This is a genomic window from Aliiroseovarius sp. S2029 (assembly GCF_023195575.1).
Classification (GTDB): Bacteria; Pseudomonadota; Alphaproteobacteria; order Rhodobacterales; family Rhodobacteraceae; genus Aliiroseovarius; species Aliiroseovarius zhejiangensis.
Window position 1 is genome coordinate 1 of record NZ_JALPQE010000001.1, and the last position, 56233, is coordinate 56233.

The 56233-nt window shown below is 61.1% G+C and carries 58 protein-coding genes and 4 tRNA genes; 40 read left to right on the plus strand and 22 right to left on the minus strand.

Going from position 1 to position 56233, the window contains the following annotated elements; genetic code table 11:
* Position 1 precedes the first annotated feature (1 nt).
* The 3 genes from MUY21_RS00005 to MUY21_RS00015 all read right to left on the minus strand — a co-directional run bounded on the left by MUY21_RS00005 (position 2) and on the right by MUY21_RS00015 (position 924).
* A tRNA-Asp gene (locus MUY21_RS00005) sits at positions 2–78 on the minus strand.
* Between the two features lie 82 nt (positions 79–160).
* The gene (locus MUY21_RS00010) at positions 161–751 is read right to left on the minus strand and encodes a histidine phosphatase family protein (protein ID WP_248408383.1); all 591 of its coding nucleotides are present in this window, start codon (positions 749–751) and stop codon (positions 161–163) included.
* 97 nt (positions 752–848) lie between these two features.
* Positions 849–924, minus strand: a tRNA-Val gene (locus tag MUY21_RS00015).
* Positions 925–1078: 154 nt separating this feature from the next.
* Between MUY21_RS00015 and MUY21_RS00020 the strand changes: the two genes are divergently transcribed.
* Positions 1079–2080, plus strand: a complete 1002-nt coding sequence (locus tag MUY21_RS00020) for a GlxA family transcriptional regulator (protein ID WP_248408384.1) — start codon at positions 1079–1081, stop codon at positions 2078–2080.
* Positions 2081–2115: 35 nt separating this feature from the next.
* Here MUY21_RS00020 and MUY21_RS00025 read toward each other — a convergent pair.
* The 5 genes from MUY21_RS00025 to MUY21_RS00045 all read right to left on the minus strand — a co-directional run bounded on the left by MUY21_RS00025 (position 2116) and on the right by MUY21_RS00045 (position 6728).
* Positions 2116–2190 (minus strand) — tRNA-Val (locus MUY21_RS00025).
* A gap of 19 nt (positions 2191–2209) precedes the next feature.
* Positions 2210–2662, minus strand: coding sequence for an HU family DNA-binding protein (locus MUY21_RS00030; RefSeq protein WP_248408385.1), 453 nt, complete (start codon positions 2660–2662; stop codon positions 2210–2212).
* 99 nt (positions 2663–2761) lie between these two features.
* On the minus strand, positions 2762–5164 hold the full coding sequence (gene lon / locus MUY21_RS00035) for an endopeptidase La (RefSeq protein ID WP_248408386.1): 2403 nt from the start codon (positions 5162–5164) through the stop codon (positions 2762–2764).
* 190 nt (positions 5165–5354) lie between these two features.
* Positions 5355–6497 carry a tRNA guanosine(34) transglycosylase Tgt gene (gene tgt / locus MUY21_RS00040; RefSeq protein ID WP_248409160.1) on the minus strand — a complete coding sequence of 381 codons (1143 nt, stop codon included), beginning with the start codon at positions 6495–6497 and terminating at the stop codon, positions 5355–5357.
* 75 nt (positions 6498–6572) lie between these two features.
* Positions 6573–6728, minus strand: a complete 156-nt coding sequence (locus MUY21_RS00045; RefSeq protein ID WP_248408387.1) for a hypothetical protein — start codon at positions 6726–6728, stop codon at positions 6573–6575.
* Between the two features lie 408 nt (positions 6729–7136).
* Between MUY21_RS00045 and MUY21_RS00050 the strand changes: the two genes are divergently transcribed.
* The 7 genes from MUY21_RS00050 (at position 7137) to MUY21_RS00080 (ending at position 13145) form a co-directional block, all read left to right on the plus strand.
* Positions 7137–7496 carry an SUF system Fe-S cluster assembly protein gene (locus MUY21_RS00050; protein WP_191284725.1) on the plus strand — a complete coding sequence of 120 codons (360 nt, stop codon included), beginning with the start codon at positions 7137–7139 and terminating at the stop codon, positions 7494–7496.
* 69 nt (positions 7497–7565) lie between these two features.
* The gene (locus MUY21_RS00055; RefSeq protein ID WP_248408388.1) at positions 7566–7940 is read left to right on the plus strand and encodes an iron-sulfur cluster assembly accessory protein; all 375 of its coding nucleotides are present in this window, start codon (positions 7566–7568) and stop codon (positions 7938–7940) included.
* Complete coding sequence (locus MUY21_RS00060; protein ID WP_248408389.1) at positions 7940–8251, plus strand: TfoX/Sxy family protein; 312 nt, start codon at positions 7940–7942, stop codon at positions 8249–8251. The genes MUY21_RS00055 and MUY21_RS00060 overlap by 1 nt, the downstream gene beginning before the upstream one ends.
* 126 nt (positions 8252–8377) lie before the next feature.
* A complete protein-coding gene (gene tpiA / locus MUY21_RS00065) occupies positions 8378–9127 on the plus strand; it encodes a triose-phosphate isomerase (RefSeq protein ID WP_191284728.1) in 750 nt (249 codons plus the stop codon).
* Between the two features lie 80 nt (positions 9128–9207).
* Positions 9208–10605: a pyridoxal-dependent decarboxylase gene (locus MUY21_RS00070; protein ID WP_248408390.1), complete on the plus strand. Its 1398-nt coding sequence runs from the start codon at positions 9208–9210 to the stop codon at positions 10603–10605.
* Positions 10606–10749: 144 nt separating this feature from the next.
* Positions 10750–11391, plus strand: a complete 642-nt coding sequence (locus MUY21_RS00075) for a hemolysin III family protein (protein WP_248408391.1) — start codon at positions 10750–10752, stop codon at positions 11389–11391.
* 215 nt (positions 11392–11606) lie between these two features.
* Complete coding sequence (locus MUY21_RS00080; RefSeq protein WP_248408392.1) at positions 11607–13145, plus strand: trimethylamine methyltransferase family protein; 1539 nt, start codon at positions 11607–11609, stop codon at positions 13143–13145.
* A 15-nt stretch (positions 13146–13160) separates the two neighbouring features.
* On the opposite strand, the gene MUY21_RS00085 is transcribed toward MUY21_RS00080, so the two are convergent.
* The 3 genes from MUY21_RS00085 to bamE form a co-directional block, all read right to left on the minus strand.
* The gene (locus MUY21_RS00085) at positions 13161–14987 is read right to left on the minus strand and encodes an ABC-F family ATP-binding cassette domain-containing protein (protein ID WP_248408393.1); all 1827 of its coding nucleotides are present in this window, start codon (positions 14985–14987) and stop codon (positions 13161–13163) included.
* Positions 14988–15018: 31 nt separating this feature from the next.
* Positions 15019–15765, minus strand: coding sequence for a GNAT family N-acetyltransferase (locus tag MUY21_RS00090; RefSeq protein ID WP_248408394.1), 747 nt, complete (start codon positions 15763–15765; stop codon positions 15019–15021).
* A 155-nt stretch (positions 15766–15920) separates the two neighbouring features.
* Positions 15921–16394, minus strand: a complete 474-nt coding sequence (bamE, locus tag MUY21_RS00095) for an outer membrane protein assembly factor BamE (RefSeq protein WP_248408395.1) — start codon at positions 16392–16394, stop codon at positions 15921–15923.
* 147 nt (positions 16395–16541) lie between these two features.
* On the opposite strand from bamE, the gene MUY21_RS00100 reads away from it, so the two are divergent.
* The 8 genes from MUY21_RS00100 (at position 16542) to MUY21_RS00135 (ending at position 22592) form a co-directional block, all read left to right on the plus strand.
* On the plus strand, positions 16542–17114 hold the full coding sequence (locus MUY21_RS00100; RefSeq protein ID WP_248408396.1) for a DUF177 domain-containing protein: 573 nt from the start codon (positions 16542–16544) through the stop codon (positions 17112–17114).
* A 197-nt stretch (positions 17115–17311) separates the two neighbouring features.
* Complete coding sequence (gene rpmF / locus MUY21_RS00105; RefSeq protein ID WP_191284736.1) at positions 17312–17521, plus strand: 50S ribosomal protein L32; 210 nt, start codon at positions 17312–17314, stop codon at positions 17519–17521.
* Between the two features lie 56 nt (positions 17522–17577).
* A complete protein-coding gene (plsX, locus tag MUY21_RS00110) occupies positions 17578–18666 on the plus strand; it encodes a phosphate acyltransferase PlsX (RefSeq protein ID WP_248408397.1) in 1089 nt (362 codons plus the stop codon).
* Positions 18663–19637, plus strand: a complete 975-nt coding sequence (locus MUY21_RS00115; RefSeq protein ID WP_248408398.1) for a beta-ketoacyl-ACP synthase III — start codon at positions 18663–18665, stop codon at positions 19635–19637. Before plsX ends, MUY21_RS00115 begins: the two co-directional genes overlap by 4 nt.
* Before the next feature lie 99 nt (positions 19638–19736).
* Positions 19737–20039, plus strand: a complete 303-nt coding sequence (gene ihfA / locus MUY21_RS00120; protein ID WP_191284739.1) for an integration host factor subunit alpha — start codon at positions 19737–19739, stop codon at positions 20037–20039.
* Positions 20040–20113: 74 nt separating this feature from the next.
* Positions 20114–21265, plus strand: coding sequence for a MerR family transcriptional regulator (locus MUY21_RS00125; RefSeq protein ID WP_248408399.1), 1152 nt, complete (start codon positions 20114–20116; stop codon positions 21263–21265).
* A 103-nt stretch (positions 21266–21368) separates the two neighbouring features.
* A tRNA-Pro gene (locus tag MUY21_RS00130) sits at positions 21369–21445 on the plus strand.
* A gap of 73 nt (positions 21446–21518) precedes the next feature.
* Positions 21519–22592 (plus strand): 2'-deoxycytidine 5'-triphosphate deaminase, encoded by a 1074-nt coding sequence (locus tag MUY21_RS00135; RefSeq protein ID WP_248408400.1) that lies wholly within the window; start codon positions 21519–21521, stop codon positions 22590–22592.
* 22 nt (positions 22593–22614) lie between these two features.
* Here the strand turns inward: MUY21_RS00135 and MUY21_RS00140 are convergent, their stop codons facing one another.
* The gene (locus tag MUY21_RS00140; RefSeq protein WP_248408401.1) at positions 22615–23487 is read right to left on the minus strand and encodes an amidohydrolase family protein; all 873 of its coding nucleotides are present in this window, start codon (positions 23485–23487) and stop codon (positions 22615–22617) included.
* Complete coding sequence (locus MUY21_RS00145; RefSeq protein ID WP_248408402.1) at positions 23487–24485, minus strand: ester cyclase; 999 nt, start codon at positions 24483–24485, stop codon at positions 23487–23489. The genes MUY21_RS00140 and MUY21_RS00145 overlap by 1 nt, the downstream gene beginning before the upstream one ends.
* 124 nt (positions 24486–24609) lie before the next feature.
* On the opposite strand from MUY21_RS00145, the gene MUY21_RS00150 reads away from it, so the two are divergent.
* From MUY21_RS00150 to MUY21_RS00215, 14 genes are all read left to right on the plus strand, one after another.
* Entirely contained in the window at positions 24610–25665 is a 1056-nt protein-coding gene (locus MUY21_RS00150; protein WP_248408403.1) for an ABC transporter ATP-binding protein, read from the plus strand.
* An 81-nt stretch (positions 25666–25746) separates the two neighbouring features.
* On the plus strand, positions 25747–26952 hold the full coding sequence (locus MUY21_RS00155) for an extracellular solute-binding protein (protein WP_248408404.1): 1206 nt from the start codon (positions 25747–25749) through the stop codon (positions 26950–26952).
* Between the two features lie 78 nt (positions 26953–27030).
* Positions 27031–28053, plus strand: a complete 1023-nt coding sequence (locus MUY21_RS00160; protein ID WP_248408405.1) for a sugar ABC transporter permease — start codon at positions 27031–27033, stop codon at positions 28051–28053.
* 1 nt (position 28054) lies between these two features.
* Positions 28055–29209 (plus strand): carbohydrate ABC transporter permease, encoded by a 1155-nt coding sequence (locus MUY21_RS00165; protein WP_248408406.1) that lies wholly within the window; start codon positions 28055–28057, stop codon positions 29207–29209.
* A 123-nt stretch (positions 29210–29332) separates the two neighbouring features.
* Complete coding sequence (locus MUY21_RS00170) at positions 29333–29872, plus strand: ester cyclase (RefSeq protein ID WP_248408407.1); 540 nt, start codon at positions 29333–29335, stop codon at positions 29870–29872.
* Position 29873: 1 nt separating this feature from the next.
* A complete protein-coding gene (hisD, locus tag MUY21_RS00175) occupies positions 29874–31205 on the plus strand; it encodes a histidinol dehydrogenase (RefSeq protein ID WP_248408408.1) in 1332 nt (443 codons plus the stop codon).
* A 55-nt stretch (positions 31206–31260) separates the two neighbouring features.
* Complete coding sequence (locus tag MUY21_RS00180; protein ID WP_248408409.1) at positions 31261–32313, plus strand: ester cyclase; 1053 nt, start codon at positions 31261–31263, stop codon at positions 32311–32313.
* A complete protein-coding gene (locus tag MUY21_RS00185) occupies positions 32310–33077 on the plus strand; it encodes an SDR family oxidoreductase (RefSeq protein ID WP_248408410.1) in 768 nt (255 codons plus the stop codon). The genes MUY21_RS00180 and MUY21_RS00185 overlap by 4 nt, the downstream gene beginning before the upstream one ends.
* Positions 33074–34090 carry a LacI family DNA-binding transcriptional regulator gene (locus MUY21_RS00190; RefSeq protein ID WP_248408411.1) on the plus strand — a complete coding sequence of 339 codons (1017 nt, stop codon included), beginning with the start codon at positions 33074–33076 and terminating at the stop codon, positions 34088–34090. The genes MUY21_RS00185 and MUY21_RS00190 overlap by 4 nt, the downstream gene beginning before the upstream one ends.
* A complete protein-coding gene (locus tag MUY21_RS00195; RefSeq protein ID WP_248408412.1) occupies positions 34087–35061 on the plus strand; it encodes an ester cyclase in 975 nt (324 codons plus the stop codon). The genes MUY21_RS00190 and MUY21_RS00195 overlap by 4 nt, the downstream gene beginning before the upstream one ends.
* Positions 35062–35210: 149 nt before the next feature.
* Positions 35211–36173 (plus strand): cupin domain-containing protein, encoded by a 963-nt coding sequence (locus tag MUY21_RS00200; RefSeq protein ID WP_248408413.1) that lies wholly within the window; start codon positions 35211–35213, stop codon positions 36171–36173.
* Positions 36174–36192: 19 nt separating this feature from the next.
* Entirely contained in the window at positions 36193–37317 is a 1125-nt protein-coding gene (locus MUY21_RS00205; RefSeq protein WP_248408414.1) for a cobalamin-independent methionine synthase II family protein, read from the plus strand.
* Positions 37314–38006, plus strand: a complete 693-nt coding sequence (locus tag MUY21_RS00210) for an alpha/beta hydrolase (protein ID WP_248408415.1) — start codon at positions 37314–37316, stop codon at positions 38004–38006. The genes MUY21_RS00205 and MUY21_RS00210 overlap by 4 nt, the downstream gene beginning before the upstream one ends.
* On the plus strand, positions 38007–38702 hold the full coding sequence (locus MUY21_RS00215; RefSeq protein ID WP_248408416.1) for an RraA family protein: 696 nt from the start codon (positions 38007–38009) through the stop codon (positions 38700–38702).
* Positions 38703–38759: 57 nt separating this feature from the next.
* Here MUY21_RS00215 and MUY21_RS00220 read toward each other — a convergent pair whose 3' ends face one another.
* From MUY21_RS00220 to MUY21_RS00250, 7 genes are all read right to left on the minus strand, one after another.
* On the minus strand, positions 38760–38981 hold the full coding sequence (locus MUY21_RS00220; protein ID WP_248408417.1) for a hypothetical protein: 222 nt from the start codon (positions 38979–38981) through the stop codon (positions 38760–38762).
* Positions 38982–39065: 84 nt separating this feature from the next.
* The gene (gene scpB / locus MUY21_RS00225) at positions 39066–39668 is read right to left on the minus strand and encodes an SMC-Scp complex subunit ScpB (protein WP_248409161.1); all 603 of its coding nucleotides are present in this window, start codon (positions 39666–39668) and stop codon (positions 39066–39068) included.
* Positions 39669–39744: 76 nt separating this feature from the next.
* Positions 39745–40539 carry a ScpA family protein gene (locus tag MUY21_RS00230; protein ID WP_191284756.1) on the minus strand — a complete coding sequence of 265 codons (795 nt, stop codon included), beginning with the start codon at positions 40537–40539 and terminating at the stop codon, positions 39745–39747.
* On the minus strand, positions 40526–41557 hold the full coding sequence (locus MUY21_RS00235) for a glycoside hydrolase family 3 N-terminal domain-containing protein (protein ID WP_248408418.1): 1032 nt from the start codon (positions 41555–41557) through the stop codon (positions 40526–40528). Before MUY21_RS00235 ends, MUY21_RS00230 begins: the two co-directional genes overlap by 14 nt.
* Position 41558: 1 nt before the next feature.
* Entirely contained in the window at positions 41559–42521 is a 963-nt protein-coding gene (locus MUY21_RS00240) for an SPOR domain-containing protein (RefSeq protein ID WP_248408419.1), read from the minus strand.
* 323 nt (positions 42522–42844) lie between these two features.
* Entirely contained in the window at positions 42845–44566 is a 1722-nt protein-coding gene (gene argS / locus MUY21_RS00245) for an arginine--tRNA ligase (RefSeq protein ID WP_248408420.1), read from the minus strand.
* 139 nt (positions 44567–44705) lie between these two features.
* On the minus strand, positions 44706–45848 hold the full coding sequence (locus MUY21_RS00250; protein ID WP_248408421.1) for a deoxyguanosinetriphosphate triphosphohydrolase: 1143 nt from the start codon (positions 45846–45848) through the stop codon (positions 44706–44708).
* A 136-nt stretch (positions 45849–45984) separates the two neighbouring features.
* Here MUY21_RS00250 and MUY21_RS00255 point away from each other — a divergent pair, with 136 nt between their 5' ends.
* The 7 genes from MUY21_RS00255 (at position 45985) to MUY21_RS00285 (ending at position 51967) form a co-directional block, all read left to right on the plus strand.
* A complete protein-coding gene (locus MUY21_RS00255) occupies positions 45985–46308 on the plus strand; it encodes an iron-sulfur cluster assembly accessory protein (RefSeq protein ID WP_191285292.1) in 324 nt (107 codons plus the stop codon).
* Between the two features lie 41 nt (positions 46309–46349).
* Positions 46350–47543: an NAD(P)/FAD-dependent oxidoreductase gene (locus tag MUY21_RS00260; protein WP_248408422.1), complete on the plus strand. Its 1194-nt coding sequence runs from the start codon at positions 46350–46352 to the stop codon at positions 47541–47543.
* A 65-nt stretch (positions 47544–47608) separates the two neighbouring features.
* Entirely contained in the window at positions 47609–48388 is a 780-nt protein-coding gene (xth, locus tag MUY21_RS00265; protein ID WP_248408423.1) for an exodeoxyribonuclease III, read from the plus strand.
* A 9-nt stretch (positions 48389–48397) separates the two neighbouring features.
* Positions 48398–49336, plus strand: coding sequence for a nucleoside hydrolase (locus tag MUY21_RS00270; RefSeq protein WP_248408424.1), 939 nt, complete (start codon positions 48398–48400; stop codon positions 49334–49336).
* A complete protein-coding gene (locus MUY21_RS00275) occupies positions 49333–49779 on the plus strand; it encodes a GNAT family N-acetyltransferase (RefSeq protein ID WP_191284763.1) in 447 nt (148 codons plus the stop codon). The genes MUY21_RS00270 and MUY21_RS00275 overlap by 4 nt, the downstream gene beginning before the upstream one ends.
* A gap of 30 nt (positions 49780–49809) precedes the next feature.
* On the plus strand, positions 49810–51219 hold the full coding sequence (locus tag MUY21_RS00280) for a protein adenylyltransferase SelO (RefSeq protein ID WP_248408425.1): 1410 nt from the start codon (positions 49810–49812) through the stop codon (positions 51217–51219).
* 43 nt (positions 51220–51262) lie between these two features.
* Positions 51263–51967, plus strand: coding sequence for an endonuclease/exonuclease/phosphatase family protein (locus MUY21_RS00285; protein ID WP_229836414.1), 705 nt, complete (start codon positions 51263–51265; stop codon positions 51965–51967).
* A gap of 19 nt (positions 51968–51986) precedes the next feature.
* Here MUY21_RS00285 and MUY21_RS00290 read toward each other — a convergent pair whose 3' ends face one another.
* Positions 51987–52673, minus strand: a complete 687-nt coding sequence (locus MUY21_RS00290; protein ID WP_248408426.1) for a TetR/AcrR family transcriptional regulator — start codon at positions 52671–52673, stop codon at positions 51987–51989.
* Between the two features lie 248 nt (positions 52674–52921).
* Between MUY21_RS00290 and MUY21_RS00295 the strand changes: the two genes are divergently transcribed.
* The 3 genes from MUY21_RS00295 (at position 52922) to eno (ending at position 55697) form a co-directional block, all read left to right on the plus strand.
* A complete protein-coding gene (locus MUY21_RS00295) occupies positions 52922–53350 on the plus strand; it encodes a Fur family transcriptional regulator (protein ID WP_248408427.1) in 429 nt (142 codons plus the stop codon).
* A gap of 116 nt (positions 53351–53466) precedes the next feature.
* Entirely contained in the window at positions 53467–54339 is an 873-nt protein-coding gene (locus tag MUY21_RS00300) for a DMT family transporter (RefSeq protein WP_248408428.1), read from the plus strand.
* 83 nt (positions 54340–54422) lie between these two features.
* Positions 54423–55697 (plus strand): phosphopyruvate hydratase, encoded by a 1275-nt coding sequence (gene eno, locus MUY21_RS00305; RefSeq protein ID WP_248408429.1) that lies wholly within the window; start codon positions 54423–54425, stop codon positions 55695–55697.
* A gap of 74 nt (positions 55698–55771) precedes the next feature.
* Here eno and MUY21_RS00310 read toward each other — a convergent pair whose 3' ends face one another.
* On the minus strand, positions 55772–56104 hold the full coding sequence (locus MUY21_RS00310) for a GYD domain-containing protein (RefSeq protein WP_248408430.1): 333 nt from the start codon (positions 56102–56104) through the stop codon (positions 55772–55774).
* Positions 56105–56233: the final 129 nt, after the last annotated feature.

Consider the following 56233-nt stretch of genomic DNA (forward strand, 5'->3'; position numbering starts at 1 on the left):
GTGGCGCGGTTGACGGGGCTCGAACCCGCGACCCCCGGCGTGACAGGCCGGTACTCTAACCAACTGAGCTACAACCGCTCACTGCCAAGCCTTGCGGCTTGTTCGGGCGTTCTAGGCCGCAGGTCGGGGGGCGTCAAGCGGCCAATGTCGTTTTTGCAGATTATTTTTCGATCACCTGATGACCACCTTCAGCAGACAGGTGAAAGATGATCCCCTGACCGCCCGGAAGCCCCAGCATATCGTGTTCGTTCAGGCCCAACCAACGCGCACGCAACACCCGCGACAGGATGCCATGCGTGAAGATGACGGCCGGACCCGCAAGCTGCGACAGGAACCTATCCGCCCTGCGCACCAGATCCGGATAGGTTTCGCCACCGGGTGACATGAAATGCCAGCTGACCGGATCCTTTTCCTCCAAGGACGCCAGCGCGGGCCAGCGGGTGTTGATCTGGTCCTGCGTCAGCCCTTCCCACGCCCCGAATGCAATTTCGCACAAGCGGGCATCCTGTTGCACGAACCAGCCCAGAGGCTCCAACACAAGTGCTGCCGTTTCCAACGCCCTGCCCTGTGGCGAGCTATAGGCGCGAACGTCATCGCGCCCTGCCAGCAATCGGTGCAGCGTTATCCCCATGTCACGGGCCTGCTTGCGCCCCTGTGCGGTGAGCGGCGAGTCCAACCGCCCCTGGTGCCGCCGGGCCACATTCCATTCAGTCTGACCATGTCGAATGACAAACACTTCGGGATAATTCATCACAGCCCCTGATCAATCAGCAGGTTCATTAAACCCGCGCGCACTTCATAGATACAATATGATCCGGACGAAATGTAAGGAAATGACGGGGTTTTAATGGTGGGTCGTGAGAGGCTCGAACTCCCGACATCTTCGGTGTAAACGAAGCGCTCTACCAACTGAGCTAACGACCCGCTCTGCAGCTAATAGCCTTGGCCAACAGGGGATTGCAAGAGCGGTTTTGCGTCAGCAGGAAAAAAATCTGACCCTCGTCCAGTCACCGCAAATGGTTGCACTTTGCCTTACGTCACGTATGGTGCCGACACCCCATCAGCGAGGATCACGAACGTGTCGGCCCCAGTCGTGCCCAAAGGCGTTGCCCATGTTGACATCGAGGCTCCGGATAGCCCCGAGCCGATCGTCTTTGTCCTATTGCCCAACCTGTCGATGCTGGCCTTCACCTCGGCCATCGAACCCCTGCGGATCGCGAACCAACTGACAGGCCAGAATCTGTATTCATGGACCACCATGTCCGAAAACGGCGAAAACGTGCGCTGTTCGAACGGGATCGAGATCGGCATCGACAGCGCCTTGGGGGACACGCCCACAGACTGCCGTATCTTCATCTGCTCCGGCGTGCAGCCGGAACTGTCGACCAGCAGCAAAGTGTCGGATTGGACACGCCGGCAATGGCGCCTGGGCCGCACGGTCGGGGCCTTGTGCACGGGGGCCTATACACTGGCCAGGGCGGGCATCCTGTCCGGTCACAAATTCACCCTGCATTGGGAAAACATCGCCCCGTTTCGGGAACATTTCCCGGAACTTGATCCGGTCGAACAGCTTTACACGATGGACAACCGCGTGATGACCTGTGGCGGTGGATCAGCCGCCACGGACCTGTTTTTCAAGCTCATCTATGACACGCACGGGCCAGTGCTGGCGCAGGCTGTTCTGAATATGTGCCTGCATACGGTGCAACGGTCGGAAACGGATCGGCAGCAAAGCTCGACCTCGGCATCGATCGGGGTGCGAAACGACAAGCTGGTGCGCGTCATCAACTATTTCGAGGCGCATCTGGAAGACCATATCAATCTGGACATCGTCACCGAAGAGCTTGGCATTTCGCGCCGCCAGATGGAGCGGCTGTTTCGTCACTATCTGGACACGACCCCCAAGAAATACCTGCAGAACCTGCGCCTGCAACGCGCCCGCATCCTGCTGGCGGAAACCAATTTGCCGGTTGTCGACGTGGCGGTGGCCTGCGGCTTCGAATCGGCGGCTTACTTCTCAAAACGTTTCCGCGAGGCCTTCGGCATGTCGCCGCACAAGTTCTCCACCGGCCATATCTGATGACCTTGGGTGGCATCCGATCTGAAAGAGAGAAATGGTGGGTGATAACGGATTTGAACCGCTGACATCTTCGATGTGAACGAAGCGCTCTACCACTGAGCTAATCACCCAACGGGGCAGCTTTTAGCGTCACTCATGCTCAGGTGCAAGGGCATCTTTCGCGGCGGTCATTGCTTTGTTGCGACGGATCTTGCAGATGATCACATCGGCGTCCGGCAAGGATTTCTGCCGGTTGACCTTGATCGTGCCCAAAGGGGGAAGGCGCAGTTTTTCACCGCGCAGCAGAGCCGCCCCCAGTTCTTCCAGAACAGCCTCATAGACATCGCGGGCCTGATTGGGGCGCAGGTCGGCGCGCGCAGCCACACGCGCCAGCATGTCGCGAGTTTTGACCACCGGGTTGGCCGGGTCTGCCGGGGTGACCTTGGTATCTGCTGCGTCCGGCGCGTTTCCGGCGGGGGCCAGATCGGGTGCCGCTTCGGCTGCGTCTTTCGCAGTCGGGCCTGTTTTCGCACCCGCCCTGGCCGTTGTTTTCGGGGTGCTGGTCGATGTGGATTTTGTTTTAGATGTCGAACGAACGGCCATGATGCTTTCTTTCCATTTGGGCGTGAAGCCCGACGTAGTGATAGGTCCTAAAATGAAACGTGCGGGCAATCTGGCCCGCACGTTAGCTTTGCTTGGCGATCAGTGCGCAACAGGGGGCGCGCTGGTCGGGTTCTTGGCCAGGGCGGTGGCAGCCTCTTCGGCAGCTTCATCCCATTCCACCGCAACCGGTTCACGCACCAAGGCGTGTTTCAGCACCTCGGACACGTGACTGACCGGGATGATCTTCAACCCTTCTTTCACATTGTCGGGGATATCTCGCAGGTCTTTTTCGTTTTCCTGCGGGATCAACACGGTCTTGATGCCACCACGCAGGGCCGCCAGCAGCTTCTCCTTCAACCCGCCAATGGCCAGCGCGTTGCCGCGCAACGTGACCTCGCCCGTCATGGCGATGTCTTTCTTGACCGGAATGCCCGTCAGGACGGACACGATGGACGTCACCATCGCCAACCCCGCCGAGGGGCCATCCTTGGGCGTCGCGCCTTCCGGCACGTGCACGTGAATGTCCCATTTTTCGAACTTGGGTGGCTTGACGCCGATTTCCGGTGCGATCGAACGGACATAGGAATTGGCTGCGTCGATTGACTCTTTCATCACATCGCCCAGCTTGCCGGTGGTTTTCATCCGGCCCTTGCCTGGCAGACGCAAGGCTTCGATGGACAGAAGATCACCACCCACACTGGTCCAGGCCAGCCCGGTGACAACACCGATCTGATCCTCTTTCTCGGCCAGACCATAGCGGTGCTTGCGCACGCCCAGATAGTCGTCCAGCAGGTCGGGTGTGATCTCGATCGTATCGACCTCTTTCTTGACCAGCTTGGTGACGGCCTTGCGCGCCAGCTTGGCAAGCTCGCGCTTCAGGTTCCGCACCCCCGCCTCGCGGGTGTAGTAGCGGATGATATCGGTCAGCGTGGTCTCGGGCACGGTAAATTCGCCCTTCTTCAACCCGTGATCCTTGATCACTTCCGGCAACAGGTGACGCGTCGCAATCTCGCGCTTTTCGTCCTCGGTGTAACCGGCCAGCGGAATGATCTCCATCCGGTCCAGAAGCGGGCCGGGCATGTTGTAGGAGTTCGCGGTGGTCAGGAACATCACGTTCGACAGGTCATATTCGACTTCAAGATAGTGGTCGACAAAGGTCGAGTTCTGTTCCGGGTCAAGCACTTCCAGCATCGCGGATGCCGGGTCGCCCCGGAAATCCTGCCCCATCTTGTCGATCTCATCCAAGAGGATCAGCGGGTTCGTGGTCTTGGCTTTCTTCAGCGCCTGAATGATCTTGCCGGGCATCGAGCCGATATAGGTCCGGCGGTGACCGCGAATTTCGCTTTCATCGCGCACGCCACCCAACGAGATGCGAATGAACTCGCGCCCTGTGGCCTTGGCGACCGATTTCCCAAGCGAGGTTTTACCCACACCCGGAGGACCGACAAGGCACATGATCGGGCCTTTCAGCTTTTTCGAGCGTTGTTGCACGGCCAGATATTCGACGATGCGTTCCTTGACCTTCTCAAGCCCATAATGATCAGCGTCGAGCACTTTTTGCGCGTTGTTCAGGTCTTTCTTCACGCGGCTTTTCGTGCCCCATGGCAGACCCAGCATCCAGTCCAGATAGTTGCGCACGACCGTGGCTTCGGCCGACATGGGCGACATGTTTTTAAGCTTCTTCAGCTCGGCATCCGCCTTCTCGCGCGCTTCCTTCGACAGCTTGGTGGCTTCGATCTTCTCTTCCAACTCGGTCAGCTCGTTCTGACCTTCTTCGCCGTCGCCAAGTTCCTTCTGAATGGCCTTCATTTGCTCATTCAGATAGTATTCGCGCTGGGTGCGCTCCATCTGGCTTTTGACGCGCGTCTTGATCTTTTTCTCGACCCGCAGTACGGACATTTCGCCCTGCATCAGGCCGAACACCTTTTCCAGACGTTCGGACACGGTGAAGGTTTCCAGAAGCTCCTGTTTCTGGTCGACTTCCACGCCCAGATGACCCGCCACAAGGTCAGCCAGCTTGTCCGGCGCGCGGGTTTCCGACACGGCGGCAAGGGCTTCTTCGGGGATGTTCTTCTTGATCTTGGCGTAGCGTTCAAATTCTTCGCTGACCGAGCGCAGAAGCGCCTCGATCTCGTTGGGGTCGCCGGGCCGTTCTTCGATCACCTCGGCAAAGGCCTCGAAATACTCGGTGTTGTCGACATAGTCAGTGATGCGCACGCGCGACTGCCCTTCGACCAGCACTTTCACGGTGCCGTCGGGCAGTTTCAGCAGTTGCAGCACATTCGCCAGCACGCCCACGGTATAAATCCCATCTACATCCGGCTCATCAACCGACGGGTCGATTTGGCTGGACAGAAGGATCTGCTTGTCATCTGCCATCACCTCTTCCAGCGCACGGACGGATTTCTCGCGCCCGACAAACAGCGGCACGATCATGTGGGGGAACACCACGATGTCGCGCAGCGGCAGGACCGGGAAGGATTGGCTCAGTTGCTCACTCATAAGATTTCCTTGTTTTTGGCAAAGCGCCCTGCCCCTGTATTTCGGCAGCCGGGGCGCCTCCTGTTCGGATATTCAGATGGGGGTCGCAACCCCCGACGTCAACCCGCTTTGCCTCTCCACTCTGCCCCCGCCGCGCGCCGACAACAAGGGCAAAGCGGGACCTGTTTTGCAGAAGAAGGTTTGCGATTTCCTAAAGCGGGTCGATATCGCCCTGCGCGCGCCCGGCATGGAAGGCTGATTCCCATTCGGCAAAGGTGCCGGCGGCGATGGCGTCGCGCATGCCCTGCATGATCTCTTGATAATAATGCAGGTTGTGCCAGGTCAGAAGCATGCCCGAAATCATCTCTTGCGCGCGGAACACATGGTGCAGATAGGCACGCGAATAGTTGCGGCAAGCGGGACATGTGCAGGCTTCATCCAACGGGCGCGGGTCGTCCTGATGGCGGGCGTTTTTAATGTTCAAAACACCGTGACGGGTGAACACCTGCCCCGTGCGCCCGGACCGCGAAGGCAACACGCAGTCCATCATGTCGATGCCGCGTTTGACCGCACCCACGATATCGTCGGGTTTGCCCACCCCCATCAGATAGCGTGGCTTGGCTTCGGGCAGGAGGCCAGGTGCAAAATCGAGGCAGTCGAACATCGCCGCCTGTCCTTCACCCACCGCAAGCCCGCCCACGGCATAGCCGTCGAACCCGATCTGTTTCAAAGCCTCGGCGCTTTCTTCGCGAAGGTCGCGTTCCAGCCCACCTTGCATGATCCCGAACAGGGCATGGCCGGGGCGATCCCCGAACGCTTCTTTCGACCGGGCCGCCCAGCGCATCGACAGGCGCATGCTGTCCGCGATGCGGTCACGGTCGGCGGGCAATGCGGGGCATTCGTCGAAACACATGACAATGTCGGACCCCAGCAGCCGCTGAATCTCCATCGAGCGTTCCGGCGTCAGCTCGTGTTTCGACCCGTCAATGTGGGATTTGAAGGTCACACCCTTCTCGGTCAGTTTGCGCAGACCCGCCAGGCTCATCACCTGGAAGCCGCCCGAATCGGTCAGGATCGGCTTGTCCCAGTTCATAAACGTGTGCAGGCCACCCAACCGGTCGATCCGTTCCGCCGTCGGGCGCAGCATCAGGTGATATGTGTTGCCCAGCAGAATGTCGGCACCCGTTGCCGCAACACTTTCGGGCATCATCGCCTTCACGGTGGCCGCGGTGCCCACAGGCATGAAGGCCGGGGTACGTATCTGACCGCGCGGGGTCGAGATCACACCAGTCCGGGCCTTGCCGTCCGTGGCGTTCAAGGAAAACGTGATGCGGGTCTGGTTCTGGTCTTGCATGCGGCTGATGTGGCGCATGACGCCCCGATTGCCAAGCAGTTTTTAAGCAAGCACCGGCGCCGACCGACCTGCCGATCAGCCATCGTCGTCGTGGCTGATCCTGACCGAGCCAAGGTTGGCGGCGTTCACCCGTTCCGACAGCCGTTCCAGCTTGCGACTGGTCAGCATCAGTTCGGTCAGCGTGGTGTTATCCACCCGATTGGCCAGCGCATAGGCGACGTCCTGCACCATGCGGGCCGCCTGGTCCAGCTGCTTGGTGCACGTCACTGTCTTCGTCTCACCGTTCTTCGTCGATATCACCGCCAAGGCTCCTCGTATCGCACATGCACACGTCAAAATGTGTTTTCAACAGAGAATTCAAGTCGAACGCGTCTATTTTATGGCGAATTATAGGCGTTTGCGCATCAAGCTGTTGTGATATTCGACACAGTCGACCGTTCTTAACGTTGTTTGGATCGCGAAGCGAAACAAACAACGCAGCCCTCAAATAAGTGCATCTGCGCGCGTCGGGCGGGTCGGCACATCCGGCGATCTGGCAAGATCGTTCAACTGCGCGCGTTTGCCGCCGGGCTGGCACTGGACCTTCACGATCGTAATCCTTATATGATCAGTCAGGTTTAGAATGATGGCACACAGACTATGAACACATCCGACAAGATTGAAGGCGAACCACTGATCAAGCCGTCGACGGTCGATCATCCGCTTTATGACAGCGTGGTCGAAGCCTGCCGCACGGTCTATGATCCTGAAATTCCGGTCAATATCTTTGACCTCGGTCTGGTGTACACGATCGAGATCAACGACCAGAACGAGGTTGACCTGATCATGACCCTGACCGCACCGGGCTGCCCGGTGGCGGGCGAGATGCCGGGCTGGCTGGTCGAGGCGATCGAGCCGGTCGCGGGCGTCAAGCAGGTGAATGTCGACATGACCTGGGACCCGCCCTGGGGGATGGAGATGATGTCGGATGAAGCGCGTCTTGAACTGGGGTTCATGTAACCCCATCTGACGCCACCAGTACCGCAATCGGCGCGTAAGGTGCCGCGCGCGACCTTGAAGGAGAGTTGGATGTTTGGCATTCCCGGCAAAGCGCCGATCACGATGACACAAGCCGCCGAGAATCAGATCGCCAAGCTGATGGCATCTGGCGGGCATACGGGCTTGCGGATCGGGGTCAAAAAGGGCGGCTGTGCGGGTATGGAATACACCATGGACTACGTTGACGAGGTCGACCCGCATGAAGAAGTGGTCGAACAAGGCGCGGCCCGCGTGATCATTGCCCCCATGGCCCAGATGTTTCTGTTCGGGACCGAGATCGACTATGAGGTATCGCTCCTGGAATCCGGGTTCAAGTTTCGCAACCCCAATGTCAGCGAAGCCTGCGGCTGTGGAGAATCGATCAAATTCGACGATGCACTGACCAACGGGACATCGCAAAGCTGATGGCGGTCAGTGACGCCGATATTGCCTTCGTCAAAGAGCTGTTTCACGGGCTTGGCCCTCTGACCCATCGCAACATGATGGGTGGCGCGACTTTCTACTGCGACGGGCAGGTCTTTGCGATCCTGTCCAGCAAGGGCGAGGTTTACCTGAAAGCGAAAGGTGCCTTTGCCGAGGCACTGGATGCCGAAGGCAGCCACATTTTCGGGATGGACGGCAAGACGATGGGATATTGGACCCTGCCCGACGCTGCCCTGGACGACCCGGATCTGGCCCGCGATTGGGCGCAACGGGCGCTGGACGCTCTGGCCTGATCGCGACCACCCTTCGACCACTAAACAGCATGACCACGCCCAATTGCGCCGCGGCACTTGGCCTGCGGGGCTTGACGCCCATCGCGCTGCGTCCGACAACACGCGTGACACAGTAGGAGACATATGATGACCCGGCGCAAACTGGCAGCAGGCAATTGGAAGATGAACGGGACCAGCGCGGATCTTGTCGAGTTGGAGGCGCTGGCAAAAGCCCACCCCACCCCCGGCTGTGACATCCTGATCTGTCCTCCCGCCACCCTGATTTCCCGTGCGGCCGCGGCGGCATCTGCGCAGATCGCGATTGGCGGACAGGATTGTCATCAGAAGGACAGCGGCGCCCATACCGGCGACGTGTCCGCCCCGATGTTGCTGGATGCGGGCGCCCAGTATGTCATTCTGGGCCATTCAGAACGCCGCGAGGATCACAGGGAAAGCGACACCGATGTGCGCAACAAGGTCGTCGCGGCCCTGTCCGCCGGGTTGAAGGCGATCGTCTGCGTCGGCGAAAGCCTTGCCGAGCGTGAGGCCAACAACACGCTGGACATCATCGGCGGGCAATTGGCCGGGTCGATTCCGGATGTCGTCACGGGCGACAGCCTTGTCGTCGCCTATGAACCGATCTGGGCGATCGGCACCGGCAAGGTACCGACGCTGGACCAGATCGGCGAGGTGCATGATTTCATCCGCATACGGTTGGAAACCCGGTTCGGCGCAGGCGTCGGGCGGTCAACGCGCATTCTGTATGGCGGCTCTGTGAAACCCGCCAATGCGTCCGAGATTTTTGCCGTTTCGAATGTCGATGGCGCACTTGTCGGGGGCGCCAGCCTGTCGGCCACGGATTTCTCGCCTATCATCACCGCGTTGGAAAACGCCTGACCCGCCAATCGGGGTCAATCTGCGGCTTGACAAAGGACCTCACTTAATTAACTCGTTAATTATTTCCGCGGGAGCTCTTGATGGACTACTCCGACCTCGCCGACTGGCAGAAACGCGCCGCCGACTGGGCGCGAGACTATCACGCGGGTCTGCGCGACCGGCCCGTGCGCCCCAACATCGCGCCGGGTGAGTTTCTGGCAAAGATTGACGCCCCCGTTCCAGAACAGCCTGATCCGGTCGAGGCGATCTTTGACGACTTCACGCGGCTGGTGCCTGACGCGATGACCCATTGGCAGCACCCGCGGTTCTTTGCCTATTTCCCGGCCAACGCCGCCCCTGCCTCGATGCTGGCCGAGCAACTGGCCAACGCCATGTCAGCGCAAGCCATGCTGTGGCAAACCGCCCCCGCCGCGAATGAGATGGAAGAACTGGTGATCCGCTGGCTGCGTGATGCGATGGGGCTGCCCCTTGGTTTCACCGGCACCATTCATGACAGTGCGACCACGGCGACTTTTTCTGCTGTCACGACCATGCGCGAACTCGCCTTGGGGCACGAAGGCATCACCAAAGGGCTGTCTGGCGCGCCCACGCTGCGCATCTATGCCAGCGCGCAGACCCATTCCAGCGTCGACAAGGCGGTGCGCCTGTCGGGCATCGGGCAGGACAATCTGGTCAAGGTGCCAACCGTGCCCGGACATCCCACCTGGTCTATGGACCCGGACGCCCTTGATCGCCTGATCCGCGACGATCTTGCGGCGGGGCTGAAGCCCGCTGGTGTTGTGCTTTGCGTTGGTGGCACGTCCATCGGGGCATGTGACGACATCGCTGCCTGTATCGACGTGGCACACGCCCACGGCCTGACCGTGCATGTGGACGCCGCCTGGGCCGGGTCCGCCATGATCTGTGAAGAGTTTCGTACCCTCTGGACAGGGATCGAGGCTGCTGACAGCATCATCTTCAATCCTCACAAATGGCTGGGCGCTCAGTTCGATTGCGCCGTTCAGTTCCTGCGCGATCCCGCGCCCCAGATCGGCGCGATGGGGTTGCGCCCCGAATACCTCAGGACGCAGGGCGCGGATGAGGTGGTCAATTACAACGAATGGACCCTGCCCCTTGGCCGCCGCTTCCGGGCGTTGAAACTGTGGTTCCTCTTGCGCGCCGAGGGGCTGTCGGGCCTGCGGGCCCGCATTCGCAACCATGTCGCCTGGACAAACGAGGTCGCAGAGGTCATTGCCACCCTGCCCGGCTTCGAGATCACGACACCGCCGATCTTGTCGCTGTTCACTTTCCGCTTTCACGACGACGCGAAATCCGCCGCCCTGCTGGAGCGGGTGAACCGCGACGGTCGCCTGTATCTGACCCAAACCCAGCATGAGGGGCAGTTCGTCATCCGCGTCTCGGTCGGCCAGTATTCGACGACCCGTGACGATGTGATGATGATCCCAGACGTGCTGAAAGAATTGTCCCGCGACCTCTAACAGCAAGAAATCTTTACTTTTCCGTGCCAGCGTATAAACTGGATGCGGGTCATGCCTTGTGCGGCGGACATTAATTTACCGCACAATCGGCATGCCGGCACCCGCTTTGGTTCTTATCTATTAGATAGGCGAAAGGGGAATCCAATGGAGTTCGGGAAGGACTTTACATATCACGAGTACGTCGCCGATGGCGTCGTTCACGGTTTGGGGGTGGTCGCCGCGATTATCGGATCGGTCGCCCTGATTTACTGGGCCATGGGTGACGCACCGCTGGGTCGACTGCCTCCGATGCTGGCCTATGGGGCCGGGCTGATCGCCAGTTTCACCTTATCCGCAGCCTACAACATGACCCTTCACCGGTCGGCACGACAGGTGTTGCGCAAATTCGATCACGCGGCGATTTATCTGATGATCGCGGGCACTTATACGCCCATCGCCTTGATCGGAATTGGCGGCACCAATGGCTATGCGCTGGTTGCTGCGGCATGGACCCTTGCCCTGATCGGCGTGGCGATGAAGCTCTTTTTCTTCGGCCGGTTCGAACGGTTCGGACTGATGCTGACCTTAATGCAGGGATGGATGGCGGTTCTGATGATCGGCCCGCTCATTGCCTCGTTCAGCCCGGTTGTGCTGGTGCTGCTGGTGGGCGGTGGCCTGCTGTTCACGCTGGGGATCTTCTTCCATCTGGGGGAACATCTGCCCTTCAACCGTGCGATCTGGCATATCCACGTCCTGCTGGGCGCGGCGGCGCATTACGCCGCTGTTGTGATGGTGGTGGGCACCTGAGGTCGAAATTAACCGCGGTTCATGACGCGAACAGAACAGACCTGTCGTTTTCTGATCCACTAGGCTCAGGGAAGGGAGGACGGAAATGGATCGGCTGGACTGGCTCATTTCACTTGTTGTGCGCACCATTGGTGCCGAGCGTGGACGCGCGGCGCGTGGGCGCCCCTGACGGTCATTCACCGTCACCACGCCCCACAACAATTCAGGTTTCAGCTATGACCAAGACCAGTTCCCGCCGCTCTGGCGGTCGCGCCGCCCGCACCGCCCTTCGTGCAGCCCCCCTTGCCCAAGATGTTCGCCCCGTCCGCGCGGGGATGGAGGGCGGCACATTCAGGCCCCTTACCCCGGATGGCATCAACCGCATTCACCACGCCGCGCTCGATGCGCTGGAACAGGTAGGGCTGGCAGATGCGCCGCCATCGGGCATCGACATCATGACCCGCGCGGGCGCGGTGCTGGGCGAAGATGGACGCCTGCGTTTCCCCCGCGCCCTGGTCGAAGACATGCTCGCCAAGGCGGCGAAGGGGATCACCCTGTGCGGGCGCGATCCGAAGCATGATCTGACCCTTGGCGGCAGGCGCGTCCATTATGGCACCGCAGGTGCCGCCGTTCACATGGTCGACCCCCACGGGCGGGAGTATCGCGAAAGCACCGTTCAGGACCTGCATGATGCTGCACGCATTGTTGATCAACTGGACAACATTCACTTCCTGCAACGACCGATGGTCTGCCGCGACATCCCCGACAATCGCGAGATGGATCTGAACTCGATCTATGCCTGCACATCCGGCACGCGAAAGCACATTGGCGTCTCGTTTTCAGAACCCGATTTCGTGGAAGACGGGATAGAGCTCTTGCACATGATCGCGGGGGGCGAAGAGGCATGGCGCGCACGCCCCTTCGTGTCGAACTCCAACTGTTTTGTCGTGCCGCCGATGAAATTCGCCACCGAAAGCTGTCAGGTGATGGAGAAAGTGATCGCGGCTGGCATGCCTGTTTTGCTGTTATCTGCGGGCATGGCGACCGCCACAGCACCCCCCACACTGGCGGGTGCAATCGTTCAGGCCGTCGCCGAATGTCTGGCGGGTGTGGTCTATGTAAACGCCATTGCACCGGGGCACCCCGCCATTTTCGGCACATGGCCCTTCCTTGTCGATCTGCGATCCGGCGCCATGTCGGGAGGATCGGGGGAACAGGCGCTGATGTCGGCGGGCTGCGCCCAGATGCACCAGTTTTACGGCCTGCCCGGCGGGGCAGCGGCGGGGTTCTCAGACTCGAAACTGCCCGATATGCAGGCGGGGTGGGAACAGATGTGTTCCAACGTGCTGGCCGGCCTGTCAGGTCTGAACATGGTCTATGAGGCCGCAGGCATGCACGCGTCGCTTCTGGGCTTTTGCCACGAAAGCCTGATCCTCGGGGACGATATCGTTGGTCAGGCCCTGCGCTGTGTGCGCGGGATCGAAGTCACTGAAGATGCGGTCAGTATCGAGATGATGCGATCGGTCTGCCTTGACGGCCCCGGCCATTATCTGGGCGAGGATCAGACGCTCAGCCGGATGCAGACGGATTTTGTCTATCCGACGCTTGGCGATCGAACCTCCCCCAAGGAGTGGGCCGAGGTCGGAAAACCGGATCTGATCGCCGCCGCGACCGCACGGAAAGAGGAGATACTGGCGCAAAGGGCCAGTGCCCGTTTCGATCCGCAGACAGATGCTGCCATCCGAGCGCGGTTCAACATCCACCTGCCGCAATAAGATCCGCTGCGCGCGTCACCCGCGCGCGGCGTCGGCCTTTTCTTCCAAGGTCAGCCATTCCTCTTCTGCCGCGGCCAACGCTTTCTGCCGCTCGGCCAGACCTTCGGACGCCTTCTTGAACTTCGCGGGCTCCTTGGTGAACAGGTCCGGGTCCATCAGAAATTCTTCCAGCTTCGCAATCTCGGCAGACAGGCGATCCATTTCGGCAGGAAGCGCATCAAGGCGGTGACGTTCCGTGAATGACAATCCATCCGTTTCGGACTTCACGTCTTGCTTTACGTTTCCCGCTTTGGGCTTTGATTTATCTTTCTTTTTCTCGGGCTGAACTTCGCGATCCCCGCGCTGCGCCTGATAGTCGGACCAGCCACCCGGATAGATCGTCGCGCGCCCGTCACCTTCCATCGCGATGGTGCGTTCAGCCACCCGGTCAAGGAAATCGCGGTCGTGACTGACCACCAGAACAGTGCCGTCATAGGCCGTGATCAGCTCTTGCAAAAGGTCCAGCGTTTCAACGTCCAGATCGTTGGTCGGTTCGTCCATCACCAGAAGGTTCGATTGCCGCGCCATGATTTTCGCCAGGATCAGCCGCGCCTTTTCGCCCCCCGACAAAGACCGGACGGGCGCGCGGGCCTGAGCGTCGGAAAACAGAAACTCTTTCAGATAACCGACGACATGCTTGGGATTGCCACGCACCATCACCTGATCGGCCTTGCCGGACACCCGCATTTCGGGATCACCGGTCAAGTTTTCCCACAGGCTGTCATCTTCGACCAAACCCGTGCGGTTTTGGTCGAACACCGCGATTTCCAGCCCTGTGCCGTGCTGTACGCTGCCGGTATCGGGTGTTTCCTGCCCGATCAGCATCTTCAGAAGCGTGGTCTTGCCCGCACCGTTCGGGCCGACGAAGGCAATCGTTTCACCACGCATGACGCGCAGGTCAAAGTCATTCAGGATCACCCGATCATCATAGGATTTTGAAATTCCGCGCGCCTCGATCACCTTGCGACCCGATTTTGGCCCGGCCTCCAGCGCCATTTCAGCCGCACCTTGCCGCTTGATCTGGGCGGCGCGTTCGGCTTTCAGATCGCCCAGCGCCCGAAGACGCCCCTGATTGCGTTTGCGCCGGGCGCTGATGCCTTCCACGGCCCAGCGGGCTTCGGATTTGATCTTGCGATTGAGCTTGTGGCGGCTTTGGTCTTCTTCTTCCCAGACTTTGTCGCGCCAGGCTTCAAAGTGTTCGAACCCCTTTTCCTGCCGCCGCACCTGCCCGCGATCCACCCACAGCGTGGCGCGGGTCAGCGCGCGCAGAAAGGCACGGTCGTGGCTGATCAGGATGAAGCCCGCGCGGGTTTGCGACAGTTCATCCTCAAGCCATTCAATCGCCTGAATGTCCAGGTGGTTGGTCGGTTCGTCCAGCAACATGAGGTCAGGCGCTTCCGCCAGCAGCTTCGCCAATGCGGCGCGCCGGCGCTCGCCCCCCGAGGCGGTGGTGACAGGGGCATCCAGCCGCAGTTTCAGCCCCTCGGCCACCCGTTCCACCAAGTAATCCTGCCCCGGTTCAAGCGCCGAGACCGCGAACTCCCCCAACGTGGAAAACTGCGACAAATCCGGGTGCTGCTCCATATACCCGACCGACACTCCGGGCGACAGCACGCGCGTGCCCTGATCCGGTTCGACCAGCCCGGCCATGACCTTCATCAGTGTCGATTTACCCGACCCGTTGCGCCCGACCAGCGCCACCCGGTCGCCCGGTTGCACCACAAGGTCAAGCCCGTCAAACACGGGATCGCCGCCAAAGGTCAGCGAAATATCGGACATCTGAAGTAAGGGTATACGCGCCATATCGCCGGGTTAGGCAATCCGCCTGCCAAGGTCAACAGATGGCATGTGCGCACAACGTCCGCAGCAGGCGCAACCGGGCGGGCGGCACGGCGCACACCTCTAGCCCTGTAAAGACATGCAGCGTGTTCAGGTCATGATCGACCACCGCGTGATCAGACACCCAGCCCCCCATCGCAAGATAGCTGCGCAACAGCGGCGGCATCGCGCGCAGGGCCTGTTTTGCATCCGGTGCACGGCCCGAGCCCTGAGCAAAGGGGATCACATCAGGTGTTTTGATCCGTGGTCGCCACGTGCCGGGGGCCAGATGTTGCGCGTGTAACAGGGCAAACGCCTCGCGATAACGATCCGCATCAGTACCAGGGAAGGAGGAGCAGCCAAACAAGAACCCGACGCCCTCGGCTTCGACCCGCTGGGTCAGCATCGCCCAGGCCAGACGCAGGATATCGGCATTGTCACAGGCCTCGGGCGAGATGCAGAAGCGTCCGATCTCGATCATCGGGGCGTCATAGTGTGCCAGCGCCGACAGGTCATAAAACTGCGCGGCATAGCTGTCGTCGATCCGCGCCCCGTTTTCGAACGATAGCACTCGGCAACATGCGACCAGCGCGCCCGTCGTGCGGTCTTCGACCAACAGGTGCCGGCAGCCATCGTCAAAACGATCGGCGTCCAGCCCGTCACCGCCGCGAAAACAGCGATGGCGCAGCGATTGTGCAGCCCGGATATCAGCCGAGCTATGGTCCAGCCGGGCGGCATAGCGACCAGCGGTGAGTGTCAGCATATCACCCCTCCGCCCCATGCGGGGCAAGTTCGTGCAACATATGCGCCTCTGAGGTTATGCCGACAAGATGCAACAGATCCATGACAGCCGTCGCGAGAAAACGAGTAAACGCGGCACCGGATCGGCACCGCGCTTTTGTCTCATGTCGTCTGCGGTCAGTTCCCGCGAATCTGTTCCGCCACGTCGATCCGGCCAATGGACCCAAAGAGCTGCCGCAGGAACCCGATGCCCTTGATGTTGCTGTCGGTCACACGGCGTTCCAGCACGACGACGCGCCCGTCCTCAAGCCCGAAGCGTTCGATGTTTTCAACGACGCCCTTTTCCGTGAAGGTGATGGCCAGCACTTCGCGGTCAATCTCTTGCGGTGCGTTATACAGGTAATGCTTGAAACGCGAGCGGACGTAATAATACCCGCTGCCCGCCAACAGGCCCGACGTGCCCGGTTTGCCGATAGAGGCCGCGACCGTTTCACGCGTGTCCTTGCCGACCTCGATCAGGTCGACATCTTCTTTCGGCGGCATGTAACCGTGATTGCGGTATGTTGCCGAACAGCCTGCGACAAGCGCCACCAGCAGCATTGCCGTGATCACCTTGCCCGTATTTCTGCCCATCTGGCGCAGATATGACATGCCGCCCCCTTGCGTTCTTCACCCTGTCTTGGGTATCGGCTTAGCCCAGGATCGCGCATGGTTCAAGAAACGATCACCGGCCGCCAGGGTCTGGTGTATGGTTCTGTCTGACCAATGGCGACACCGAACATTCAGCGGAGACGCAACATGACCGACACACACCCCTCTGGCAGCGCCCTGCCCTTTTCACACCCCTTGCGCGTGGCCGAGCTGCCCACCGGTCGGCCGACCCGGTTCGAGCTTGCCCCCGACGCCGCAGAATGCGCCGCCATCGCCGCGGATCTGGGGATCCAGGGGCTTCGCAAGCTCAGGTTCACAGGGGAACTTGCCCCCTTTGGCAAGCATGACTGGCAGATGCAGGCGGAACTGGGGGCAACCGTGACACAGGCCTGCGTGGTGACACTGGATCCGGTCACGACGCGGATTGACGACAGGGTGGACCGTCGGTGGCTTCGCGATCTGGACCAGCCTGCGGGCGCGGACGAGGTCGAAATGCCCGAAGACGATACGATCGAGGCTTTGGGCACCGTGATTGATCTGGGTCAGGTGATGGTCGAGGCCCTGGCCCTGGCCCTGCCGCTTTATCCCCGCGCGGAAGGGGCTGAAATTCAGACGACGGTGTTTACCGAACCGGGTCTCAAGCCGATGAGCGACGAAGACGCAAAACCCTTTGCGGGTCTGTCCGGCCTGCGCGACAAACTGGGCAGGAAAGACAATTAACGGGATTTCGGTGCAATTCGCCCTTGCAAGAATCAAGAAAGGCAGTATTTTCCCGCCTTCTTCCAAAAGATGGGTTGGACAGCGCACCGCAAACCGCGTATGAGGCGCCGAGACTCAGGAATGACTTGAGAACACCGGGCCGCTGCGCCCCAGAATGACACCGGGCGATACCGCCCCCGAAACCGAAGGTTGAGACCATGGCTGTCCAACAGAACAAAGTATCGAAGTCGCGCCGCAACAACCGCCGTGCGCATGACGCCCTGGTTGCCGCGAACCCGAACGAATGTTCGAACTGCGGCGAGCTGAAGCGCCCCCACCACGTCTGCCCCTCGTGCGGCCATTATGACGACCGCGAAGTCGTTGCAATTGCCGACGAAGTTGACTTCGACGACGAGGACGCTGCGTAAGGCTCTTGCCCGGCGCGGGCGGGCATGTCAGAAAATCCCCGAGCATGGGATAACGAATGACAATGAACGCCCCCAAACGCACAATCGTATCGGTCGACGCCATGGGCGGAGATCTTGGACCGGCAGCCGTGGTTGCCGGTCTTGCGCTGTCTGCCGACAAGAACCCCGAGATCGGGTTCATTCTGCACGGCAACAAACCCCAGCTTGAAGGGCTGGTCGCCCGTCATGAGGGGCTGGCCGAGGTGTGCGAGATTCGCCACGCCGACGAAGCTGTCACGATGGACGACAAACCCAGCCAGGTGATGCGCAACGGGCAGAAAACCTCGATGTGGTCGGCGATTGACGCTGTGCGGGATGGCGACGCCGAGGTTGTGGTCAGTTGTGGCAACACCGGCGCCCTGATGCTGCTGTCGATGGTGCGGCTGCGCAAGTTGCCCGGCGTGAACCGCCCGGCCATCGCCTGTCTGTGGCCGTCGCGCAACCCGTCCGGGTTCAACGTGATGCTGGATGTGGGCGCCGATGTGCGCGCCGACGAAGACGACCTTCTGCAATACGCGATGATGGGCGCGTCCTATGCCCGCAACGGCCTTGGCATCGCCCGCCCCCGCGTAGGCCTGTTGAATGTCGGGACCGAGGAACACAAGGGCCGCGCCGAGCTGAAATCCGCCCACGAACTGATCACCAACGCCGCCGAGGGCGCGCAGATCGACTTTGTCGGCTTCGTGGAAGGGGTCGACCTGCCCTCGGACCGTGTCGATGTCATCGTCACCGACGGGTTTACGGGCAATGTCGCGCTGAAAACGGGCGAAGGCACCTCCAAGCTGATTTCCGGCCTGCTGCGCGAGGCGTTCAGCGCCACGATCGCGTCGAAACTCGCCGCCCTTCTGGCCATGCGCCCACTAAAGCGCATGGGTCAGCGGGTCGATCCCAGCCGCAACAATGGCGGCGTGTTTCTGGGCCTGAACGGAACCGTGGTCAAAAGCCACGGCTCGGCGGATGCCACGGGGATTTCCGCCGCCGTCCGGCTGGCGTTTCAACTGGCCAAGGGCGGCTTCAACCAGAAGCTTGCCGCCCGGGTTGCATCCGGCGACGCATCGCGCCAAGATGCCGCATCGGAAAGCCGGCAAGGTGAGCAGCAAGAATGACAAGACGCGCCGTGGTCAAGGGCGTCGGGCACTATCTGCCCGAACGCGTCGTCCCGAACTCGTATTTCGAAAAGATTGTCGACACGTCGGACGAATGGATTCGCACGCGCTCGGGGATCGAACGGCGTCATTTCGCAGCCGACGACGAAACCACCTCGCAAATGGCCGCCCACGCGGCACGCGCGGCCCTGCAACAGGCCGGGCTGACCGCTGATGACATCGACGCAATCATCGTGGCCACATCAACACCTGACCTGACCTTTCCTTCCGTGGCAACCATGGTGCAAAGCGAATTGAGCATGTCACGCGGCTTTGGCTTTGACGTGCAGGCGGTCTGCGCTGGCTTTGTCTTTGCGCTGACCAACGCCAATGCGCTGGTCCTGTCCGGACAGGCCGACCGTGTGCTTGTCATCGGGTCCGAGACGTTCTCGCGCATTCTGGATATGACGGACCGGTCAACCTGCGTGTTGTTCGGTGACGGCGCCGGGGCCCTGGTGCTTGAAGCGCAGGACGGCAACGGTGACACCACGGATCGTGGTATTCTGTCGGCGGATCTGAACTCGGACGGGCGGATGCGCGAGATGCTGTATGTCGATGGCGGCGTGTCGACGACGCAGACCTCGGGCCATTTGCGGATGCAGGGCAATCCCCTGTTCCGGCAGGCGGTTGGCAAGCTGACCGAAACCGCCGAAACCGCGTTGAACAAGGTCGGGCTGACCGATGACGATCTGGATTGGATCGTGCCCCATCAGGCCAACATCCGCATCATTCAGGGCACCGCCAAGAAGATGGGCGTGCCGATGGATCGGGTGATCCTGACCGTGCAGGACCATGGCAACACCTCGGCGGCGTCGATCCCGCTGGCATTGTCGGTGGGCTGTGCCGAGGGCAAGATCAAACAGGGCGATCTGGTTGTGACCGAAGCCATTGGTGGTGGTCTGGCCTGGGGCGCGGTGGTGATCCGCTGGTAAAACCGCCAAACCCCTGCCTGAACGGCAATTCCCAAGCCGTTGATATTGACTCGGAAAATCAAACCACCCATGCTTCCCGAAAACAATCAGGGGGACGACATGAGTGAAAAGACTTTGACCCGCATGGACCTGAGCGAGGCCGTATTTCGCGAAGTCGGCCTGTCGCGCAACGAAAGCGCGCAGCTGGTCGAATCCGTGCTGGGCCATGTATCCGATGCCCTGGTGGCCGGTGAAAGCGTCAAGATTTCATCCTTCGGCACGTTTTCAGTGCGCGACAAGGCCGCCCGCGTGGGCCGAAATCCGAAAACCGGCGAAGAAGCGCCGATCCCGCCGCGCCGGGTTCTGACATTTCGCCCATCCCACCTTATGAAAGACCGGGTCGACGAAGGGAACAAACGCTGATCCCTTCGCGCCCCGCAGCAGCGCCTTGCCTGCGCCGCACCGAACAATAAGAAGCAGAACAGACAGGTCTGGACATGGATAAGAAGTCACCCGACGCCTTCCGCACCATCAGCGAGGTGGCCGAATGGCTGGGTGTGCCAACCCATGTGCTGCGGTTCTGGGAAAGCCGGTTCAGCCAGGTCAAACCGGTGAAACGCGCCGGTGGGCGACGCTATTACCGCCCCAACGACATGGAGCTTCTGGGCGGCATCCGGAAGCTGTTGCACGAAGATGGCATGACCATCCGGGGCGTGCAAAAGTTGCTGCGGGAAGAGGGGATCAAGCACGTCGCCGGGATGTCTCCGCCTCTCGACAGCGACGAAATGCGCGACATCACCCCGTCAAACGTCGTTCCCTTGGCAGAAAAGCGCGCAAACGGAAACAGCTCGGATGACGCGCCGATGAAGGCAGAGCGCGCGGATGCCCCGTCTGCCGAGCCGGCGACCACAGATCCGTCCATGTCACAGACCCCGTCTGCTGACGAGGCGCCCTCCGAAACGGTATCGCCTGAATCAGCGTCATCCGATCCGGCGCCCAGCCCCCCTGCCCCCACCGATCCCGCATCGGCTGATCCGGTTCCGCCCATTTCGTCACAACGTTCGGACAACGCCGAAGTGCCGCATCACGCCGAAGCGTCCCACACCGCGCCCGAGCAACCCGACGACGCGGCCAACCTGCCCGAAACCGAAACCGAGACTGGCTCTCAGCCCGAAGCCGACGCTGAACCACCCTTCACCCGTGGAGATGTGGGTGACGCGCAGGACGAACGCCCGGCACCCCCGCCCGACGCCGAACCAGAGCCACAGCTTGAGCCCCGGCTTTTCGCCTCTGCCAGAACGGCACCCGACACGCCACACGCCGGCACGGGAGGCGCGCCCGAGCTTCCGGGTCTGCAGGACGACGCCGAATCGCATCACTCACCCGACACGCCGGCGGCGTCCTCTGACCCCGCGGATGCGCTTGCACCATCGCCAGAAGATGCGCCCCCGGCCGCGCGGATTGATATTTCGCATATTCCCGCCGATCCCGGCGACGACGACGCGACCCCGCCCCCACCCCTGACGGCCGCGTTGCGGCGGGCCCGTAAATCCGGCACCCGCGCGCACATTCCTGCCTTGCAGGCGCTGGCGGACCGGTTGGAGTCGCTGGCGGCACAAATGAACCGCGACCCCGGCCCGACCCCATAAGGCCGGAAATGAAACGCCGATCTGTGCCCACCTGCGGAATGACGCATTTCCTGCCGTTTCCGGCTTGCCCTGCCGCAGAAAATCACTATGTAGGAGCCTCAGTCGGGCTATGGCGCAGCCTGGTAGCGCGTCCGTCTGGGGGACGGAAGGTCGCAGGTTCGAGTCCTGCTAGCCCGACCAATCTCAAAACCGCCCGCCCGTTCATCGGGCGGGTGTTTTTGTATCCGCGTGACGGATGAAAGGGGGGATGCGAATGAAAACCGGTGTTTTGGCAGACCGGCAGATCCGGCAGATGATCACCGATGGCGGGATCGCCGCGTCCTCGCCCATTCTGAACGAACAGATCCAACCGGCCTCGTTGGACCTGCGGCTTGGCGACACGGCCTATCGCGTCCGTGCCTCTTTCCTGCCCGGCAAGGGCTCGACCGTGGCCGAACGACTGGACGAGCTTACGATGCACAAGGTGTCACTGACCGGTGGCGCGGTGCTGGAAAAGGGCTGCGTCTATGTCGTGCCGCTGATGGAACGTCTGCGTCTGGCCGACGGGATGACCGCAGCAGCCAGCGCCAAATCCTCGATCGGAAGGGTCGATCTGATGACCCGCGTGATCACCGATCACGGAATCGAGTTCGATCGCGTGCCGGAAGGATATGACGGGCCGCTTTATGCCGAACTGTGCCCACAGAGTTTTTCTGTCGTCGCCCAGCCCGGACAGCTTTTGAACCAGATCATCTTTCGGCAAGGCAAGACGATCCTGACTGATGAGGAACTGCGCGCGGTCCATACACGCAGCCCCATCGTGACCGGCGATCCCGTGATCTCGGACGGGCTGGGGTTTTCGGTCGACCTGAAACCGACCTCTGGCGATCTGGTGGGCTATCGCGCCAAACGCCATACAGGCGTGGTCGACCTGTCAAAACTCGCCCATTACGACCCTGCAGACTACTGGGAAGAGGTGCACACGACGGACGGGCGCATCATCCTTGACCCCGGCGCGTTCTATATTCTTGTCAGCCGCGAAGCGATTGCCATCCCGCCTGACTGCGCCGCCGAAATGGCCCCCTATCTGGCGATGGTGGGCGAGTTTCGCGTGCATTATGCGGGCTTTTTTGATCCCGGCTTCGGCTATGACGCAGCGGGCGGGTCCGGGTCGCGCGGGGTGCTTGAGGTGCGCTGCCACGAAGCACCATTCGTGCTGGAACATGGACAAGTCGTCGGGCGGCTGGTCTATGAACGGATGAGCGAGGTGCCCGAGGTGCTTTACGGTGCCGATATCAAGTCGAACTATCAGGGCCAGGGGCTGAAGCTGTCAAAACACTTCAAGTGATGCAGGCCGCCCGATCTGCCGGTCAGGCCTGAAACCGATAGAAATCGCGCGCTACGGTGCGAAAGACCTGTGCGTGACAGGCTTGCGGCACAAGTTCAGCATAGGCGCGGAACAACGTGTCATAATCGGAATACAGGCTGTCGACCGGGAAGTTTGACCCGAACATGCAGCGATCCGCGCCAAACTGATCAAGGCAGACATCAACGATCGGGCGGAAATCCCGAACCTGCCAGTCATGTTTGAACATGCCAAGCCCCGATAATTTGCAGGTGACATGCGGCAAGTCAGAAAGCTGGCGAAGCGTGCTGGCCCAATCGGCCAGCCCGGTCGTCGAACGATCATGCGGGCTGCCCGCGTGACACAGGGCAATCTGTGTGTCGGGCGCCATTTCCAGCACGCGCGCGGTTTTTTCCATCAGGTCCGGGATCAGTTGCAGATCGAAGCTCAACCCGCGCCGTCCCAATTCACGCAGCCCGTCTGCGAAACGGGGATCGTCCAGCAGCGTGTTGGTCCCGGTCTGGGCATCCTCGCCCGGCGCGCGCCCGACGATCTGGCGGGTGCCGCGCAGGGTTGAGAGGGTTTGGAACCGGTCAAGCTGGTGTCCAAGCTCGGGCGCGGTCAGATCACAAAACACAACCTGAACCAGCGGCCAGTCAGGGTTGGCATCTGCAACCGATTGGATCCAGACGGCCTCGGCCCAGCCATCTTCCGCGCCGACCTGAATATGCACCGACCCCGCGACGCCTTGCGCGCTTGCGTCGCGGCGATACTCGTCCAGCAGATAATCGCGTTGGATCGGGGCCGGATCGCCAAAGAAACGCGGCGTGCCCTTGGCCATCAGCCACGGGTAATGCACCTTGGACAAATCCCAAAGGTGGTGGTGGGCGTCGATCATCACAGTTCTCCGTCGGCCAGTCGTTGCAACACGTCATCGCCCTGAGCTTTCCAGAAATGCAACATATCGATTAAGACCCAGTTCTCGGCCAGTTTATCGCCGTCGCGGCGATAGATGTCGATGACGCGGAACTCTCCGACCTTGCCAGTGGCGGCATGGCCCATGAAATCGCCTGTCAGCCGCGCGGTGAAATTTGGCCAGCCGAAAAATCCACCATACTGTCCTTCGGCCAGCCGCGCAATGTGGGTGGTTTTCGACCGGTCCGAGAAGGCGGCGCGGAACGGCCCCGCATGCTGGCGCGCATAGCGCGGGATTGTATAGGTCGCACCAATGCCTGTCGGCCCCCACCATAGCATGTCCTCGGCCCAGGTCCGACGCAGCTCGTCCTCAAGGCGCAGCCCGCTTTGCCACTGGCCCAAATCGCCGATCATGCGGTTGATCAGGTTCAGCGTGGCCTCGCCCTCGGCGGGCGGTTGCGGATCAAACAGCAGCCCGTCATGGGTTTGCGGTCCCGGTTGCACCAGTTGTGCAGCGGTTTGGCCGGGGAACGGGTCCAGCCCCGCCTGCACCATCAGATGCGGCAGGTCGAAATACATCGCCGTTTCCACGATCTTGTCATTGGCAATCCGATGGAATGCGCAATAGCGCAACATCGCGATCTTGCCAGTGGGCGGGATGTTCAGGAAGGGCTGGTCGAACAATCCCATCAGGTGCCCCATCGACACCACCCAGACCCCCTCGAACCCGTCCATCTGGTTCAGACCGGCGAAGAACACGTCCTCGCGCCATTGCAGGCTGGTCAGGCTGTTGCGCAAGGGGGTCCAGAACCGCTGCGTGACTTCGGAGGCCGAGGTGATCTGACCAAAAGGGTGAAATCCGCGCCAGACATATCCCTCGGCGACATGATCTGACATTGCGCGATCTGCGGTGATTCCCGGCGCGACCAGATCGGCGTGGTGGCGCCGGACCAGTTCCTTGGCGGATTGCAGTTGGTTCATTTCAATCTCATTACAGTCGGTTATAGCCGTTCTTGCATACGCTTGCAAAAATACCTTGCCAAAGTGTCGCAGCAGAGTCTAACCTTTTTGCAATCGTATGCAAAACCCATTGGGAGGGGTCCGTATGGCCGAGATCGAACTGCGCAACATCAGCAAGCGCTGGGGTGCATTTGTCGGTGTCGATAATTTCGACCTGACCATCGCCGACAAGGAGTTTCTGGTTCTTCTGGGGCCTTCGGGCTGTGGCAAGACCACCACGATGCGGATGATCGCAGGACTTGAGGACGCCACCGAAGGTGACATCATCGTTGACGGTGAACGGGTCAATGACAAGGAACCCAAGGACCGCGATGTGGCGATGGTGTTCCAAAGCTATGCGCTCTACCCGAATATGAATGTCTATGAAAACATCCGCTTTCCGTTGAAGGTGCGTGGCAATGACCCCTCCACTCACCACGAGCGTGTGATGCAGGCTGCCGAACGGGTCGAGCTTCTGGATTTCCTGGACCGCAAACCAGCCGCCCTGTCCGGTGGGCAAAGGCAGCGCGTGGCGCTGGCACGCGCCATTGTGCGCAAGCCCAAAGTGTTCCTGATGGACGAACCCCTGTCCAACCTTGACGCCAAGCTGCGGGTTTCGACCCGCGCGCAGATCAAGAACCTGAGCCACGATCTTGCCGCCACCACCATTTACGTGACCCATGACCAGATCGAGGCTATGACCCTGGCCGACCGTGTGGTCGTGATGAAACGTGGCGTGGTTCAGCAGGTCGGCAGCCCGACCGAGATTTATGATAACCCCGCGAACACCTTCGTCGCCAGCTTCATCGGTTCGCCTGCGATGAACCTGATGGATGGCGAGGTGCAGGGCGGCACATTCCGCTCGCAACACACTGAAATCCACGGCCTGACCGCCCCTGACGGCCCGGTCACGCTGGGTTTCCGCGCCGAGGACGCAAGCCTGGCTGCCCCCGGACAGGGGCAGATCAATGCCCCGATCTATACGCTTGAGCTGTTGGGCGACGCGACGATGATTTCCGTGCGCATCAATGGCGCGCTGGTCTCGGTCAAATCAGACAAAGCATTCCGGGCCGAGATCGGGGACACGGTCTCGATCTCGGTCCCCAACGAGATTTGCCACATTTTCGAAGCAACCGAAGATGGCAATCGTATCGAGGGCTGACCCTCAGACACCTGCCGCGCAAGTGGCACAACCATGGTCCGTGAGTCGACGGCGGACCTGAATAAACAGGGAGACATTTTGATGTTCAAGAAACTTGCATTGGCCGGCGCGTTGTCGGTGATGGCAACCGGCGCATGGGCCGCATGTGCGTATGAAAACACGACACCCTTGAAATCGCTGTCCGCCGGGTTTGAGGCCTGGAAAGCGGTCACGGACGCGATGGCGGAATGCGGAAATTTCCAGGCTTCGCTGGATCAGGAGTTCCGTGAAAAGCAACCGGAGGCCTTTGCGGCGAAACCCGCCCTGTATCAGATTGGTGGCGTGGCAAACTCGACCATGGTGCCGCTGTTGAATGCGGGCACCATCCGCCCGCTGGATGATCTGGTGGCCAAATATGGACAGCACCTGAAGCCCAATCAACTGATCAAGGTGGATGGCCAGACCTATGCCATCGCAATGATGGTGAACCTGCAACACCTGATGTATCGCGAGGACATTCTGAATGACCTTGGCATTGCCGTTCCCACGACCTATGCCGAAATGCTGGACGCCGCCGCCGAGATCAAGGAAGCGGGCGTCGTGGACTATCCGATTGGCGGCACGTTCAAGACCGGTTGGAACCTGGGCGAGGAATTCATCAACAATTTTCTTGGTGAAGGGGGCGAGTTCTTTACCGACGGCAACATGCCCAATATCAACAATGAAAAAGGCGTGGCCGCGCTGGAAGTGATGAAGGCGCTGACCGAATATATGGACCCGGAATATCTGGTGTCCGACTCGACCTATGTTCAGCAGCAATTCCAGCAGGGCAAGATCGCCATGGCAAACCTGTGGGCCAGCCGTGCCGCCGCGATGGATGACGAAGCCGAAAGTCAGGTCGTGGGCAAGGTCGTGATGGCCGCCGCCCCGATGGGGTCCGAGCGCCCGGCATCGTCACTGTGGTGGGACGGAATGGTCTTTGCCACCAACATGACCGACGAAGAAGCCGAAGCGGCGTTCCAAGTCGCAATGGAGGGCATGGACACCGAGATGGTCAAGGCCAACAATGACGCCGCTGTTTGGCTGATCGACGGGTTCGATGCCGGTCGGCTTGCCAAAGGGGCCTATGAGACCGCTCAGAAAGGTGCAGCGCCATATCCCGGTTCGGGTCCGATGGGCATCATGCACACCGTTTTGGGCAACGGCATCTCTGATTACCTGAATGGTGCCAAAGATGCGGCCACGACGCTGGCCGACATTGAAGCGGCTTATATCACCGCCGCCAAGGAATCGGGTTTGGTGCAGTAATCTCTCCCGAGTGGGGGAGGGTTTCGGCTCTCCCCTTCTTTCCGACAGCAATTTCAGGACCATGAGAAAGGCAGAGCCATGAATTTCAAGACTTTTGCAGCCTTCGTCGGGCCATCTGTCATTATGATGCTCCTGTTTATCGCGTTCCCGCTGGCCAGTGTGCTGAAGCAGAGCTTTTATATCACCCAACCGATCTATGAGACGGTTGAGGTTGAAAGCTGTTCGCCCGGGTTCCCGGACCAGATTTGTGTGACCGAGCAAAAATCTGTGCCGCAACTGGATGAAGACGGCAACATTGTCGAGATCACGACATTCGTCGGGCTGCAAAGCTATCGCAATGTGCTGGAGCTGGAGCGGGCATGGGATGCCGTCAAGTCAAACGGTCTGATGGCCCTTCAGTCGATTGATTTCTGGAAGGCGTTGCGGTTCACGCTGACATTCACTCTGCTCACCTTGCCGCTCGTGGTGGTCTTTGGACTGGGCATCGCATTGATGATCAACAACGCCTCGCAAGCCATCAAGGGGCCGGTAATCTTCATTTCGCTTCTGCCGTTTATCATCACGCCGGTCATTGGCGCGCTTAGCATCAACTGGTTGTTCCGCGGTGATGGTATTCTGACGGCCTTTATCGAATGGTATCTGCAACGCGACGTCTCGATGTTTGCGCAGGCCTGGACGATCGAGGTTCTGATCATGCTTTATCGCGTCTGGCACGTGGCGCCCTTTGCCGCCATCGTGTTCTATGCCGGGCTTCAGACCGTCAACAGCGACGCGTTGGAAAGCGCGGTGATCGACGGGGCCAGCCGCTGGCAACGCATGAAATACGTGGTGATCCCGCACCTGATGCCGCTGATCATCTTCATCTCGATGATCCACCTGATGGACGCCTATCGCGTCTTCGAGGAAATCGTCGGCTTCTCAAGCCAGGGCTATGTCATCAGCTTGCAATGGCTCACCTATGACTTCCTTGTGCCAGATCAGGCAGGGAACCGGTCGATCAGCCGTGCGTCTGCCTCGGCGATGCTGACCATGATCGGGATTGCAGCACTTCTGGTCCCGCTTCTGCGCCGCACCTGGCAAGACCATAAAGGAGGTCACTAAGATGTCGTCTCGCGCTCTGCGTCAGCCATTGGGGCTGAAACTCACCTCGGCCTCGTTCCTGGCGCTTTGGTGTCTTGTCGCCGCCTTCCCGATCTTCTGGATCGCGGTTATGAGCTTCAAATCGCCGGTCGATGCATTTTCGTCCAACGCGCTGAACGTCGTGTTTGGCCCGCATACGCGGGATACCGGCCACGGCATTTCGATCCTTGATATACTTTTGGGGATCGCGGTGGTCTGGATCACGGCTCGCCTGATGACCCGGACCCTGCCGATGATGGTGGCCGCCTATGCGCCTGCCGGGCAGAAATGGATCGGCTGGGTGATCGGATCACTGGTTGTGGCGATCGGGTTCCTTGTCACCTTCTTTGCGATCCTGCCCGCCATTCTTGACGCGCTGAACCCGGTCTTTGGACCTTTGGGGCGCGACATCATCGGCCTGACGACCGAGCATTACAAAACGGTCTGGATCGACCGGGGCTTTTCAAACAACTTCAAGAACTCGATGATCGTGACCACGGGTGTTGTGACCATATCGCTGACTGTTGGTACACTGGCGGGCTATGGTCTTGCGCGGTCCGGATCTGGCCTTGCCTTCGCCATTCTGATCATCGCGCTGGTGTTCCGGGCATTGCCACACTCGGTTCTGGTCGCGGGCTATCTGCCTGTGTTCATTTCGTCGTCCGAGTGGCTGGCCCCGATCCTTGGGGAAAACGCCCCCACGCTTTACGGTAAGCCCTTCGCCGTCATCGCGGTACTTGTCGCCATCAACCAGCCCTTCACGATCTGGATGCTGCGGTCGTTCTTTCAAAGCATCCCCGCCGAGCTGGACGAAGCCGCACGTGTGGATGGCTGCAACCACTTTCAGGCGTTTCGCCGGGTGATCATGCCGGTGATGTGGCCGGGGGTCATCACGACGGGGCTGTTCTCGTTCCTGTTGGGGTATAACGACTTCCTTGTCACCTCGCTTCTGCTGGATGCGCAGAACCAGACCATGGTGCCAGCCATTGCCGGGATGTTCAGCCGCGAGACGACGACCACCGATCAGGTCGTTGCGGTCGCAGCGGCAGTGTCGATCACCGCGCCGCTCTTCTTCCTTGTCATGGTGTTCCAACGCCAGATCGTCAGCGGCCTGACCGCCGGTGCGGTGAAAGGCTGATGAGCAGCCGGGCCCGACATAATGCGCGGTCAAGCCATCCGGCCCTGAACCGAATGCCGCGGGATTTCCTAATGGGGCGTCCGCGCCCCACACAATCCCAACGTATTTGACAGGAGAGACAGAATGAAAGGTTCCCGTCCCGAGCAAGCGGTCCTGACCCGTGACACGGATATGACGAAAACCGACGATACCCGCCGGGTGATCGAAGCCATGGTGGACGGTCTGAATGACCACCGCATCAGTGATATCGGCGAGTTTTTCGCCGAAGGGTTCCGCTGGATGGGCAATCAGGGATGCGGTACGAAAACCGGTCTGAAAGAGTTTCAGGACAACTGGCAGCGCCCGTTTCAGGCGGCGTTTTCGGACAAGGTCTGTATCGACGAAGCGCGGCTTTACATGGGCGAATGGGCGGCCGCCTTCGGTCGCCAGGAAGCCACCCATTCGGGTGAGTTTCTGGGTATCGCCCCCACCGGCAAGCGGGTCGAGATCCGCTATATGGATTTCTGGAAGGTCGTCGACGGCAAGATCGTCGACAATTGGGTGAATGTGGATTTCGCCCATGTGGCCGCGCAGCTGGGCTTGGACCTGTTTGACGGCGAAGGCTGGGAAGCATTTGACCGGGGCGAGCGTCAGCCCCCCCGGCCCGAACGAGCGAGGATGTGACATGACAATCGAATACCTGAAACGCGGCAAACCCGAAGCCGATCGCGCCGAGGATGATGCCAAGACCGCCTCGGTTGTGGCGGCGACGTTGAAAGACATTGAAACCCGCGGCGACGCCGCCGTGCGCGCATTGGCGGTGAAGTTCGACGGCTATGACCGCGACAGCTATCGCCTGACGCTGGACGAGATCGACGCGCTGATCGCCAAGGTCAGCCCGCGCGAGCTGGACGACATCAAGTTCGCGCAGGCGCAGGTCACGAATTTCGCGCAGGCGCAGCGTGACAGCATGCTCGACATCGAGGTCGAAACCCTGCCGGGTGTGATCCTTGGCCATAAGAACATCCCGGTGCAATCGGTTGGTTGCTATGTGCCGGGCGGCAAGTTCCCGATGGTGGCAAGCGCGCATATGTCGGTGGCCACCGCCAAGGTTGCGGGCGTGCCGCGCATCATCGCCTGCACCCCGCCCTTCAACGGCGAACCGAACCCTGCCGTGATCGCCGCCATGCATCTGGGCGGCGCGGATGAAATCTATGTTCTGGGTGGCATTCAGGCCGTGGGCGCGATGGCGCTCGGCACCGAGACCATCGACCCCGTGCACCTGCTGGTCGGCCCCGGTAACGCTTTCGTGGCCGAAGCCAAGCGGCAGCTTTTCGGCCGCGTCGGCATCGACCTGTTTGCTGGCCCGACCGAGACCATGGTGATCGCCGACGAGACCGCCGCCGACGCCGAACTGTGTGCCACCGACCTGCTGGGTCAGGCCGAGCACGGCTATAACAGCCCCTGCGTGCTTTTGACCAATTCCCGCAAGCTGGCCGAGGACACGTTGTCCGAAATCGACCGCATTCTTCAAATCCTGCCCACCGCCGGTACCGCGCGTGTCAGTTGGGAAGATTATGGAGAGGTCATCCTGTGCGACACCTATGACGAAATGCTGGCGGTCGCCGATGACATCGCGTCCGAGCATGTGCAGGTGATGACGGACCGCGACGATTGGTTCCTTCAGAACATGACCTGCTATGGCGCGCTGTTCCTTGGGCCGCGCACCAACGTGGCCAATGGCGACAAGGTGATCGGCACCAACCACACGCTGCCGACCAAGAAAGCGGGGCGTTACACCGGCGGGCTGTGGGTTGGTAAATACCTGAAAACGCACAGCTATCAGAAGGTCACAACAGACCAGGCCGCCGCAATGATCGGCGAGTACGGATCGCGCCTGTGCATGCTGGAAGGCTTCGTCGGCCACGCCGAACAATGCAACATCCGCGTGCGCCGCTATGGCGGTGTGAATGTGCCTTATGGCGAAGGCGCGCCCTATCGCGACGCAGCAGAGTAGCAACAACGAGCGGGGATTGTGACACGACACTCCGCCAACACATGAGACAACGAAAATGGACGTTCAAAGTAAGAACAAGGCCCTGATCGCCCCTGTGCGGGCGGCGATGTATGATTTTGACAAGGCGACGGTGCGCAAGGCGTTGTCAGACGCGACCGCACCAGACGCGGTGTTTCACCTGTGTTTCCCCTTTGGTGACAGCATCGGGGCGGATGCGTTCTATGACACCGCCTATCGCGACCTGCTGGACGCCTGGCCGGATCTGGAGCGGCGCGACTACATCGTCATGGCCGGGCCGGACGAGGACGGCGCGGAATGGGTCGGGTGCGGCGGCTACTACACCGGGACTTTCGAAGCTCCGTGGCTGGACATCCCCCCCACCGGCCATCAGGTCCATATGCGGTTTCACGAGTTCTTCCGCATCGAGGACGACAAGATTGTCGAGTTTCAGGCGCTGTGGGATATTCCCGAAGTCATGATGCAGGCCAATGCCTGGCCCCTTGCCCCATCGCTTGGGCGCGAATGGCATGTGCCGGGACCGGCCACTTGTGACGGGATCGTCGCCGGCCCCTATGACATGGAAAAAAGCACAGCCTCGCGTCAACACATCATCGACATGCTGGAGCATCTGAAACGGCACCCCAGCCAGGGCGGCCCCGAAGTGATGGAAATGGACAAGTTCTGGCACGAGAAGATGAGCTGGTATGGACCATCCGGCATCGGCACCGGGCGCGGTATTCGTGGGTTTCGCAACTGGCACCAGATTCCGTTTCTGGCGGGCATGCCGGATCGCGGGCAATATGTGGATGAAATCGACTATCACTTCTTCGGCGATGGCGACTATGCCGCTGTCACCGGTTGGCCCGACATGATCCAGACCGTGACCCATGGCGGCTGGCTGGGGATTGCGCCTGCGGGCAAGAAGATCACCATGCGCAGCCTTGATTTCTGGCGCATCGAAAACGGCAAGATCCGGGAGAACTGGGTTTTGGTCGATTTGCTGGACGCGTATGACCAATTGGGCGTGGACGTGTTTGCGCGTCTGCGAGAGTTCAACAAAGTGCGCCACATGGGGCGCCTGAACATACCTGATGGAATGAGCGGATGAGCCAACTGCCCAAAACCCCTTCGTTTCGATTGGATGGCAAGCGCGCGCTTGTGGCCGGGGCCAGTTCCGGCATCGGTCTGGCCTGCGCGGCGGCTTTGGGCGAGGCGGGGGCTGAAGTGACCTTGGCGGCCCGCCGCGCCGACGCGTTGGAGTCCTTGGTCAGTGACATGACAGCCGCGGGCATGTCCGCCCGCGCATTGCCTTTGGATGTGGCAGATATTGCGGGCACGCAGGCCGCGATTGCCGCGAACGGGCCGTTCGACGTGCTGGTGAATTCGGCCGGTCTGGCGCGCCACAGCCCGGCGAGCGAGACGACAGAAGAGGATTTTGATGCCGTTTCGGACCTGAACATCAAAGGCGCATACTTCCTGACACAAGCGGTCGCGAAGGGGCTTGTCGCGGCTGGAAAACCCGGCAGCCTGATCAACATATCGTCGCAAATGGCCCATGTGGGCGGGCTGGACCGCGCCGTCTATTGCGCCACGAAACATGCGGTGGAAGGCTTCACCAAGTCGATGGCGATCGAATGGGGCAAGGCGGGGATCCGCGTCAACACGATCTGCCCGACCTTCATCCTGACCGACCTGACGCGATCCACCTTCGACCAGCCCGACAAGCGCGCCTGGATCGAGGACAAGATCAAGCTGGGCCGCGTGGGCGAGGTCGAGGATATCATGGGGGCTGTGCAATTCCTGGCCTCGGACGCGTCCAGCCTTGTCACCGGTACGGCCCTTATGATTGACGGCGGGTGGACGGCGGAATGAGCAAAGTGACCTCAGCCCAAGTCGCCGAACGCGCAGGCGTCAGCCAAAGCGCCGTCAGCCGGGTATTTACCCCCGGTGCGTCGGCGTCGAAGCGGACGGTTGAGAAGGTCAAAAAAGCCGCGGACGAGCTGGGCTATCGCCCCAATTCGCTGGCGCGGGCAATGGTGTCGGGCAAAAGCCGGATGATCGGCCTGGTCGTGGCCTATCTTGAAAACCACTTCTATCCCGAAGCATTGGAAAAACTGTCCAATGCATTGCAGGAACAGGGCTATCACATCCTGATTTTCATGGCCTCAAATGCGTCGGAAAACATCGACAGCGTCGTCGATGAAATTCTGGATTATCAGGTGGATGGGATCATCACCGCCTCGGTCGCCATGTCGTCGGACCTGACCGCACGCTGCCGCAAGGCCGGTGTGCCGATCGTCATGTTCAACCGGTCTCAGGACGGGCCGGACCTGTCCTCGGTCGCATCGAACAACGTCGCGGGTGGGCGCAAGGTTGCCGAGTTCCTGATCGCGGGTGGCCACCAGAAAATCGGCTATATCGCGGGGTGGGAAGGGGCGTCGACCCAGCGCGACCGCGAGGCTGGGTTCCGGGCCGGACTAACTGAGGCCGGTGTTTCGCTTCACAGCCGCGCCGTGGGGGATTTCCGTTCTGACCGCGCCGCCGAGGCCGCACGGCAGATGTTTTCCGTCGATGATCGGCCCGACGCGGTGTTTGTCTGCAATGATCACATGGCATTTGCCGTGTTGGATGTATTGCGGACAGATCTTGGCCTGTCGGTGCCCGGCGACGTGTCGGTCATCGGCTATGACGATGTGCCGATTGCGGACTGGCCAGCTTATGACCTGACAACCGTGCGCCAGCCCGCCAATCGCATGGTGGCGGAAACTGTTGACCTTTTGCTGGGCGAAATCGACGGCACCGGGCGTGGTCCGCAGAAAATTGAAATTGATGGGCCTCTTGTCGTGCGCGGCTCGGCCCGTATCCCGGAAGGATGGAGCAAATGAAGGGTTTTGACCCCAAGTTCAAGGATTTCCCAGACTACATCATCGGTATCACCAAGGAAATCTGGGAAGATCGCGGCATCGCCACGCTGCATGATTACTATGCGCCCGATATCGTCGTGCGCTCACCAGCCTCGGTCGTGGTGGGCAATCAGGACGTGATCGGGGCGACCATGGCCACGCTGGCAGAGTTTCCCGACCGCACCCTGCTGGGCGAAGACGTGATTTGGTCAGGCACGCCGGAAGAGGGGATGTTGTCCTCGCACCGGCTGTTTTCGACCGCGACGCATCTGGGCGACGGGGTTTATGGCAAGGCGACAGGGAACAAGCTGGCCTATCGCATCATTGCGGACTGCCACGCGATCAACAACCAGATCAACGATGAATGGCTGATCCGGGATCAGGGCGCCATTGTGCGGCAGATGGGGTGGGAGCCGAAGGACTATGCCCGCGATCTGATCGTGCGCGAAGGGGGACCAGAACACTGCGTGCAACCCTTTACCCCGGCCAATGACCAGCCCGGCCCCTATAAGGGCACCGGCAATGACAATGAATGGGGTCAGAAATACGCTGATATTGTGACCCGGATCATGAATGCCGACATGACAGCGATTGAATCCGAGTATGACCGCGCGGTGCAGTCTGAATATCCCGGCGGCGCCACGGGCCACAGTTGGGGGCCGGTTGACCGGTTCTGGATGGGGCTGCGCGCGTCCTTCCCGAACGCCACATTCACCATCCACCACCAGATCGGGCGCGATGATCCGATGATGCCGCCCCGCGCCGCGCTGCGCTGGACGCTATATGGCAAGCATGACGGTTGGGGCGTCTTTGGCGTGCCAACCGGGGCCGACGTCTATGTGCTGGGCGCGAGCCATGCCGAGTTCGGGCCGTGGGGTTTGCGGCGCGAGTTTACCTTGTTCGATGAAACCGCGATCTGGAAACAGATTCTGTTGCAAACCGGAGAGCTGTAAGTGTCAAACGGCGCGGTTCATCTTGATGCGGGTCAGGCCGCGCGCAGGTTTCATACCTTCTGCGCGTCCCGGCGGGCGCGGCGGCTGAACGATCATCCGCCCGGCGTTTGGGTTTGAGCCGTTCAAACCCAAACCAAAGGAGACATAACATGAGCACAATCCAAGACCGCATCGTTCGCTATGGCGATTTGCAACCCTGTAAAACCGCCTTCATCGACGCCCATACGCCGGGCTCGGACCAGAAAGAAAACTTCACCATCATCGGCGGCGGCGTCAGTGAAAGCTCTGATCAGCACGTGCACATCACCGACCAGATCGGCTTCAATATCGGCGCGGCGGGCCAGCCGCCGAAATGCCGCAACTCGCTGCACAGCCACACCACCGCCGAGGTGTTTTTCGTCCTCAAGGGCCGCTGGCGGTTCTTCTGGGGCCGCTATGGCGACGCAGGTGAATTCGTGGCCGAGGAAGGCGATATCTTCAACATCCCCACGGGCATCTTCCGCGGGTTTGAAAACATCGGCACCGACTATGGCATGATCATGGCCGTGTTGGGTGGTGATGATGCAGGTGGTGGCGTGACCTGGGCCCCGCAAGTGATTGAGGACGCCAAGGACCATGGGCTTGTGCTGGGCGACAACGGCGCGCTTTACGACACGAAAAAGGGTCAAAGCCTGCCTGACGGTGTGAACCCCATGCCGTTGTTGACGGAAGAGGAACTGAAAGCCTTTCCCGAGGTGCCGGTTGAGAATGTCGTGCGGGATTATGTGGCCCGGTATTGGGACTTGATGGCACTGGCGGGCAAGAAACCCGCGAAGGTGATCGGCGAGGACGGTCTTTTGCGCGACAGGCCGGGTTTCGAGGTTGATTTCCTGACCCGTGGTTCGATCCCCGACGAGATGCACAGCCATGACAAGCCCACCGTTCTGATGCCGATGCGCGGTCATTGGAAGCTGCGCTATAATGGCGGCGAAACTGTGCTGAACCCCGGTGACACCTGCCTGATAAATCCGGGCGAATCCCACGCGCTTGCACCGTCGATGACGGGCGAGGCGAGCCTTTATCGTGTCCGCGCGACGGACGATCCCGCTGGCCTGACCTGGACCGGCAAGTAAGCAAACCGGAGGCGCCCATATGACGCATATCAAGACAACCCATGTGGGCTCTCTTCCCCGCAGTCAGGCGGTGGTGGATTTCATCTTCGCCCGCGAAAACGGCACGCCCTATAATCCGGCAGAGTTTGACGCCTGCATGACGCAGGCTGTGTCCGACACCGTGCGCAAACAGGTGGACGCTGGGATCGACATCGTCTCGGACGGCGAGACGTCGAAGATCAGCTATGCCACCTATGTCAAGGACCGCTATTCCGGGTTTGACGGCGACAGCCCGCGCAATGCACCAGCGGACCTGAAGATGTTTCCGGGTTTTTTGAAACGGCTTGCCGATGATGGCGGCACGCCCCAATACGCTCGCCCCATGTGTGTGGGTGAGGTGAAATCAAAAGGCCAGGGTGAGCTTGAAAAAGACATCGCGAACCTGAAGGCCGCGATGGCCGAGCACGGGGCTGAACGCGGGTTCATGAACGCCGCCAGCCCGGGTGTGATTTCGCTGTTTCTGCAAAACGACTACTACAAAACGCGCGAGGCGTATCTGGCCGCACTGGCCGACGCGATGAAGGCGGAATACGAGACCATCGTGGCCTCGGGGTTGGATCTGCAACTGGATTGCCCGGATCTGGCCCTGTCACGCCACATGCTGTTCACCGACCTCAGCGATGACGCGTTCATCAAGGTCGCCAACATGCATGTCGAGGCATTGAACCACGCGCTGGCGGATGTGCCTGCCGACAAGGTGCGTGTGCATATCTGCTGGGGCAATTACGAAGGCCCGCATTGCTGCGATATTCCGATGGCCAAGATGTTCGACACCTTAATGGCGACGAAATCGCGTTATGTGTTGTTTGAAACGTCGAACCCGCGTCATGGGCATGAATGGACGACGTTTCGCGACCGCAAAGCGGATATTCCCGAAGACAAGGTTCTGGTGCCCGGTGTGGTCGATACCACGACCAATTTCGTTGAACATCCCGAGCTTGTCGCCCAACGCATTCAGCGATTTACCGATATTGTCGCGGCAGATCGCGTGATCGCGGGCAGCGATTGCGGCTTTGGCACCTTTGCGGGCTTTGGCGCGGTGGACCCTGACATTGCTTATGCCAAACTGTCGGCTTTGGCCGAGGGGGCGGCGTTGGTCAAATGACGCCCCTTGTGCTGCTTCCCGGAATGATGTGCGATGCGCGGCTGTTTGCGCCGCAGTTTGCTGCTTTTTCGGGGCGGCGCATGGTGGTGTCTGCGCCCCTGACTGACTACGCCAGCATCAAGGGGTTGGCACAGGCCGTGCTGTCCGATGCGCCGCCACGCTTTGCGCTGGCGGGCCTGTCGATGGGTGGCATCGTCGCGATGGAGGTGTTGCGTCAGGCCCCGGACCGGGTGGACCGGATTGCCCTTCTGAACACCAACCCGTTGGCCGAGGCGGACGCGGTCAAGGCGCGGCGCTTGCCACAGATGCAGAAGGTGCGCGAGGGCGAACTGGCCCGCGTCATGCGCGACGAAATGAAGCCCAACTATCTCAGCGATGGTCCCCACCGCACCGAAATTCTCGATCTGTGCATGGAGATGGCGCTGGACCTTGGGCCGCATGTGTTCCTGACACAGTCGCGCGCCTTGATGGACCGCCCCGATCAAAGTGAAACCTTGCGGGCGGCGCAGCTTCCGGCGCTGGTGCTGTGCGGACGCGATGACACTTTGTGTCCGGTTTCCCGCCATGAACTGATGGCCGACCTGATCCCCGACGCGCGGTTGGAGATCATCGACGGCGCAGGGCATCTGCCCACGCTGGAACAAGCTGACAAAACCAACGCGGCGCTTGCCCGCTGGCTGGAGGATTGAATGGATAATTCGCTTTTGACCCTGCTGAAGCAGGTCGACACCCCCACCGTGTGCAACGCCATCGAGGTGGCACAGGGCAAGCGCGGCTTTGATGGGTTTACCCGTGGCACGATGCTGGCCTCGCACCCTGATGCCCCCGCCATCATGGGCTATGCCCGTACAGCGCGCATCGCCGCCGTCGCCCCGCCGTCTGAGGCGCCCGAAGTGATCAAGGCGCGGCGCATGGACTATTACCGTCATATGGCGGAAGGCCCGCGCCCTGCCCTTGCGGTGATCGAGGACGTGGATTTCCCCCATTGCATCGGGGCCTATTGGGGCGAAATCAATACCACGGTGCACAAGGGTTTCGGCCTGTCAGGGGCGCTGACCAATGGGGTGATGCGCGATCTTGGCGATCTGCCGGATGGGTTTCCTGTGATCGCAGGGTCTATCGGTCCCAGCCACGGGTTCGTGCATGTGCGGGATATCGCAAAGCCGGTCACCGTGTTCGGGTTGACCATTGCCGACGGCGATCTGGTCCATGCCGACCGCCACGGCGCGCTGGTCATTCCACCCGAGGTCCTTCCCGCGCTTCAGACCGCGATCCGGCGCTTGCTGGACACCGAAAAGCTGGTCCTCGATCCGGCGCGGCAAGACGGGTTCGATTTCGATAAGTTCGAAGCGGCCTGGTCCGCCTTCGAGGCAGCGCGCACCTGAGCACCCTTGCCTCCGTCGCGTCGAAGGTCGCAACAGTGCCGGGCCAACCGCCCCCGGTCAAAACAGCTTTCGCGTTACACGGCGTGCCTTGCGGGCGCGTTTTGCCATATCCTTGCCCTGCCGCGACTGGCTGTCGGCGCGGGCGCGTTCTTCATTGGTCATCTCATCGCGTGACTTGCCACGGCGCGAGGCCATGTCGATTCCCGCATCCACGCCCTTGTTGACCAAACGGCGCGTCACCTGGCGAACGATCATATTGATGATCTGGTTAAGGTTCATATCAACTCTCCTGCCCTTTCGGCGGATAGTAACCGCAGTTTCGGGCAAATTCACGGCGGTTTTCCAACCTGACGGCAGATATCCCTAGTCTTCAAACAACTCGGACTGACCTTCGGGGCTTTCGTCCTCGTCTTCGGTCTCGGGGCCGGGCATGGCGCCGGGCGGGGGGCGGCTTTCCAACAGGCCTGCCGACCGCAACTCCTTCAACCCCGGCAGATCGCGGGCGCTTTCCAATCCGAAATGATCCAGAAACTCCGACGTCACAACAAAAGTCACCGGACGGCCCGGTGTCATTCGGCGGCGCCCAAAGCGGATCCATTCCATCTCGATCAACTGGTCAATGGTGCCACGGCTGACAGAGACACCGCGAATCTCCTCGATCTCGGCGCGGGTGACAGGCTGATGATAGGCGATGATGGCCAGAGTCTCGATCGCGGCGCGCGACAGTTTGCGGGTCTCGACCGTTTCTTTCTGCATCAGATAGCCCAGATCAGCCGCCGTCCGAATAGCCCACGCGTCCCCCACCTTGACCACCGACACCCCACGTCCTTCATACCGCTTGCGCAGATAAACCAACGCCTCGGCGGCGTCCGAACCGTGCGGCATCCGCCCCTCAAGCTCTTTCACCGTCACCGGCTCGGCGGACGCAAACAGAATGGCTTCGACCATGCGTTCCTGTTCGCCCATGGGCGGCGCTTCGAACAGGCTGTCATTGTCCCGTTTGTCGTCAAGGTCCTGGGCAACAGCTTTGTCGCGCGTCACATCATCCGTCATTCGGTTTCCTGCGGATTTGGATGGGGGCGAAAATCTCGCCCTGTCTCAGTTCGATTGCCCCGCGCTTGGCCAGTTCCAGCGTGGCGGCAAAATTGGCCGCTGTCGCAGAGCGCCGCCGCACCGGATCCGTTTCCCAGCCTTCGGGAAGATACGAGGTCAGGTCGGTCCAGTCGCCCGCATATCCGATCAAGCCACGCATCCGGTCCAGCGCCTGTTCCATCGTCATCACCGCATCGCGATCCATGACAAAGGGGCGAAACTCATCCTTGGTGCGGATACGGGCATAGCCCTGCATCAGGTCCAGAAGATTGGCGGTATAGGTCACGCGGCGCACCCGCGTCACGTCCTCGGGAATGCCGCGGGCAAAGAAATCGCGCCCCAACTGATCGCGCGCCATCAGCTTTGCGGCCACATCGCGCATCGCCTGCAAACGCTCAAGCTGGAACGCCAGATGCGCGGCCAGTTCTTCGCCGGATGGGCCGTCTTCGGTCGGATCGGGCGGCAGCAACAGGCGGGACTTCAGAAACGCGAGCCACGCGGCCATCACCAGATAATCCGCTGCCAGTTCGATGCGCAGATGCCGTGCTTTTTCGACAAAGCCCAGATACTGTTCGGCCAGTTCCAGGACCGAGATCTTGCGCAGGTCGACCTTCTGCGTGCGGCTGAGCGTCAGAAGCAGGTCAAGCGGACCCTCGAACCCCTCGACATCGACGATCAGCGCCTCGGCCGCCAGACGCGCCGACACCGACATCGCGTCGCTTTCAAATTCCTCAGTCTCGCTCATCCGCAGCCCGTTCAGACCCCTGACCTGTCATCAGGCTCTGAAACTCTGCGTCAAGCGCGGAAATGTCAACAGGATCGGGCGCGCGCCGCCAGTCCAGCGCAGTATTGGCGCGATCCAGGGCTTGCTCTTTCAACGGCCCCGCGGCCTCGGCCACCTCTTCCATCTGCTCCAGCACGCCATTGCAATGCAGGACCATGTCGCATCCGGCCTGAAGCGATCGCCGCGCCCTGAGAGTCAACGGACCCTCCAGCGCCTGCATCGACAAATCGTCCGTCATCAGAAGCCCGCCGAACCCGATCTGCTCGCGGATCAGCGTGATGATGGCCGGGCTTTGTGTCGCCGGGTGGTCGGGGTCGATATCGTCATAGACAACATGCGCCGTCATCCCAAGCGGCAGACCGGCCAGAGGCTCGAACGCCATGAAATCGGTGCGACCCAGTTCCTTGGCCTTGGTTTTGACGCGGGGCAACTCCTTGTGACTGTCCAGATTGGCGCGGCCCTGACCGGGAATGTGCTTGACCACCGGCAATACGCCCCCTTCCAGCAGCGCCTGTGCCACCATGCCCGCCCGTTCCGCCACGCGCACCACGTCTTCGCCATAGCAGCGATTGCGCAGGATGGGATGCGTGTCGGCATTGGCAATATCCGCCACCGGGGCGCAGTTGCCGTCGATGCCAACCGCCAAAAGCTCGTCCGCGATCAGGCGATAGCGCAGATAGAGTGTGCGCAGCGCATCGCGCCGGTTCAATGCCACCTGATCCAAGGCGGGCAACCATTCGCGCCAATGCGGCCCCGCCATGCGCGCCACCCGCCCGCCTTCCTGATCTATGAAGATGGGCACGTCACGCCCGACCGCGCCGCGCAGTTCAGCCGTCAGCGCCCGAAGCTGATCGGGGTTGTCCACGTTGCGGGCAAACAGGATGTAACCCCAGGGCTGGACGCGTTCGAAAAAATCGCGCTCAGAGGGCAGAAGCTGCGTCCCTTCGCACCCGAAGATATACGCGCCCTGCCCTTGCATGTCAGCGGTTCACGACCGGAATACATGCCGCCTTGGACGCCATCAGAACCGAACAGAACCGGCGCGCATCGGCCAGATCCTCGAACCCGACAGCGCGCAGGCGATAGAAGGTCTTGCCGCCCGACTGTGCTTTCTGAACGACGCGCGACTTGTCGGTGAAATACTCGTCGAACCGGGCCACCAGACGGTCCCATTCGGCGCGGGCCACGTCTTCGCTGTCAAAGGCGCCCAGTTGGACCAGCCGCGTGCCCGCTGAGATCTGGTCAGGGGCCACTTCCTGCGCGACCTGGGCCGGAGCCGGCGGTGCTGCGACAACACGGGTCGTCAGGTCTGCCGGACGGACCAAGGGGCGCGGCGACTGGCGGACACCGGGGACCGATGCCGGGATGATTTTCACGGCAGTCACGTCCGGCGCATCGGCGGTGGCGGTATCCAACGCGGCCAGCACCGTGTCTTCAGACCCCGCGTCTGAAAGCGGTGCAGCATCGGCTGCGATCTGTTCTGCAATGGCAAGGGCTGCGGCCACTGGGTCAACCTGCCCGGGCGCACGATCCGGCAGGATGGCTGCGGCCTCGTGTAGCGGCAGTTCCGCGCCCGGCGCCGTGTCCGCGCGCGTTGCGACCTCGGTCGCCATATCCTCGTCCGCAAGGTCCTCAGGAGCAGGGGCCAACACCAATCGGTCGGCGGGGGCCGCGGCTTGACCTTCGGATTGAACATTGTTCACGGCAAAGCCCTGATGCGCGGCGGATTGGCCGCCGGGGTTGTCCGGCTGCACACGCATCGGCCCTTCCAGCGCGCGCACCACCGGAATGCCGGTCACATCGCGCACCGCCAGCTTGTATCCCCAAACACCCAACCCGACGATCAGCGCCAGCGACAGCGCTGCACCGGCATAATTGAACATTGTGCTGAACCCGCCTTGGCCAGAGCTGGGCAAAGGCGCGTCTTCGGTCATGTCCGCCATCGGAGCATCATAAAGACAATGCTGGCCGTCATATGCAGCCGAAGGGGCTTGCAGAGGGTGCGCATCCCGCGGCTGTGGTCCACCATGCGCCGGATGCACATACTGCGGCGAGGGCGCGACCAAAGGCGGCTCGGTCCGATGCGCGGACTGATACCCGTGATCATACTGATTGCTGAACGTCGCCTGCCGGGCCCCGGGACCCCAATGTGCTTCTGCCATAATGCCTCACCTCCGGTTGCGGACGCGTCGGCCATTGATGGCTCTTTCTGCGTCCCGGTCCGGTTACTGCGTCAACCTCTTGCCCGCCGAAGCTGCCCTTGTGATCAGCGCATTTCCTCGGCAGGAGTGACGCCCAAAATACCCAAGCCTGACGAAATGACAACGGCTACGGCACGCGGCAGGGCGATTTTCGCCGCTGATGAGTCATTCTTGCCATCCTGAAGAAAGCGCAATTCCGGCTTGTCATTGCCCCGGTTCCACAGCGCGTGGAAGTCCGAGGCCAGTTCATACAGATAAAACGCGATGCGATGCGGCTCATGCGTGCGCGCCGCGATCTCGACCATGCGCGGCCATTCGGCCAGTTTCTTGGCCACCGCGATCTCGGCCTCGTCCTCGATCTTGGGCGTATCGGTCAGGGTGATCCCCTGATCCGCGGCCTTGCGCAAAACCGAACGCACCCGGGCATGGGCGTATTGCACATAGAACACCGGGTTGTCGCGGCTCTGCTCCAACACCTTGTCGAAATCGAAATCCAGGGGCGCGTCGTTCTTCCGTGTCAGCATGACAAACCGGGTCACGTCCGGCCCCACCTGCTCGACGACATCGCGCAGGGTCACAAAGGTGCCCGCCCGTTTCGACATCTTGAACGGTTCGCCTTTCTTGTAGAGTTTCACAAGTTGCGTCAGCTTGATATCCAACGGCACACGCCCATCCGACAGCGCCGACACCGCCGCCTTCATCCGCTTGACATAGCCACCATGATCGGCGCCGAACACGTCGATCAGCGCGTCAAACCCACGTTCGATCTTGTCGAAATGATAGGCGATGTCGGGCGCAAAATAGGTCCAGCTGCCGTCCGATTTCTTCACCGGGCGGTCCACATCGTCGCCATGGTCGGTGGACTTGAACAAGGTCTGCTCGCGCGGTTCCCAATCTTCTGGCTTTTTCCCCTTGGGTGGCTCCAGCACACCCTCATAGATCAGACCCTTGTCTTCCAGCAATGCCAACGCAGCTTCAATCCGACCCGTGCCATAGAGCGATTTTTCCGAGAAGAAGACATCCATCTTCACACCCAGCATCGCCAAATCCTCGCGGATCAGGTCCAGCATCTTCCCTGTCGCAAACTCACGAATTTCAGCCAGCCAGAACTGTTCGCCCTTGCCGACATAGGCATCGCCCACCTTGTCCTTCAGCGCCTGCCCGACAGGCACCAGATAATCGCCGGGATAGGTGCCGTCCTCGAACGCCACGTCCTGCCCATGCGCCTCCAGATAGCGCAGGTAAACCGAACGGGCCAACACATCGACCTGCGCCCCGCCATCGTTGATATAATATTCACGCGTCACCTGGTGACCGGCATAGTCCAGCAGGCTGGCCAACGCATCGCCAAACACCGCGCCGCGCGTGTGGCCCACATGCAAAGGCCCGGTGGGGTTCGCCGAGACATATTCCACATTGACCCTCTGCCCCGCCCCCATCGACGACCGGCCATATCTGTCATCGCTTAAAATGCCCTCGACCAGACCCGCCCAGACGGACGCATCCAGCCGCAGGTTCAAAAACCCCGGCCCGGCTACCTCGGCCACGTCAATCCGATCATCGGTGGCCAGCTTGCCCGCCAACATCTCGGCAATGTCGCGCGGCTTCATCTTCGCGGGGTTCGCCAGAACCATCGCCGCATTGGTGGCCATATCCCCATGGGCCGCATCGCGCGGCGGCTCGACCGCCACGTTGTCAAAGCTCAGCCCCTCGGGCAATGCACCCTCGGCCACCATCGCGTTCAGCGCGTCGATCACAAGGCTGCGAATATCGGCAAACAGGTTCATGGATATGGTCCTTTTCTCTCAGGCGCACTCCTAGCACCCCCGCCCCAAAGGTCAAGCAACCCGATGCGCGAAACAGCCCGTTTCTTCTGGCCCGAAATATCCCGGGGGTGAGGGGCAACGCCCCGAGGGGGCAGGCCCCCTACCCGCCCAACTCCAGCCGTTTGTGTTCCTGCAAGGCGAAACGATCCGTCATTCCCGCGATATAATCCGCCACCAAACGCGCCAGGCGACGGTCACTGGTGGCCGCTTCGATCTCGGCCCGCCATTCACCCGGCAGGTCGGACGGGACAGCGCGGTAATGGGCAAACAGATCTTCCACCACCCGGGTCACACGCGCGCGCATCGCAACCACCGATGGGGCGCGGTACATCCGGGTGAACAAAAATTCTCGAATAACCTTCAGATCCGCCCACAGCGCGGGCGAGAACCGGATGACCGCGTGATCCAGCGCGCGCACATCCTCGACCGATTGCGGCGCCGCATCCGCCAACAACGCTTGCGAGGTGGTCAGCACATCTTCGACCATCACGCCAAACACCCGGCGCAACGCCTCGTGCCGGCGCCGCCCCGCATCCAGACCGGGATAGGTCGCGTCCACCTCGGCAATCGCTGGGCCAATGATGGGCAATTCGGCGATCTCGTCCATGTCAAACAGCCCCGCCCGCAAGCCGTCATGCAGGTCGTGGTTGTTGTACGCGATATCATCGGCCAACGCGGCGGCCTGTGCTTCGGCGCTTGCATGGGTGTGCAGCTCCAGATCGTGGCGCGCGTTATATTCCGCCAGCGCGGGCGGCAGGTCGCCCACCACGGGTCCGTTATGTTTCGCAATGCCTTCAAGGGTTTCCCAGGTCAGGTTCAACCCGTCCCATTCAGCATAGTGCCGTTCCAGCGAGGTCACGATCTTCAACGCCTGCGCGTTGTGGTCGAACCCGCCAAAGGGGGCCATCAACGCGTCCAGCGCGTCCTCGCCCGTATGGCCGAACGGCGTATGGCCCAGGTCATGAGCCAGCGCGACGGCTTCGGTCAGGTGACTGTTCAGCCCCAATGCCCCCGCGATGGTGCGCGCCACCTGCGCCACCTCGATCGAGTGGGTCAGTCGCGTGCGGAAATAATCGCCTTCGTGCTCCACAAACACCTGCGTCTTGTGTTTCAGACGGCGAAAGGCCGATGAATGAATGATCCGGTCGCGATCCCGCTGAAACGGCTCGCGAAACGCGCTTTCGTCCTCGCGATAAAGCCGACCCCGGCTGCCACCGGGATGGGTTGCGTAATTGGCGAGCATACCTGCCCCTTTCTGCCTGTCACCGCAGATGTGCCCGGTTGTCCCGACCAAGGCACACCGTCCGGGCGTCTTGTCGCGCCCGCATGGCCCCCCTATATTCCGTTATGCGCGAACTTGAAATGGAATTCCAATGGACCTGACTCTGCCCCCCACCGTTACAGACCGGGCCTTCGCCCGCCTGGCCGAGATTGGCGCTGGTGCCCAAGGCAAGGCCCTGCGCGTTGCCGTCGAAGGCGGCGGCTGTTCAGGGTTTCAATATGACATCTCGCTGGATGACCCGGCCGAGGGCGATCTGGTGCTGGAAGGGTCCGGCGAACAGGTGGTGGTCGACGAGGTGTCGCTGCCATTCCTGGCCAACGCGACCATAGATTTCAGCGAAGAGCTGATCGGCGCGCGGTTCATAGTGAATAACCCGAACGCGTCGGCGTCCTGCGGGTGTGGCACGTCCTTTTCGATGTAATCCCCCTTTTCTTGTCCCACCCAACCGGCTAGGTGCAGCCCATGCACACGGACTGGGACACTATCATCATTGGCGCGGGCGCGGCGGGCCTCTTCTGCGCGCCCTTCGCGGCTGCGCATGGCAAACGCGTTATGGTCATCGACCACGCGGCAAAACCCGGCGAGAAAATCCGCATCTCCGGCGGTGGGCGCTGTAATTTCACCAATATGCATACCGAGCCTGCGAATTTCACCGGCCAGAACCCGCATTTCCACAAATCCGCGCTGGCGCGATACACCCAATGGGATTTCATCGAGATGATCGAGCGCGCGGGGATCGCGTGGCACGAGAAAACGCTGGGGCAGTTGTTTTGTGACGGCAAGTCGACGCAAATCATCGACCTGCTGGTGCAAAACCTGAAGGACGCCGGGGCCGAGTTGCGTTTGTCGACCACCGTTCAGGCGGTCGATCGAACAGACACGGGCTTTGCCTTGCACACCGCTGCGGGCGTGTTGACGTGCAAAAACATTGTCCTTGCCACCGGCGGCAAGTCGATCCCGAAGATGGGCGCGACCGGTCTTGCCTATGACATCGCCCGCCAGTTCGGGCACGAGGTCATCGACCCCCGCCCCGCCCTTGTGCCACTGACCTTCCCCGAAGGCCGTTTTGCGGCCCTGTCCGGCGTGTCCCTGCCCGTTCGCGTCTGGACAGACCGTGCGCGTTTTGACGAGGCGATGCTGTTCACCCATCGTGGGCTTTCCGGACCTGCAATTCTGCAAATCTCGTCCTTCTGGCGCGAGGGCGAGGTGATCCATGTCGACCTCACTGCCGGGCACGACCTGTTCACCACGCTCCGCGATCAACGGCAGGCCGAGGGGCGGCGGCAGCTTTCGACCGAGCTTGCGCGCCACCTGCCAGCGCGGTTGGTCGAATTTCTGACAACCGAATGGGCAGACCGGTTCGACCTGTCCGGGCGTCTTGCTGACCAGTCAGATACGGCGTTGCGCGCCTTGACCGATCACCTGTCCGACTGGACGCTGACGCCCGCCGGGTCCGAGGGCTACCGCACCGCCGAAGTCACGCTTGGCGGCATCGCCACCGACGGGATCGACAGCAAGTCGATGATGTCGAAAACGGTCCCCGGCCTTTACTTCATCGGCGAATGCGTGGACGTGACAGGCTGGCTGGGCGGGTTCAATTTCCAATGGGCGTGGTCCAGTGCCCACGCCGCCGGGCAGCATATCGCCGAAAGCTAAAACCCTTCGCTTGCACCCCCGCCCGTTTGCGCCCACATTGGCCGCCACGAACAGAAGGGGGTCCCATGAAAATCGCCAGTTTCAATATCAACGGCATCAAGGCGCGTTTGCCTGCGCTGATGGACTGGCTGGACGAGGCCCAGCCCGACGTGGCGATCTTGCAGGAAATCAAGTCGATTGACGAGAACTTCCCCCGTGAAGCCTTTGAAGACAAAGGATTTAACGTCGTAACCCATGGGCAGAAAAGTTTCAACGGTGTGGCCCTTCTGTCCAAACTGCCGCTGGAGGATGTGACCCGCGGCCTGCCCGGTGACGACGAAGACGAACAGGCCCGTTATATCGAGGCGACCGTGGTGGGCGATCACGCCGTGCGCATCTGTGGACTTTACCTGCCCAACGGCAACCCGGTGCCGGGTCCGAAATACGATTATAAACTGGCATGGATGGACCGCCTGCGCGCACGCGCCGCAGACCTGCTGGCCACTGAAGAAGCGTTCCTGATGGCGGGCGATTACAACATCATTCCCCAACCCGAGGACGCCGCCCACCCCGAGAGCTGGATTGACGATGCGCTCTTCCGTCCCGAAAGCCGCGAGGCATGGCGCAAGATCACCAACCTTGGCCTGACCGAGGCCTTCCGCGCCCGCAATCAGGCCCCCGAACACTATACCTTCTGGGATTTCCAGCGCGGCGCGTGGCAGCGCAATGACGGCATTCGCATCGACCATTTCCTGCTGTCGCCGGAATGTGCCGATCTTCTGACCGACTGCCAGATTGACAAGGATGTGCGCGGGCGCGAGAAGCCTTCGGACCATGTCCCGATCTGGGTTGAGCTGGCGGCATAAGGACATGACATGACAAGAAAAATCATCATCGACACCGATCCCGGGCAGGACGACGCGGTTGCCATGCTTCTGGCCTTCGCCAGCCCTGAGGAGGTCGACGTTGTGGGCATCACTGCCGTTGCCGGCAACGTGCCACTGGAGCTGACGGCCAAGAATGCGCGGATCATCTGCGAATTGGCGGGCAAGCCCGACACCAAGGTTTTTGCCGGCTGCGACCGTCCCCTGCGCCGCGATTTGGTCACGGCGGAATATGTGCATGGCAAGACCGGATTGAACGGACCGGTTCTGCCCGACCCCACAATGCCGCTGCAAGACCAGCACGCGGTTGATTTCATCATCGACACGCTGCGCGCCCATGATCCCGGCACCGTCACGCTCTGCCCGCTGGGGCCGCTCACCAACATCGCCACCGCCTTTGAACGTGCGCCGGATATTGTCGAGCGCGTGCAGGAAATCGTCCTGATGGGTGGCGCCTATTTCGAGGTGGGCAATGTCACCCCGGCGGCCGAGTTCAACATCTATGTCGACCCGCAAGCCGCTGATATTGTGTTCAGATCAGGCGTCCCTCTGGTGGTGATGCCGCTGGATGTGACCCACAAGGCGCTGGTGACGAAAGCCCGCAATGAAGCGTTCCGCGCCCTGCCCGGTGAGGTGGGCCACGCGGTCGCCGAGATGACGGATTTCTTCGAACGGTTCGACAAGGAAAAATATGGCTCGGACGGCGCGCCTTTGCATGACCCGACCGTGATCGCCTATCTGATCCAGCCTGATCTGTTCCGCGGGCGGCATATCAACGTCCAGATCGAGACACAGTCCGAGCTGACCATGGGCATGACCGTCGCCGATTGGTGGGGCGTCACCGACCACCCGCCCAATGCTCTGTTTGTCGGGGACGTGGACAGCGACGCCTTCTTCGCCCTTCTGACCGAAAGGATTGCCCGGTTATGAGCAGCCTTCGTCTTGCCACCCCTGACGATCTTGACCGCCTGACGACCCTTGTCGCCGGCTTTCACGCGGAAAACGGGATCGAACAGGACGACGCCACCCGGCGAGGTGCCCTTCAGCCGCTGCTGGATGGCTCGCCCCACGGGGCGATCTGGATGATCGGGCCGCGCACCGCGCCCGTCGGCTATATCGCGGTCAGCTTTGGTTGGTCGATCGAGTTCGGCGGGCTGGACGCCTTTCTGGACGAGATTTTCGTGCGCGAACGCGTCCGCAGTCGTGGCATGGGCAGCGAGGCATTGGCGTCGCTGGTCCGTGCGCTGGCCGATCAGGGTGTGGGAGCGATGCATCTTGAAGTTGGCGCCGACCAAGATCGCACGCGCCGCCTGTATGAACGCATCGGCTTTCGGTCCCGCAATCGCTATCACTTGATGACGCGGGTGATGTAGCGGGCGAGAAACTCTGATAGGGTCCGGGTCATGCGCGACATCTTTGACAATTCCTATGCCCGCCTGCCCGACAGGTTCTATACCAAACTGCCGCCCGTTCCGGTGGCTGATCCGCAGGTGTTGCGGGTCAATGACGCCCTTGCGCTCGAGCTTGGGCTGGACCCCGCAACCCTGACCGCCGAGGTTCTGACTGGCAACACGCTTTTGCCCGGCTCGGACCCGCTGGCGCAGGTCTATGCGGGGCACCAGTTCGGCGGATGGGTGCCGCGTCTGGGCGACGGACGCGCGATTTTGCTGGGCGAGGTCACGGGTGATTTCGGGCGGCGGGACATTCAGTTGAAAGGCTCGGGGATCACGCCTTACAGCCGCAATGGCGACGGGCGGGCGTGGGTCGGGCCAGTGATGCGCGAATATATCGTGTCCGAGGCGATGCACGCCCTTGGCATCCCCACCACCCGCGCTCTTGGGGCGGCTCTGACTGGCGAAGGGGTACAGCGCGAACGGCGTTATCCCGGTGCGGTGCTGATGCGGGTGGCGTCCAGCCATATCCGCGTGGGCACCTTCCAGTACTTTGCCGCACGGGGTGACACGGCGGGGCTGCGCCTGTTGTTGGATCACGCCATCACCCGACACTATCCAGACGCCGACGGTCCGATGACATTTCTGGCCGGAGTGGTGGCCGCTCAGGCGCGGCTGGTGGCGCAATGGATGAGCATCGGCTTCATTCACGGCGTAATGAACACCGACAACATGGCGGTGTCGGGTGAAACCATCGACTATGGTCCCTGCGCGTTCATGGATGCCTATCATCCCGGGACGGTCTTTTCATCCATCGACCAACAGGGGCGCTATGCGTTTCAGGCGCAGCCGAACATGGCGGTGTGGAATCTGGCACAACTGGCAACCGCGCTTCTGCCCCTGATGGATGGCGACCCGAACCACGCCGCCGAGAAAGCGACGCAGGTGCTGGAAGGGTTTGCCGACCATTTCAGCCCCGAATGGATGCGCCTGTTCCGTGCCAAGATCGGCCTGATCACCCAAGAAGACGGCGACGAGGCGCTGATCACCGGGCTGTTGGCGCGCATGGCCAGTTCGCAAGCCGACTTCACCGCGACTTTCACGGCGCTGACTGCGGGCGATGCAAGCGGCCACATCACAGATGAGGGTGCGTGGGACAGTTGGGCGCCCGACTGGACCGCCCGTCTGGAGCGCGAACCGGGCGACCCGAGGGCAGTGATGCGCGCGGCCAACCCCGTTCTGATCCCGCGCAATCACCGGATCGAACAGGCCATTCAGGCCGGGATCGGCGGGGATTATGCCCCCTTCCACCGGCTGGTCGATGCGCTGGCGCGGCCCTTTGATCCGCGAGCGGAAGATCTTGACCTTGCCACCCCGCCAAAGCCGGAAGAACGCGTTTCGCGCACCTTCTGCGGAACCTGAAGCGGCTCTGTCGCTGGAAATTCCGCACAGCGTTGACTAGTTTATGAACATGAATGCCGACGACCTGAATCTTAAACTGGTCACCTACAACATGCGCAAGGCGATCGGCCTTGACCGGCGGCGCGATCCGCATCGCATTCTGGACGTGATCAACCACCTTGATGCCGATGTCGTCGTCTTGCAAGAGGCCGACCGCCGCCTTGGTCCGCGCCCCGCAGCCTTGCCCCGCCATTTGCTGGAAGACGAAACCGATTTCGTCGCCGTGCCCTATGATCGCAAGGGCATATCGCTGGGCAGTCACGGCAACGCGATCCTTGTGCGCAAGGGGCTGACCTTCCATCACGCAGAGCAGTTGGAATTGCCGGGGCTGGAGCCGCGCGGCGCGGTCTCGGTCGAGATCGAGGGCCGCCTGAAACTGGTTGGCACCCATCTGGGCCTCCTGCGACCCTATCGCCATCAGCAGATGCGCCAGCTTGCGCAGAAGCTTGCCATTACCCCCCTTCCAACAATGATCATGGGTGATTTCAACGAATGGTCACCGAAACGCGGGTTCGAACCGTTGGAGCATAACTTCGACATCATCTCGCCCGGTCGATCCTTTCACGCCTCGCGCCCGATGGCCGGGCTGGACCGTCTGGCGCTGAGCAAAGGGGTCGAGTTGCGCGACGCTGGCGTCGAGCAGTCGCCGCTGGCAAAAGTGGCGTCCGACCATTTGCCGGTCTGGGCCAAGGTCCGCATCAAAGAGTGATGTGTCACCCCGGCCTGCATCAGGAGGCGTCGGGTCCTACGGGACTGCGCGCCGTCTGATTGGGGCCGACCACCGCCCCCAGGATCAGCTTGGCCGCCGGGCGGAAATTTCGGGCATATTCGTTGATCGCGAAGGCCTCGCGCATGTCATCGGGCAGGCCATCGGGGTCACGATCTGCGGTCAGGTCGAACTGCGCCGCACCTTGCATGACATTCATCAGGGTCCGTGCCACCAGCATGGCCTGCTCGGCATTCAGATGAAGCCGTTTGGCAAGCTGGATTGCAACGCGTTCGAAATTTGCCAACATGCGGCGCTTTGCGGCAAACAGCGCCTCGTCGGCCACATTTGCCTCGATCACCGCGACAAGGCGGGCAAACAGGGGCAGAAACAAAGGCGTTTCTTGCGACAGGCGGGTCAGGAAATCGGCCAGATCCACGGGGTCCATGTCCCGTTCGGGTTCGGCTTCGAAGCGGTTCACAAGGTTTTCCAACGCCTCGCCGAACAACATCAGGAACAGCTCTTCCTTCGACCGCACATACAGATACAACGTTCCCTTGGCGAGTTTGGCGCGTCCGGCCAGCGCGCTCATCGTCACGCCGTCAAATCCAACGTCTTCGATAAGGGCACGTGCGGCGGCCAGTATCTCGGCCTGCCGCTGCAGTTTCTGATCCTCGGACCGTGCTCGTTTCCCCGATCGTGTCGTCAAGAATGCCCGCCAGTGTTGCCTGTCGCGGGTCGCGCCCACGCTGTCGAACGACTATCGGACGATCTTGCCGTGGTTGGCAAGACAGAGATAGCGAAAACATGGTCCGCCGCCCCGCCACATCTGGCAAATGGGCATGGCAGTGCTGTCCCCCGCAGGTGCAACAGGGTTCGGGTCAGGCCCAACTGAGCATTCCCCCCGCGCGGATTTCACGGCATAAGGGGGCAGGCAGATCGAGTATCGGAGGCATAATGTCCGACCCATCCATTCTGAAACGGTGCGAGGAACTGGGGCTGCGCATGACCGGACAGCGCCGGGTGATCGCGCAAATCCTGGAAGAGGCCCATCGCGACCATCCCGATGTCGAAGAGTTGCATGCCCGCGCCGTTGGTCTGGACAGCCGCATTTCACTGGCGACGGTCTATCGAACCGTCAAGCTGTTTGAAGAGGCCGGGATCCTTGTCAAAAACGAATTTGGCGACGGGCGCGCGCGGTATGAAAGCGCGGACCGGGACCATCACGACCACCTGATCGACCTGACTTCAGGGCAGGTGATCGAATTTCTGGACCCCGAGATCGAAGCCCTGCAGGAAAAGATCGCGGCCAAGCTGGGCTACGAGTTGAAAGGCCATCGGCTGGAGCTTTACGGCGTCCGCAAGAAGGACAAGAAAGACACGTGACAGGCGCAACCGATCACGCCCGCTGATCGGCTCCATCACCGATCACATCTTGTCTTGGCGCGGAAAACCGGGTCTTGTCGCCGGGTTGTTTTTCTCAGACCGCGAAACGTCACCCGATGCAGAACTTGCGTGGAATTCTTCTGATCATCTTTGCCATGGCAGCTTTTGCCCTGGAGGATGTGTTCATCAAGTCGATGACGCAGGGCATGCCGGCGTCACAGACTTTGTTTCTGCTGGGCGTGGGCGGTTCGGTGGCCTTTGCCATCATCACCTATGTGCAACGCGGCACGCTGGCTCCGCTCGTGCATCGGGACATGCGGTCGCGGATCATGCTGTGGCGCAACGCCTCGGAAGCCGTGTCGGCCATGTTCTTCGTCACCGCCCTGTCCCTTGTTCCCCTGTCGACCGTGCTGGCCGTCTTTCAGGCCATGCCGCTGGCCACCACAGCGGGGGCGGCCCTGTTTCTCGGTGAACAGGTCGGCTGGCGACGGTGGAGCGCCATCGGCATCGGCTTTCTGGGTGTTCTTCTGATCATCCGACCGGGTGCCGAGGGCTTCCAACTGGCCGCCCTTCTGCCCATCGCAGCAGTATTCGGGATCGCGCTGCGCGACCTTCTGACCCGTCAGCTTGACCCGACGATCCCCTCGACCAGCGTGGCGTTCTATGCGTTCCTGATCTGTATTCCGGCGGGGGCGCTGATGATCCCGGTCAGCGGCGGCTTTGTCGTTCCCGAGCCTGTCGGGTGGCTCTTGATGCTGGGAGCGACGGTCTTCGGTGTCTCGGGGTATTACGCCATCGTCAGCGCCCTGCGGGTGGCCGAAACCTCGATTATCATGCCGTTTCGGTACACGCGCCTGATCTTCTCGATCATGCTGGGGATCATCGTGTTCGGCGAAGACCCCGACAATCTGACCTATCTGGGCGCCATGATTGTGATCGGCACCGGGATATATACGTTCCTGCGCGAACAACGGATCCGTGCGCGCTAACATTTTTCAATTCTGTTGTCGTGACGCCTGCAACACGCTAAAGACGCCTCAACTGAAGTTTTCTTCTTATTGGGAGCGCTAACATGAGCACCATCGTCGATATCTTTGCCCGCGAGATTCTGGACAGCCGGGGCAACCCAACCGTTGAGGTGGATGTGATCCTTGACGATGGCACGCTGGGCCGTGCGGCTGTGCCGTCCGGTGCCTCGACCGGCGCGCATGAAGCGGTTGAAAAGCGTGATGGGGATAAATCCCGCTATATGGGCAAGGGCGTCCTGCAAGCGGTCGAAGCCGTGAATGGCGAGATTGCCGACGCGCTGGTCGGGTTCGATGCCACCGAACAGGAAGCCATCGACGCCGCGATGATCGAACTGGATGGCACGCCGAACAAGGCCCGCCTTGGGGCCAATGCCATTCTTGGCGTGTCATTGGCTGTCGCGAAAGCCGCCGCGGATGCTTCTGCCCTGCCCCTTTATCGCTATGTGGGCGGCGCGTCCGCCCGCATGCTGCCTGTGCCGATGATGAACATCATCAACGGCGGCGAACATGCCGACAACCCGATCGACATTCAGGAATTCATGATCATGCCCGTTGCGGCGGAGAACATCCGTGAAGCCGTGCGCATGGGATCGGAAGTGTTCCACACCCTGAAAAAAGAGCTGTCAGCCGCTGGCCTGTCAACGGGTATCGGCGACGAAGGCGGCTTTGCCCCCAACATCGGATCAACCCGTGATGCGCTCGACTTCATCATGAGTTCGATCAAGAAAGCGGGCTATACACCTGGCGAAGACATCTATCTGGCGCTCGATTGTGCGGCGACCGAATACTACAAAGACGGCAAATATGTCTTCTCGGGCGAAGGCAAATCGCTGACCAGCGAAGAGAACGCGCAATATTTGAAAGCACTCTGCGACGATTATCCGATCATCTCGATCGAAGATGGCATGTCGGAAGATGACTGGGACGGCTGGGTCGCACTGACCGAGTTGCTGGGCGACAAGATCCAGCTTGTGGGCGACGATCTTTTCGTGACCAATCCCGCGCGTCTGGCCGAAGGGATCGCCAAGGGCGCAGCCAACTCGATGCTGGTCAAGGTGAACCAGATCGGCACCTTGTCCGAGACCCTGAAAGCCGTCGACATGGCCCACCGCGCGCGCATGTCCAACGTGATGAGCCACCGCTCGGGCGAAACCGAGGACGCGACCATCGCCGACCTCGCCGTCGCCACGAATTGCGGCCAGATCAAGACCGGCTCGCTGGCGCGGTCGGACCGGCTGGCGAAATACAACCAGCTCATCCGGATCGAGGAAATGCTGGGCGTGACGGCAGAATATGCCGGGCGGTCGATTTTGAAGTGATCCATCGCTGACAACACGATGAAAAGGCCGGGGCAACATCCCGGCCTTTCTTTTTCAACATCAAGAAACGCGGATCAACTTCCCACAGGCTTGTAGGATTTCTGGCCCGCCTTGGCTTTCTCCATTGCGGACACCGCCTCTTTGCTGGTCATGAGCTTGGTCGTTGCACCGCCAGCCATGGTTCCCGAAGCGCCGACCACAAGGGCGCAGGCCGCCATCACCTCATCATCCGGGGCTTCGATCAGCGCCATCACATCGTCTTCGCCAAAGCAGAAGAACAGGTGGTGTAACGTCCCACCCATCGCCGAAATCATCTCTCCCGCCACCGCCTCGCGATCTTCGGGTTTATCGACAAGCGCGCGCAGGGAATCCGTGCTGTATTGACCTTTGAACAAATAAAACGACATTTGGAGTTCCTTCCAGTTTTTGGAAGGTTTCATGCCGCGAACACCCGCCCCATCGTGCAGTGTGGTGGCCGAAGCCTATCACGATTGCAAAGACAAGTCATCTTGGCGCAGGCCCACATGCCCCAATTG

Bases quoted from the DNA above. Each gene is read 5' to 3' on its own strand.
- MUY21_RS00010 (WP_248408383.1), bottom strand. From the start codon at position 751: ATGAATTATCCCGAAGTGTTTGTCATTCGACATGGTCAGACTGAATGG.
- MUY21_RS00030 (WP_248408385.1), bottom strand. From the start codon at position 2,662: ATGGCCGTTCGTTCGACATCTAAAACAAAATCCACATCGACCAGCACC.
- lon (WP_248408386.1), bottom strand. From the start codon at position 5,164: ATGAGTGAGCAACTGAGCCAATCCTTCCCGGTCCTGCCGCTGCGCGAC.
- tgt (WP_248409160.1), bottom strand. From the start codon at position 6,497: ATGCAAGACCAGAACCAGACCCGCATCACGTTTTCCTTGAACGCCACG.
- MUY21_RS00045 (WP_248408387.1), bottom strand. From the start codon at position 6,728: ATGGTGCAGGACGTCGCCTATGCGCTGGCCAATCGGGTGGATAACACC.
- MUY21_RS00050 (WP_191284725.1), top strand. From the start codon at position 7,137: ATGAACACATCCGACAAGATTGAAGGCGAACCACTGATCAAGCCGTCG.
- MUY21_RS00055 (WP_248408388.1), top strand. From the start codon at position 7,566: ATGTTTGGCATTCCCGGCAAAGCGCCGATCACGATGACACAAGCCGCC.
- MUY21_RS00060 (WP_248408389.1), top strand. From the start codon at position 7,940: ATGGCGGTCAGTGACGCCGATATTGCCTTCGTCAAAGAGCTGTTTCAC.
- tpiA (WP_191284728.1), top strand. From the start codon at position 8,378: ATGACCCGGCGCAAACTGGCAGCAGGCAATTGGAAGATGAACGGGACC.
- MUY21_RS00070 (WP_248408390.1), top strand. From the start codon at position 9,208: ATGGACTACTCCGACCTCGCCGACTGGCAGAAACGCGCCGCCGACTGG.
- MUY21_RS00075 (WP_248408391.1), top strand. From the start codon at position 10,750: ATGGAGTTCGGGAAGGACTTTACATATCACGAGTACGTCGCCGATGGC.
- MUY21_RS00080 (WP_248408392.1), top strand. From the start codon at position 11,607: ATGACCAAGACCAGTTCCCGCCGCTCTGGCGGTCGCGCCGCCCGCACC.
- MUY21_RS00085 (WP_248408393.1), bottom strand. From the start codon at position 14,987: ATGGCGCGTATACCCTTACTTCAGATGTCCGATATTTCGCTGACCTTT.
- MUY21_RS00090 (WP_248408394.1), bottom strand. From the start codon at position 15,765: ATGCTGACACTCACCGCTGGTCGCTATGCCGCCCGGCTGGACCATAGC.
- bamE (WP_248408395.1), bottom strand. From the start codon at position 16,394: ATGTCATATCTGCGCCAGATGGGCAGAAATACGGGCAAGGTGATCACG.
- MUY21_RS00100 (WP_248408396.1), top strand. From the start codon at position 16,542: ATGACCGACACACACCCCTCTGGCAGCGCCCTGCCCTTTTCACACCCC.
- rpmF (WP_191284736.1), top strand. From the start codon at position 17,312: ATGGCTGTCCAACAGAACAAAGTATCGAAGTCGCGCCGCAACAACCGC.
- plsX (WP_248408397.1), top strand. From the start codon at position 17,578: ATGACAATGAACGCCCCCAAACGCACAATCGTATCGGTCGACGCCATG.
- MUY21_RS00115 (WP_248408398.1), top strand. From the start codon at position 18,663: ATGACAAGACGCGCCGTGGTCAAGGGCGTCGGGCACTATCTGCCCGAA.
- ihfA (WP_191284739.1), top strand. From the start codon at position 19,737: ATGAGTGAAAAGACTTTGACCCGCATGGACCTGAGCGAGGCCGTATTT.
- MUY21_RS00125 (WP_248408399.1), top strand. From the start codon at position 20,114: ATGGATAAGAAGTCACCCGACGCCTTCCGCACCATCAGCGAGGTGGCC.
- MUY21_RS00135 (WP_248408400.1), top strand. From the start codon at position 21,519: ATGAAAACCGGTGTTTTGGCAGACCGGCAGATCCGGCAGATGATCACC.
- MUY21_RS00140 (WP_248408401.1), bottom strand. From the start codon at position 23,487: ATGATCGACGCCCACCACCACCTTTGGGATTTGTCCAAGGTGCATTAC.
- MUY21_RS00145 (WP_248408402.1), bottom strand. From the start codon at position 24,485: ATGAACCAACTGCAATCCGCCAAGGAACTGGTCCGGCGCCACCACGCC.
- MUY21_RS00150 (WP_248408403.1), top strand. From the start codon at position 24,610: ATGGCCGAGATCGAACTGCGCAACATCAGCAAGCGCTGGGGTGCATTT.
- MUY21_RS00155 (WP_248408404.1), top strand. From the start codon at position 25,747: ATGTTCAAGAAACTTGCATTGGCCGGCGCGTTGTCGGTGATGGCAACC.
- MUY21_RS00160 (WP_248408405.1), top strand. From the start codon at position 27,031: ATGAATTTCAAGACTTTTGCAGCCTTCGTCGGGCCATCTGTCATTATG.
- MUY21_RS00165 (WP_248408406.1), top strand. From the start codon at position 28,055: ATGTCGTCTCGCGCTCTGCGTCAGCCATTGGGGCTGAAACTCACCTCG.
- MUY21_RS00170 (WP_248408407.1), top strand. From the start codon at position 29,333: ATGAAAGGTTCCCGTCCCGAGCAAGCGGTCCTGACCCGTGACACGGAT.
- hisD (WP_248408408.1), top strand. From the start codon at position 29,874: ATGACAATCGAATACCTGAAACGCGGCAAACCCGAAGCCGATCGCGCC.
- MUY21_RS00180 (WP_248408409.1), top strand. From the start codon at position 31,261: ATGGACGTTCAAAGTAAGAACAAGGCCCTGATCGCCCCTGTGCGGGCG.
- MUY21_RS00185 (WP_248408410.1), top strand. From the start codon at position 32,310: ATGAGCCAACTGCCCAAAACCCCTTCGTTTCGATTGGATGGCAAGCGC.
- MUY21_RS00190 (WP_248408411.1), top strand. From the start codon at position 33,074: ATGAGCAAAGTGACCTCAGCCCAAGTCGCCGAACGCGCAGGCGTCAGC.
- MUY21_RS00195 (WP_248408412.1), top strand. From the start codon at position 34,087: ATGAAGGGTTTTGACCCCAAGTTCAAGGATTTCCCAGACTACATCATC.
- MUY21_RS00200 (WP_248408413.1), top strand. From the start codon at position 35,211: ATGAGCACAATCCAAGACCGCATCGTTCGCTATGGCGATTTGCAACCC.
- MUY21_RS00205 (WP_248408414.1), top strand. From the start codon at position 36,193: ATGACGCATATCAAGACAACCCATGTGGGCTCTCTTCCCCGCAGTCAG.
- MUY21_RS00210 (WP_248408415.1), top strand. From the start codon at position 37,314: ATGACGCCCCTTGTGCTGCTTCCCGGAATGATGTGCGATGCGCGGCTG.
- MUY21_RS00215 (WP_248408416.1), top strand. From the start codon at position 38,007: ATGGATAATTCGCTTTTGACCCTGCTGAAGCAGGTCGACACCCCCACC.
- MUY21_RS00220 (WP_248408417.1), bottom strand. From the start codon at position 38,981: ATGAACCTTAACCAGATCATCAATATGATCGTTCGCCAGGTGACGCGC.
- scpB (WP_248409161.1), bottom strand. From the start codon at position 39,668: ATGGGCGAACAGGAACGCATGGTCGAAGCCATTCTGTTTGCGTCCGCC.
- MUY21_RS00230 (WP_191284756.1), bottom strand. From the start codon at position 40,539: ATGAGCGAGACTGAGGAATTTGAAAGCGACGCGATGTCGGTGTCGGCG.
- MUY21_RS00235 (WP_248408418.1), bottom strand. From the start codon at position 41,557: ATGCAAGGGCAGGGCGCGTATATCTTCGGGTGCGAAGGGACGCAGCTT.
- MUY21_RS00240 (WP_248408419.1), bottom strand. From the start codon at position 42,521: ATGGCGGACATGACCGAAGACGCGCCTTTGCCCAGCTCTGGCCAAGGC.
- argS (WP_248408420.1), bottom strand. From the start codon at position 44,566: ATGAACCTGTTTGCCGATATTCGCAGCCTTGTGATCGACGCGCTGAAC.
- MUY21_RS00250 (WP_248408421.1), bottom strand. From the start codon at position 45,848: ATGCTCGCCAATTACGCAACCCATCCCGGTGGCAGCCGGGGTCGGCTT.
- MUY21_RS00260 (WP_248408422.1), top strand. From the start codon at position 46,350: ATGCACACGGACTGGGACACTATCATCATTGGCGCGGGCGCGGCGGGC.
- xth (WP_248408423.1), top strand. From the start codon at position 47,609: ATGAAAATCGCCAGTTTCAATATCAACGGCATCAAGGCGCGTTTGCCT.
- MUY21_RS00270 (WP_248408424.1), top strand. From the start codon at position 48,398: ATGACAAGAAAAATCATCATCGACACCGATCCCGGGCAGGACGACGCG.
- MUY21_RS00275 (WP_191284763.1), top strand. From the start codon at position 49,333: ATGAGCAGCCTTCGTCTTGCCACCCCTGACGATCTTGACCGCCTGACG.
- MUY21_RS00280 (WP_248408425.1), top strand. From the start codon at position 49,810: ATGCGCGACATCTTTGACAATTCCTATGCCCGCCTGCCCGACAGGTTC.
- MUY21_RS00285 (WP_229836414.1), top strand. From the start codon at position 51,263: ATGAACATGAATGCCGACGACCTGAATCTTAAACTGGTCACCTACAAC.
- MUY21_RS00295 (WP_248408427.1), top strand. From the start codon at position 52,922: ATGTCCGACCCATCCATTCTGAAACGGTGCGAGGAACTGGGGCTGCGC.
- MUY21_RS00300 (WP_248408428.1), top strand. From the start codon at position 53,467: ATGCAGAACTTGCGTGGAATTCTTCTGATCATCTTTGCCATGGCAGCT.
- eno (WP_248408429.1), top strand. From the start codon at position 54,423: ATGAGCACCATCGTCGATATCTTTGCCCGCGAGATTCTGGACAGCCGG.
- MUY21_RS00310 (WP_248408430.1), bottom strand. From the start codon at position 56,104: ATGTCGTTTTATTTGTTCAAAGGTCAATACAGCACGGATTCCCTGCGC.